Genomic DNA, 56,878 nt, shown 5'->3' with positions numbered 1-56,878 from the left:
AGCCCGACCGGCGGGGTCGCTCCGCCCGGCCGGGACGCCGGAGCCACGACGACTCCGAGGCGCCCCGGCCGGCGGCGGTCAGAGCCGGGCGAGAATCTTCTTCATGGTGTCGATCTCGCCCTGCTGGGCGGTGATGATCTGCTGCGCCATGGCCTTGGCGTCCGTGTTGACCCCGTTGGCGACCTCCTGCTCCGCCATGGTGATCGCGCCCTGGTGATGGGCGATCATCATGGCCAGGAACTGCCGGTCGAACTCCCGGCCGGAGGCGGCCGCCAGGTTCGCCATGTCGGCGTCGGACATCATGCCCGGCATGCCGTGGTCGTGGTGACCGCCGCTCGGGCTGCCGGACGGGACGGGCCGGCCCCACGCGGTGAGCCAGCCGGTCATGGTGGCGATCTCCGGCGCCTGGGCGGCCTTGATCTCCCCGGCGAGGCCCTTGACCTCGGGGTCCCCGGCACGGCTGTCGGCCAGTTCCGACATCTGCACCGCCTGCTGGTGGTGCGGGATCATCATCTCGGCGAACATCACGTCGGCGTCGTCGAACGTGGCGGACGCGCTGGCCGAAGGGCCGGCGGTGGCGCCCGCTCCCGGCATCTCGTGGCCGGAGCCGGCCTGGTGGTCGTCGCCGCCGCAGGCGGCCAGGGTGAGAGCGGTGCTGAGAGCGACGCCGGCCAGGGCGGCACGGCGCGCGATGGTACGAGTGGACACGATCAGACCTTTCGGTGTGAGAAACGTACGCAGCGGACTCCGGACGCGGCGATACCGCGTCGGGGCGTCCTATCTGCGCAGCACCGACACCGTGGCGAGGCGAAGCCCGACCGGGCGGGGTGGCGGGGCGCGCGGCGCACGCGACGGCCGGGACGAATGGTGGGTCGCGATCACGCGGTGGGCACGGCCGAACAGCAGCGTCGCCAGCAGGAGCGCCACCGTGACGGCGCCGAGCACCGCCAGGCAGACACTCCAGCCACTCGGGGCACCCCCCGGCTTGTCGGCGGGAAGCGCCACCGCGCCGTCCTGGCCGGCGAACGACACCGGCCCGGCGAGATGGGCGGCCGGGACCGCTTCAGGCGTGGCGCCGTGGACGACCGGGACCACCTCGGGCCCGGCGGCCTGAGCGACCGGCGCCCGCTGCGACACGGCGGCGTGGCCGTCCGGGTGGGACGCGACGGAGTGCGTGCCGTGGCCGATGGTGTGCATGGCGGCCAGCCCGAGCAGGGTGCAGGCGAGCAGGAGCAGCCGGGCCCACCACCCGGCCGGCCGCGCCGTCGCCGTTCGCACCCGACCACGCTAGCCCGAACCGGCGGGATCAGAGGCGTACCCGGCGCAACAGCTGGGCGTTGAGCGCGACCACGATCGTCGAGGCGGACATCAGCGCCGCGGCGAGCGCCGGACTCAGCGCCACCCCCGCGAAGGCCAGCACGCCGGCCGCCAGCGGCAGCGCCACCACGTTGTAGCCGGCCGCCCAGGCGAGGTTCTGCCGCATCTTCCGGTACGCCGCCCGGCTCAGCCGGACCACCCCGGCGACCCCGCGCGGGTCGGAGGAGGCGAGCACCACCCCGGCCGACTCGATCGCCACGTCGGTGCCCGCCCCGATCGCGATCCCCACGTCGGCCCGGGCCAGCGCCGGCGCGTCGTTGACCCCGTCGCCGACCATCGCCACCCGCAGCCCCCGGCGTTGCAGCGCGGTCACCTTCCGGTCCTTGTCGGCGGGGAGCACCTCGGCGAAGACCTCGTCGACGCCGGGCCGGAAACCGAGGTCCGCGGCGACCGCCTCGGCCACCGTCCGGGCGTCCCCGGTGATCATCGCGATGCTGCGAACCCCCTCGGCACGCAGTTCCGCGATCGCCTCCCGGGCCTCGGGGCGTACCTGGTCGGCGAGCGCGAGCAGGCCGAGGACGGTGTCCGGCAGGCGGACCAGGTGCAGCACCGCCGCGCCGCGCTCCGCCCAGCGCCGGGCCGCCGGCTCCAGCGCACCGGGCAGCTCCAGCCCCTGCTCGCGCAGGAGCGCGGGGCCGCCGACCGCGTACGGCGTACCGTCGATGTCGGCCCGGACGCCGCGCCCCGGCAGCGAGCGGAAGCCGGCGGCCGGGGCCGGGCCGCCGTGCTCGGCGGCGGCCGCGACGATCGCCCGGGCCAGCGGGTGTTCGCTGTCCGCCTCGACCCCGGCCGCGAGCCGCAGCACCTCGTCCTCGCCGGTCCCCGGCGCGGCGGCCACCCCGACCACGGCGTGCTCGCCCCTGGTGAGGGTGCCGGTCTTGTCGAAGAGCACCACGTCGACGGTGCGCATCCGTTCCAGTGCGAGCCGGTCGCGGACCAGCACGCCGGAGCGGGCGGCCAACGCGGTGGAGAGCGCGATCACCAGCGGGATGGCCAGGCCGAGCGCGTGCGGGCAGGCGATCACCAGCACCGTGACGGTCCGGACCACCGCCTGGTCCCGCTCGCCCAGCGCGGTCCACCCCACGACGGTCAGCACGGCGGTACCCGTGGCGACGTAGAAGAGCCAGGCGGCGAAGCGGTCCGCCAGCGCCTGCGCCCGCCCGCCGGACTGCTGCGCCTGCGCCACGAGGCGCTGGATGCCGGCGAGGGTGGTCTGGTCGCCGATGGCCTCCACCCGGACCCGGATCGCCGAGTCGGTGGCGACGGTGCCGGCCACCACCCGGTCCCCGACCGCCCGGGAGACCGGGCGGGACTCGCCGGTGACCATCGACTCGTCCAGCTCGGCGGCCCCGTCGACGATCCGCCCGTCGGCCGGCACCCGGCCACCGGGGCGGACCAGCACCACGTCGGCCACCCGCAGGTCGCTCACCGGCACCCGTTCGGTGCCGCCCTGCGGCCCGACCCGCTCGGCGTCGTCGGGGAGCAGCGCGGCCAGCGCCGCGAGGGCGCCCCGCGCCTGCCCGACGGCCTTCATCTCCTGCCAGTGCCCGAGCAGCATGATGGTGACCAGGGCGGCCAGCTCCCACCAGAAGTCCAGCTCGAAGGCGCCGAGGCTGGTGGCGAGCGAGGCGGCGTACGCGACGCTGATCGCCATCCCGATCAGCAGCATCATGCCCGGGGCCCGGTCGCGCACCTCGCGCACCGCGCCGAGGAGGAACGGCCAGCCGCCCCACCAGAAGACCACCGAGCCGAGCACCGGCCCGACCAGGGACCGGCCGGGCAACTCCAGCGAGTAACCGAACCACTCCATCACCATGTGGCTGGTGGCGACCACGGGCAGGGTCAGCGCCAGGCAGAGCCAGAAGCGGCGGCGGAACATCTCCGGGTCGTGGCCGGCGTGCCGGTCGTGCCCCCGGTGTCGGTCCGACCCCGGGGGCCGGGCCGGGCCGGCGTGCTGGTCCATGCCCCCACGATGCCCGGTGGGCGCGCTGCCGATGTCGCGAACCGGGCGGACCCGCACCGAACCTGGCTACGATTCACCGGCCATGACTCGCCATCCGCCGCAGCTGCCGCCGGCCCGCGTACCGCGCCGGGCTCGGCCGCCGTGGGCGACCGCCCGGGCGGGTCGCCACGCCGGGCGACCGAGCCGTCCGGTCACGCTGGGTGACCCCGCCGGCACCCAGGGCCCACCCCCGGGTACGCGGCCCGCCACGCGCGTCCCGCCGGTGAACCGAACGGCCGGCTGACACGTACCCCGCCCTGGATCGTTGGGAGACTCGCAATGGGCGCCGACCACACCCGTCCCGCTCCGTCCGCCCCACCGGGGGTGCGGCGGATCCTCGTCGCGACGGTGGTCCCGCTGTTCGTCGTCACGGTGATCGCCGCCCTGGTGCTGTGGCCGCGCGACTCGCGGCAGGCCGACGGCAGCGCCGAGCCGGCACGCCACCACGGCACGGTGACCCGGGTGGTGACCGAACCCTGCCCGCCGACCCCGGAGGCGCCGCCCGGCGCGGCCGAGGGACCGTGCGGGACCGTGACGGTCCGGGTCGAGCAGGGCCCGGACAGCGGCCAGCAGGTGGAGACTCCGGTGCCCGCCGGCCCGGGCGCGCCCACCGTCGCGGTCGGCGACGAGGTGGTGCTGGTCCAGCTCACCGACCCGGCCGACCCCACCGCCACCAGCTACCAGATCGCCGAACACCAGCGGGGCAAGCCCCTGGTGTGGCTGGTGGCGCTCTTCGCGGCGGCGATCGTGGCGTTCGGCCGGCTGCGCGGGCTGGCCGCATTGGCCGGGCTGGGCGCCAGCTTCGCCATCCTGCTGACCTTCGTCGTACCCGGCATCGCGGCGGGCGGCTCGCCGCTGCTGATCGCGATCACCGGCTCGGCGCTGATCATGTTCGTGGTGCTGTACCTGACCCACGGCATCACCGCGCAGACCTCGGTGGCGGTCCTCGGCACCCTCGGCAGCCTGGTGCTGACCGGACTGCTCGGCAGCCTGGCCACCGCCGCCACCCACCTGACCGGGTTCGGCAGCGAGGAGGCCACCACGCTGTCGCTGTACCAGGGTGACGTCGACCTGCACGGGCTGCTGCTGGCCGGCATCATCATCGGCTCGCTCGGCGTGCTCGACGACGTCACCGTCACCCAGGCCGCCACCGTCACCGAACTGGCGCACGCCAACCCCGGACTGTCCCGGACGCAGCTCTACCGGGCCGCCACCCGGGTCGGCCGGGCGCACATCGCCTCCACGGTGAACACCATCGTGCTCGCGTACGCGGGCGCCTCGCTGCCGCTGCTGCTCCTGCTCACCGCCGACAGCCGTCCGGTGAGCCAGATCCTCACCAGCGAGTTCCTGGCCCAGGAGATCGTCCGCAGCGCGGTGGCGACGCTCGGCCTGATCGCCGCCGTCCCACTGACCACCGCGCTGGCCGCGCTGGTCGCCACCGCCGGTCGTGGCCCGGCCGACGATCCGGCCCGGGACACCGGGCCGGCACCCACTCCCCGCCCCTCCGCCGACCGGGACGCGGCGCTCGAGGCGCTGAGCGCGTCGCGTCCCGGCGGACCGTCCACCCCGGCCCCCGCACGGTGGCCCGACCCGGAAAGGAGCACGGACACCGCATGGTGAGACTCCGCTGCGTGACCGACGCGGACGCGGAACCTGACGAACGCGTCACTCGTCACGCTTCGCTACGACGAAATAACGCTTTTAGTCGGGTTCTGGACGTAGATCCCCGGTACGACTCTCGGGTAACCTCGCTGCCGGTCACCGCCGAAGGCGCGCAGCGGCGCCTGCGGTGCCGCCGCCCAATCGCCGCGAGGCGAGCCGGGGAACCAGGTACATGGGGTGAATCCGCGCGAGCGGTAGGGGCCACTTCCGTCCCGAACCCGTCAGCTAACCCGGTCGGCGGTCGACGGAAGGGAACACTGTGACGGCACCCCTGCGCCGCTGGTTGACTCCGGTGGTGGCCGTGTTCGCCGCGCTGGCCATCCTCGGCGGGCCGACAGCCGCGATCGCCGCGCCCTCGACCCCCACCCCCTCCGGGCACGAGGAGGACGGCGAGCCCAAGCTGCTCACCGACGTCATCGAGCTGCGCAACCGCGAGTACTCGAAGGCGAAGAGGCAGCTGGAGAAGTCCAAGAAGCGCCAGCAGCAGCTCGCGCTGGAGGTGCAACGCGCGCAGGACGAGCTGGCGGCGTTGCAGCCGACGGTCTCGCAGATCGCGGCGCAGTCGTACCGGACCGGCCGGATCGGCGCGGTGGCGATGCTGCTGGAGAGCGACGCGCCCGACTCGTTCGTCCGGCGCGCCGCCGCCCTGGACGAGCTGAACATGGTCAACGCGCAGAAGCTGGCCAAGGTGACCGCCGCCAAGAACCGCGCGGAGCAGGCCAAGCTGGCGCTGGACGCCGAGGTGCGTGAGCAGCAGAAGCTCACCAACGACATGGCCCGGGAGAGCCGGGAGGCGGAGAAGGCCCTCCAGCTGGTCGGCGGCCGGGGCTTCACCGGCGGCCTGGTCGACGCGACCTCGCCGGTCGCCCGGATCGGCCCCGGCCGGACGGCCGACGGCGGCTGGCGTTCCGAGTCGCGCACCGAGAACGACCCGACCACCTCCGGCACCATCACGCCACGCACCCTGCACGCGTACAAGGAGGTCCGGCGGGTCGGCTTCAACCGGTTCGCGGGCTGCTACCGGCCCGGTGGGCCGTGGGACCACCCGAAGGGCAAGGCCTGCGACTGGTCGTTGCAGCGGAGCGGCTTCGCGCCCTGGCACAACAACGACACCCGGATGTACGGCAACAACCTCGCCGCGTTCCTGATCCGCAACGCCGACCGGCTCGGCATCTACTACGTGATCTGGAACCGGCAGATCTGGTTCCCGGCGACCGGGTGGAAGTCGTACAGCGGACCGTCGAACCACACCGACCACGTGCACATGTCGATGCTGTAGCCCGCGACGCGTACCGAACGAGGGCCGTCCCCGGTGGGGGCGGCCCTCGTCGCGTGCGGGGGTTTCAGCCGGCGACGGCGGTCGCCCGATCGCCGGTCTGGGCCGGCACGACGCTCGGCACCGCAGCCACCGTCCGCACCTCACCGGCGGCCAGCCGGTACGACATGCCGACCACCGCGCACCGCCCCTCGGCGACCGCGGCGGCCAGTACGGCGGAGTTGCCCAGCAGCGCCTCGACGGTGTGCGCGATGTGGATGTCGACGATCCCGTCGACGTCGTCGACGCCCTGCTCCGTGGCCCGTCGGAGGCTGGGCGCCACCGCGTCCACCACCGCCCGCAGGTGCCCGACCGGCGGCGTGCCGGTCCGCGCGGCGTCCCGGGCGGCCTGCACCGCTCCGCAGGAGTCGTGGCCGAGCACCACCACCAACGGGGTGCCCAGGACACTCACCGCGTACTCGACGCTGCCGAGCACCTCGGGGCCGGCGGTGTGCCCGGCGGTACGCACCACGAAGAGGTCACCCAGGCCCCGGTCGAAGATGATCTCGGCGGCGAGGCGGGAGTCGGAGCAGCCGACGATCACCGCGAACGGGTGCTGGCCGTCGGCGACCGCCGCCCGGTGCAGCGAGTCCTGGTTGGGGTGGCGCTGCGCGCCCGTCACGAAGCGCCGGTTGCCGGCGTGCAGCTCGGCGAGCGCCTGCGTCGGATCGGTCAGGGTCATTGCCTCACCTCGGTCTCTCGCGAGATCGGCCTGGTCACACCCGGCCGGCGACGGAGGCGGCCTCGCCGCCCACCGTCACACGCAGCGAAAGATACGTCAAGGTATACGTGATACGGATTTCATACATTACCGGGACGTGGGCAGCGTGTTTCGCCGCCGTGTCCCCGGGCCGCGCCCGGACGGCTCCCGGTGCGCGGAGGCCAGGGCGGAAATGCCAGCCGGCTGGCCATACCATGACGGGCATGGCGACGACTGCGCAGAACGGGAGCACCCGGAACTGGACGTTCCTCACCAACCACGCGCACGTGCTGCTCGCCATCGCCCGCAACCCCACCGCCCGGCTGCGGGACGTCGCCGACGAGGTCGGGGTGACCGAGCGCGCCGCGCAGGCGATCGTCGCCGACCTGGAGGTCGGCGGCTACCTCCACCGCACCCGGGTGGGCCGACGCAACGAGTACACGGTCAACCCGCGCGGCCACTTCCGGCACCCGGCCGAGTCCGACCGCCAGGTGGGTGACCTGCTCGCCCTCTTCACCGGCGAGCGCGCCGAGCCCACCTCCTGACGACCGCTCTCATTCTGTGCGCCCGGACCCGCCCGTCGCCCCGTACCGGGCGCGGCGGCGGTAATCTCAGCGCGTGCGCGAGAGCTACCGGACGACTGGGACGGCGCTGACCGAGACCGCCGGGCGTCCATCCCGGACGGTCCTCGGTGGAGTGGTGGCGGCCGTGCTCGCCTCGCTCGTGGTGCCGCCGGCACCGGCCATGGCGGCCCCGAACTGCCCCGGCCCGGCCGGCGGGGTCGCCCCCGGCGAGACACCGTGGGCGCTGCGCCGGCTCGACCCGGCGTCGGCCTGGCGGATCACCCGGGGCGAGCGGGTCACCGTGGCGGTCATCGACTCCGGCGTCTCCCCCACCCATCCACTGCTCAAGGGGCAGGTACGCGAGGGCCGCGACTTCAACGGCCTCCCCCCGATGCAGGGCCGGTGCGATCAGGCCGGCCACGGCACCATCGTCGCGGGGATCATCGCAGGGCGGGACGACACCGGCGCCCCGTACAGCGGGATCGCCCCCGCGGCCCGGATCCTGCCGGTCCGGGTGCTGCCCGACACCCAGCGCACCAACGACCCCAACCTGCCCGTGCAGATCGCCGCCGCGATCACCTGGTCGACCGACCAGGGCGCCAAGGTGATCAACCTGTCACTGGTCACGGTGGACCACCCCGAACTGGCCCGCGCCGTCGACTACGCGCTCGGCAAGGGCGCGGTGGTGGTGGCCGCCGCCGGCAACCGGCAGCAGGAGCAGCAGGACCTGCCGGCGTACCCGGCCGCGTACCCGGGGGTGATCGCGGTGGCCGGCGTCGACCGGGAGGGTGGTCACGTCGGCAGCTCGGTCAGCGGCAACTACGTGGACATCGCCGCGCCCGGGCTGGACATCGTCGGCCCCGCCCCGGGCGGCCAGGGCTACCTCGCCGAGCCGCAGGGCGGCACCAGCTTCGCCGCCGCGTACGTCTCGGGCGCGGCGGCGCTGATCCGCTCCGCCCGGCCCGACCTCACGCCGGAACAGGTCGCCTACCGACTCACCCGCACCGCCGACAACCCGCCCGAGGGGCACAACCCCGAGCTCGGGTACGGGGTGGTGAACCCGTACCGGGCGCTGACCAGCCTGCTCGGCACCCGGACCGACCCCGCCGTCGGGGCCATGCCGCCACCCGGTGCGGCAGAGGACCCGCTGGGCTGGCAGCGGACCGTCGCGCTCTGGGTCGCCGGGGCCGCCGGAGTGCTCGCCCTGGCGCTGCTGGCGGCCCGACCGATCGTGGCCCTGGGCCGCCGGCGGAAATGGCGGCCCGGCCGCCGCGCCGAAACCGTCGACGCCTGACCGCCGGCTGACGCGCGCCCCCCGAACGGCGGAACGCCGCCCACGTGATCCGTGGACGGCGCTCCCTGTCGACGCTCAGCGCAGGATGCCGGGCGCGGCACCGCCGTCCGCGCCCCAGACGTCCTCGTCCTCCTCCAGCCAGGTGTTGCGGGGAGCCTCCTCCTCGCCGTAGCCGGCGCCGTGGCCGCCGCCCATGCCGGCCATGCCGCCCTTGGCCCCGGCACCGCCCCGGACGCCGCCGGCCGCGCCCTTGCCGGCGCCGCCACGACCGGCCGCACCGCCCATGCCGCCAGCCATTCCGCCCATGCCGCCGCCGAGCCGGCCCGCACCGCGGCCCGCGCCCCGGCCGGCACCCGCACCGCCCGCGCCGCCCATCATCCCGGGCATGCCGGTGCTCACCGCCTTGCCGAGGGAGCCGCCGCCGGGGATCATGCCGCCGGCGCCGCCGAGGCCGCTGCCACCGCCGAGACCGCCACCGGAGCCGAGGCCGGTGGTGCTGGGCAGGCCACCGCCGCCGAGACCCGAGTTGGGCAGCGTGCCGACGCCGCCGCCGGCACCGGCCAGACCGCTGCCGTACTCGTCACCGAGGCTGCCGGTGCCGCCGCCTCCCGGGTAGCCGCCGGTGCCGGAGGAGAGGTCCGGGTGGGTGCCGGTGCCGATGCCCGGGCCGCCGGTGCCGATGCCTGGGGGCGAGCCGACGCCGCCCAGGGAGGGGCTGCCACCGAGGCCGCCGGTGGAGGGCGCGCCGCCGATGTCCGGCACCCCGCCGCCGCCGCCTCCGCCACCGCCCCCGCCGAGGTCCGGCTTCTCGAAGCCGCCGTGGGCTGTCGACGGAGCGGTGCTGGTCGGCGCGTCCAGGCTCTCGTCGATCGCCAGGTAGTGGCTGCTGACCTGCCCGTAGACCCGGTTGGCGTCGTCAGTCTTGTCGTTGAACCAGTCGACCATCGAGCTGATCGGGTCGGCCAGGCCGAGGAAGTCCGGCTTGACCTTCATCTCGAAGAAGCCGGCGCTGATCGTGATCCGGCCGTTGCGGGCCTCCAGCACGTCGTTGACGCAGCTCGCCGGGATCGGGAACTCGGCCTGCGCGGCGCTCAGCTTGTCCGCAGCGTCCTTGAGCGAGTGCACGATGCCGCCCCGGCTCTCGGCGTCCGCGACCACCTCGCCGGTGGTCTTCGCGAGCCCCTCGATGTGGGTCTTGAACGCCTCGTACGCCGGGCCCTTCCAGGTCTCACCGAGGTCCTTGACGTTGGTTTCGAGGTTCTGCTTGACCGTGTTCAGGTTCTTCAGCAGCTGCTCCCAGCCGAAGGCGGCGCTGGTGACGTCACCGGGCCTGCCGTCGATGACGATCTGCTGGCACATCTCTTCCCAACTCGGCATCTTCCGCCTCCCCCGACTCAGTTCTTCCCGGCGCGGCTGGACGCGCTGTTGATGGCGTTCTGCATCTGGTTGGCGTTCATCCGGTTGCGCTCATCGGCCGTGTCGTAGTTCTCCTTGACCTTCCGGAGCGCGTTGGCGGCCTTCCAGAGCTCGCGGGCGAGCTCCCGCAGCCTGGTCTGGGTGCTGTCGTAGAGACCGGCGTGCTTGGTGGCGAGGGCGTTTGCCCGCTCGAAGCTGCCGAGCGGGCTCTTCTCACCGCCACCGCCCACCGCCGCCGCCCCGGTGGCGTTGCGCATCCACTTCCGGATGTCCTCTTCCATCTTGTAGGACTGCTGGTTGAGGAACTCGGCGTGGTCGTCGAGCCACGTGATGGCCTTGTCGAGAGTCGAGGCGTCCCACTCGGTCTTGGCGCCCGCGCCGCCCGGGGCGGGCGTGAGGTGCGTCGGCCGGTGGGCCTTGTTGACGTTGTCCAACGAGACGCCGTCGTAGTAGACGAACGGCGTGATGGTCGGTGCCACCGGGACGTTGGGCGTGTCGATCTCGACCCTGTCCGACTGCTGCGTCCTGTCGTCCGTCATCGGTTCCTCCCCGTCGCCGATCAGACTCTCTGGCTTACTGGTGGTGCACGCCGGGGCCCGGCGGGGCCGGCGGCGGTGGGGGCGTCGCCCCCGGGTGCGGCCACGGGGCACCGCGGGGTGCCGCGCCGGGCGGACCGTAGGCGTTCGGGGCCTGCGGCGGTACGCCGCCGGGCACGCCGTGCGGCGCCGGCCCTGCGGGCGGGTACGGGCCACGGGCGCCCGGGACGTTGCCGGGCGGCACGGCGTGGCCGGCTGGCACGGCGTGGCCGGGCGGCGGCGGGAAGCCGGGACCGGTCGGCGGGGCGGCCGGCCGTCGGCGGGACCGGCGCACCAGCACGATCACCAGGATCGCCACCGCGATCGGCACCAGCAGGCAGAGCGCGCCCTGGATCAGCGCACCGGTGCCGTTCTTCACGCCGAACGAGACGACCGGGCCGTCGTCCTTCGACCGCTCCGGCAGGGGTTGCGACCCGTTCTCCGCGTCACCCCCGGCGGGCGCGCCGGCCAGCAGCGGGTTGCTCGACACGTTCGGCACCGAGCGGGTCAGCGCCGCCACCGGATCCAGCGCCCCGAACCCGTACTCGTCGTCCCGGCCGGCGGGACCCCGGTCCTCGGCGGTGCGGATGAGCCGGTTCACCACGTTGGCCGCGTCCAGGTCCGGGTACTTCGCCCGGACCAGCGCCGCCAGGCCGGAGACGATCGCCGCCGACTCGCTGGTGCCGCTGCTGACGCCGTAGCCGTTGTCGGACACCGAGGTGGGCAACGGTGAGATGATTTCCTCCATCGGCGCGGCCAGCACGGCTTCCGGGCCCCGCACGCTGTCGCCGAAGATCGAGCCGTTCCTGCCCAGCCCGGTCACCGCGATCACTCCGGGGACGTCCGCCGGCGAGGCGACGCCGACGTCGCCCTGGTGGACGTTGCCGGCGGAGGCAACAACCACGACGTTCTTCTCGAGGGCGTAACGGACGGCCGCCACCTCTTCCGGCTTCGCGGCTCCCTTGGCGCCCATCGAAATGTTGATCACATCGGCGCCGTGGTCCGCCGCCCAGCGGATGCCCTTCGCGATGTCATCGGCCTGGAGCAGGGTACCGACGGAGATGGGCAGGATCTTGGCCTCGGGGGCGATGCCGAGCTCTCGCATGTCGCCGCCACCACGCCCGGCGATGATGCCCGCCATGGCCGTGCCGTGCGCGATCTTGTCGTCGGTGCCCCAGCCCTTCGCGGACCCGTCCGCGCCGATGGCGTACCCGGGGAGGACCTGGCCGCGCAGGTCGGGGACCTCGGGTTCGACGCCGGTGTCGAGGACGGCGACGACCACGCCCCGGCCCTTGGTGATCTTGTGGGCCTGTGGGATCTTCAGCGCGTCGAGGTACCACTGGAGGCCGCGTACCGTGTCGGCGGCGCGGGCCGGGGCCGGCGCGGCCAGTGGAACCGTTCCGGCGGCGACCGCCAGGGCCAGTGCGGCCACAGTGGACCTCAGCATCGGCCGGAGATTTTTCCGCGTACGCATGACACTCCCAGGACCTCGACGACTCGCAACGCAGTGCGGCTCCGGTCCGGTCGAGCCGGACCGGAGCCGCGACGGGGCGATTATCTCAGCCCCACACCTTGGAGTTGCTCATCTCGGTGGAGACATAGTTCTCGCGCGCCACGCCGACCGCACCGCCGATCTCGTTCAGGACGCGGTTGATGTCGCGCACAGCGGTGTCCCACTGCGCCTGGTGCTGCTCGTAGGCGGCCCGGTCCTGGCCGTCCCACTGGAGCTTCGACAGCATCGACCGCAGCGTGTCCAACTTCTCGTCGATGGTCTTCGAGATGGACTGCATCTGCTGGTTGGCGCTCTCGAGAACTGCGTAGTCAACCTTGATGCTCATGATTTCCTCCCCTGCTCTTCTCGGCGGATCACGGGTTGAGAGCAGAGTGGAACTTGTCCAGCATCTGCTGCTGCTCTTCGTCGTTGACCTGGTGCGTCGTACCCGACTTGTCGAGCAGGTCGGCGATGCTGTCCATCGCCGTCAGCAGCTTGACCGTGTCCTCGTTCCAGCGATTCATCAGCGACTGGAAGCCCGTGGACGCCTGTCCCTTCCAGGCGATGGCCAGGTCGTCGACCACGTTCCACAGCTTCTTCAGCTCGCCGTCGACCTCGCTGCGCGTGGACCGCACGTCACTCGCGGCGGTATGCAGAGTCGCTGCTTCGACCTCGAACGCCATGCTTCACACCCTTCCGTCATGTTGTGGCGGCGGAATCTGCCGCGCCCTCCCCCGCGGCAAGGCCAACACCCCACCGACGGACACTCCGTAGGAGACGGTAGCCCACCGTGTCCAGCGCGCGCAGCCCTGCCTGGGCGCGAGACCGCACACACCATGACTCATTGTGGACGGACCGCTCGCCCCCCGTCGAGCCCTTCCCACCTATCGACCGACGTGTTTGCGCTGTCGGGCGACCGGATCGAGCCCGGTCATCCCACTCACACCGGCTCGACCCAGGCGGTCTGGATCAGCTGCTGACCGTCGCGGCGGCGGACCAGGGTGCCCCGGCCCGGCGGCTGCGGGCTCGGCCGCAGCGTGCCGAAGACCGCCCCCTCCTCGCGGTTGCCGGACATCAGCAGGCCCGGCGAGTCCAACTCGCGCAGGCGTTGCAGCACCGGCTCGTAGAGGGCCCGGGCGATGCCGCCGACCCGACGGGTGATGATCAGGTGCAGGCCGATGTCGCGGGCCTGCGGCAGCAGCTCGTGCAGCGCGCTGAGCGGGTTGCTGCCGCCCGAGGCGACCAGGTCGTAGTCGTCGACCAGGATGTAGAGGTCCGGCCCCTTCCACCAGCTGCGATCGCGCAGCTGCGCGGTGGTGACGTCCGGCCCGGGCAGCCGGTTCTGCAGGGCGCTGCGGATCGACCCGAGGCCCTGGCTGAACACCTGGTTGGACGGCGCGTAGTCGAGCAGGTGGTCGCCCTCGACCGCGCCGAGCAGGCCGCGCCGGTAGTCGGCGATCACGATCCGCGCCTGCGCCGGGGTGTACCGCTCGGTGATGCCCCGGGCGATCAGCCGCAGCACGTTGGTCTTGCCGCACTCCGCGTCGCCGAAGATCGTGAGGTGCGGCTCGTTCGCCAGGTCGAGGTGGACCGGCGCGAGCGCCGACTCGTTGACGCCGATCGGCAGGCCGGGCGCCGACCGGTCGGCGATCCGGACCAGCTCGGTGAAGGGCAGCTTGCGCGGCAGCAGCCGCACCCTGGGCGCCGGGGCGCCGGGCCAGGCGTCCGCGACGTGCCGGGCCAGCTTGGCCGACGCCTCGGTCAGGTCCTCGATGTCGCGGCGGTTGTCGATCCGGGAGACCGCGGTGAGGAAGTGCAGCTTGTCCCGGGTGAGGCCGCGCCCCGGCGCGCCGGTCGGCACGTTCGCCGCGGCCCGCCGGTCGATCTCCGACTCGTTGGCGTCGCCCAGGCGCAGCTCCAGCTTGGTGCCGAGCAGGTCCCGCATGTTGATCCGGATCTCCGCCCAGCGGACCGCGGTCAGCACCACGTGCACGCCGAAGCCCAGGCCACGGTTGGCCAGGTTGGTGATCGTCTGCTCCAGCTCCTCGTACTCCTGGCGCAGCGTGTTCCAGCCGTCCACCACCAGGAAGACGTCGCCGAACGGGTCGTCGGCGAACTCGCCGGCCGCCCGACGCCGGCGGTAGCTGGCGACCGAGTCGATGCCGTGCTGGGCGAAGCGGGTCTCCCGGTCGTCCAGGATCGCCACCACCTCGGCCACCGTGCGGCGCACCGCCTCGGTGTCCCGACGGCCGGCCACCCCGGCGACGTGCGGCAGCCCGTCCAGGCTGCGCAGCGCCCCACCGCCGAAGTCGAGGCAGAAGAACTGCGCCTCGCGCGGGGTGTGGGTGAGCGCCAGCGAGGCGATCATCGAGCGGAGCAGGGTGCTCTTGCCGCTGAGCGAGGCGCCCACGATGACCACGTTGCCGCCCGCGCCGGCCAGCTCCACCAGCATCGGGTCGCGCCGCTGCTCGTACGGGCGGTCGACCACCCCGACCGGGACGGTGAGTTGCCCCCGGCCCGGCCAGGTCGCGGTGCAGAGCCCGAAGGTCGAGTGGACGGCCAGCGGCGGCAGCAGCTCGGACAGGCTCGGCGGCTCGGACAGCGGCGGCAGCCACACCTGGTGGGCCGGGGTGCCCCGGCCCTTGAGCCGCTCGATGAGCACGTCCAGCATCGCCACGGCCTTGCCGTCGGCCGGCTTCTCCTCGGCCGGGGCCACCTCGACCGGCGCCTGCGGGACCTGCACCGGCACGAAGTTCACCCCGTACGGCACGATCCGGCGCTGCACCAGCGCCCGGGACGAGCGCTGGCCCTCCCCCGGCGCCCGGTACGGCCCGGACACGTACGCCGCCCGGAACCGCAGCATGGTGCTGGTGTCGGTCTTCAGATAGCCGTGGCCGGGCGCGTTCGGCAGCTCGTACGCGTCGGGCACGCCGAGCACGATCCGGCTCTCCACCGCCGAGAAGGTCCGCAGACCGATCCGGTACGACAGGTGCGTGTCCAGCCCCCGCAGCTTGCCCTCCTCCAACCGCTGGGAGGCCAGCAGCAGGTGCACGCCGAGCGACCGGCCCAGCCGGCCGATCATCACGAAGAGGTCGATGAAGTCCGGCTTGGCGGCGAGCAGCTCGCTGAACTCGTCGCAGATGATGAGCAGGCTCGGCATCGGGGCGAGCGGCTCACCGGCGGCCCGGGCCTTCTCGTAGTCGAACCGGGAGACGTAGTTGCCGGCGGCCCGCAGCACCTCCTGCCGGCGGGTCATCTCACCGGCGAGCGCGTCGCGCATCCGGTCGACCAGCGGCAGCTCGTCGGCCAGGTTGGTGATCACGGCGCTGGTGTGCGGCAACGCCTCCAGCGACGCGAACGTCGCGCCACCCTTGAAGTCGACCAGGACGAAGTTGAGCTCCTCGGACGAGTGGGTCACCGCCAGCGCGCCGACGATCGTGCGCAGCAGCTCGCTCTTGCCGGAGCCGGTCGCCCCGATCACCAGGCCGTGCGGGCCCATGCCCTCGTGCGCGGACTCCTTGAAGTCCAGCTCGACGACGTTGCCGTCCGGGCCCACGCCGAGCGGGATGCGCAGCCGGTCCCGGTGACTGCGCGGCCGCCAGGTCTGCTGCACGTCGACCGCCGCCGCGTCGCCGACGCCGAGCAGGTCGGGCAGCTCCATGCTGCGGGCCAGCGGCTCGTCCGAGGTGGTCTGCTGCTGGGACAGCCGGTACGGCGCGATCTGCCGGGCCAGCCCCTCGGCGGCCTCGGCGCTGAGCCGGTCCGGCGTGCCGAGCCGCGAGCTGGAGGCGCCCCGGACCAGCTCCAGCGAGCTGCCGTCACCGGCGTCCAGGCAGAGCAGCCAGCGGCCGGCGTCGCGCGGGATGGTGCCGGAGAGGTCGATGGTGGTGGCGCCGAGCAGGCCCGGCCCCATCAGTTGGCAGGTCGCCGACACCTCACCGCCGTCGATCACCACCACCACGTGCGGGGCGCTGGTCAGCGGCTTGGCCTCCGGGGCGAAGCGGGGCCGCCCGGCCAGTTCGTCGGCGAGCGACTCCTCGGCCTCGGCCAGGCTGGCGAAGACCAACCGGCGGGCGCCGGCGGCGTCGGTCCGCGCGTTGTGGTGGACGTGCGGCAGCCACTTGACCCAGTCCCACACCTGCTGCCGGTCGGGCGCGGCGACCACCGCGAGGATCAGGTCGTCGGGGGCGTGGAAGGTGGCCAACTGGGCCAGCGCCGCCCGGGTCAGGTCCAGCACCGGCTCGCGGTCGCCGCGCAGCACGATCCGGCTGAACGCCCGCAGGGAGAGCGCGGTGGGCAGCTCGGGCACGCTGGAGTGGGCCCGGACGAACCGGCGCAGCGCGATCGCGCTCATCGGCTCCAGGTCCTCCACCGGCTTGGTCTCCGGCGGGACGATCTCCACGGCGAGGCGCTGCGGGCCGGTGGCGATCCGGGCCTCACCGAAGTCGTCCTCGGTGATCCGCCGCTCCCACATCCGCCGGGACGCGGCGATCGACCAGAGCGCGTCCGGCTCCGGGTGCCGCCAGGTCATCGCGGCCCGCTGCTGCTCGGCGGCGCGCCGGGTGCGCTTGCGCATCTGGGCCAGGTAGCGCATGTAGTCGCGCCGCTCGGCGTTCAGCTCGGCCTTGTCGTTGCCGCCGTTGCCGAGCGAGCCGATCGCCATGCCCAACATGGACACGCCGAAGAGGCCACCGGCGACGTACGTCATCATGCCGCCGCCCCGACCGGCGTAGAGGAACGCCATCGCGCCGACCCCACACACCATCGGCAGGATCATCAACAGCTGGCCCATGCCTCGGGGCGTCGGTTCGGGCAGCTCCGGAGGGGACTCCAGCAGCACCTCGCCGCGCGGCAGCGCGGGTCCCGGTTGACGCGGAAGCCGGCGGAACACCACGGTGCTCACGGCTGTCTCCTCCCCAGAAGCGGCCCTGATGCGGTTTCGCGACCGACCTGAGTCGTCGGGTGGGCATCGTACGTGCCCGCCATCGTAGGTAATCTCCCGTGGGCGTCGTGGACCCACGGGGGCGAGGCCGCCGGCCGAGGTGGATCTGAGAGAGCACGAGGAGGCCACAGTGGCGACGAAGTCGGCGACCGGCGGGTTGAGCCGGATCACCATCGTGGCACCCCGGACGAGGATGGATCTGGCACTGCCGTCCGACGTACCCCTGGCGGACCTGCTCCCCACCCTGCTGCGGTACGCGGGCGAGGACCTCGCCGACGAGGGCGTACGGCACGGTGGCTGGAGCCTGGCCCGGCTCGGCGGGCAGCCGCTCGACGGTGGCCGTACCGCCGCGCAGCTCGGGGTCCGCGACGGCGAGGTGCTCTACTTCAACCCGCGCGCGGCGGCGGCCCCGGAGATCGTCTTCGACGACGTGGTGGACGCGGTGGCGACGGCGACCAACCAGCGCCCGGGCACCTGGCAGGTCGGCACCACCCGCACGTTCTCGGTGCTGCTGGCGGCGGTGACGCTGGGGGTCGGCGCGGTCGTCACGCTGCTCGCCGGCCCGCCGCAGCTACCCGGCGCGGTGGCCGCCCTGCTGATGGCGGTCGTGCTGGTGGTGGGCGCGGCGGTGCTGTCCCGGGCGGCCGGTGACAGCCGGACCGGCTCGGTGCTCGCCATGGCCGGCCTCGGCTACGCCGCCGTGGGTGGCCTGCTGGTGCTGACCGGCAACCGGACGCTGACCGAGCTGGCGAGTCCGCACGTGCTGCTGGCCGGTACCGCGGTGGTGCTCTTCGCCGCGGTCGCCGCGCTGGCGGTCGGCGACCGGATGCCGCTGTTCTTCGGGGCCGTCGCGGTCGGCGCGGCGGTGGCCCTCGGTGCGCTGCTCGCGCTGGCCTTCGGCATCGGCGCGGCGGCCGCCGCCGCGATCGTCGCCACCGTCGCGTTCGCGACCCTGCCGGCGCTGCCGATGGCCGCCTACCGGTTGGCCCGGCTGCCCGTGCCGTCCATCCCCACCGGCCCCGACGACCTGAAGACCGACACCGAGACGGTCGACGGTCGCCGGGTGCTGCGGCTCAGCGAGCGCGCCGACGCGTTCCTCACCGGGCTGCTGTGGACGGTGTCGCTGCTCGTGCTGGGCAGCCAGGTGATGCTGGCCGGCAACGGCCGGCTGCCGGCGGTGCTGCTCTGCCTGGTGCTGGCGCTGCTGTCGCTGCTGCGGGCCCGGCCGTTCATCGGGCGCGCCCAGCGCACCCCGGTGCTCGTCACCGGCACCGCCGGGCTGGCGCTGACCGCGGCGGCCACCTTCGCCGGCGGCTCGCTGGTGACCCGGCTCGGGCTCGTCCTCGGCGGCCTGCTGCTGATCGCGGTGGTCAGCCTGATCTACGGCCTGAGCGTGGCGGGCAAGCGGATCTCGCCGGTCTGGGGCCGGACCCTGGACATCGTCGAGATCCTGCTGATCGTCTCGCTGGTGCCGCTGGCGTTCTGGGTGTGCGGGCTCTACGGCTGGATCGTCAATCTCCGACCCTGAACGTGCCGGCCGCGGTGGCGACCGGCGTGGTGGCGTAGACCCCGGGCCCGTGCTGGCCGTCCAGCGGCCGGGCCGGGATGCCGCACCGGCGGGCCATATCGCGGACCGCCTTGACCAGGGCCTCGACGTGGCCGTCCATGGCGGCGACGCGCAGCAGGGGCGGCACCGGCCGCCCGCCCGGCACCACCACCGCGGCCACGGTGTGCGACGGGGCCGAGGTGGAGGTGATCGCGTCCACCAGGGTGCCCAGCGACGCCTCGGGCCGCTTGCGCAGGGTCAGGCAGAGCTGCGTCCAGCCGCCGCCGCGCAGGCCCGTCCAGGTCTCCGCGGGCGCCGCCGGGGCGAGGTCGAGGCCCGCCGCGGAGACCACCGCCGCCCGTAGCTCGTCCCGGCCCAGCACGCGGTGGCTCAGCCCGGCCGCGTTCAGCGCCTTGCCCAGCCGCCCGACGCCGGCCGCGACCGTGCGGTGCACGCCGCGCATCCCGCCGCCGCGGGTCACCGTCTCGGTGCGGGCGTCCGGCACCGACAGGCGCAGCGCCACCCAGACCGTCCGGTGGGCGGCCGGGGGCGCGCCCGGCGCCGGGTACCAGACCAGGGTGTGCGAGACGACCTGGGTGAGGGTGACCGGGCCGGCGAAGTCGGTGAGCACCTGGAGGGCACGGTCCACCACGGACGCCTCGATCGAACCGGCCGGCGCGCCGGGCCGCCCGGTCAGCGCCACGGCGGCGAACCAGCCGCGCCCGTCCTGGCCGATGCCGAGCCGGGTACCCCGCTCGGTGAGTTCGATCACGTTGAGTTCGGGAGTGAGCGCCGCCAGCCGGGGGTCGGCCACGGCGCCCTGGGCGACCGCCGCCCGGGCCTGCTCGCGGCGGCGCCCCAACCGGCGGCGCAGCAGCAGGTCCTCGTACCACCAGCGGCCGCCACGTCGGGCGAACGCCGCCACCGTCGCGAACAGGGCCAGGCCACCGACCACCCCGACCACCCAGCCGGGACCGCCCAGCGCGGCCCAGACGGCGAGCGCGCAGAGTTCCAGCACGACGAGCTGACCGACGGCGACCGGCCCGATCCGGCCGCGTCCGCGTCGGTCGGCCGGCACCACCGGCCGGTCGGCCGCGGCGGCGGGGGCGGCGGGGGTACGACCGGGTGGCGCCTGGAGCTGCGTCATCGGTGAGCGTCCCTTCTGGACATCATGGGCATCCGGCGGGGTGGTGCGGTGCCGGAGGACGGGCGGGGGTCCCGATGACCCGCCCGTGGCCCCTTATCGTAGGGAAGCCCGCGGCGGAGTTCGGACCTGATCGTCGCGGACCCACCCCCGCCGGAGGTCAATCATGCGGACCCGCCGCGATCAGGTGCAGGCGTACCGCTTCGTCACCCGCCGCATCGTCTCCGCGCTGCTCTCCGGCGACCCCGAGACCACCAACCTGCCGATGCGGCGACTGGGCATGGCCGTGATCGGCAGCGTGCTCACCGCCGCGATCGTGCTCGGCGGGGCCGGGGCGTACGGCCAGTTCACCGGGAACACGGCGCCGCTGGAGGCGAACACGCTGGTCATCGAGCGGGAGACCGGGGCGACGTACGTCTTCGCCGACGGGGTGCTGCACCCGACGTTGAACTACGCCTCGGCACGGCTGATCCTCAACGAGGCCGACCCGCCGACCCGGACGATGTCGCGCGCGTCGATCGAGGACCGGCCCCGGGGTCGTACCGTCGGCATCGTCGGCGCCCCCGACGCGTTGCCGGACCGCAAGTCGCTGGTCGGCCTCCCCTGGTCGGTCTGCGACGTGCCGGACCCGGGCGACTCCCGCCGGTCGACCACCCGGGTGGTGATCGACCGGCCGTTGACCGGCGGCACGCCGCTGGCGGACCGGGCGGTGCTCGTCCGGGGTGACGGGCAGCGCTTCCTGCTCACCGGCGGCTCCCGGCTCCAGATCGTCGGCGGGGACCCGGCGCTGGCCGCGCTGCGGATGGCCAACGCCACCGCGCTTGACGTCGGCGCGCAGCTGCTCAACGCGGTCCCGGCCGGGCCGGCGCTGCGGGAGCTGGGCATCGACGGCGACGGCACGGCGAGCAGCCGGTCGGTCGGGGGCCGCCCGGCCCGGATCGGCCAGGTGTTCCGGGCCGCCGGCGAGCACTACGTGCTGACCCGCGACGGCCTGGTCTCCATCGGCGAGGTGAGCGCCCTGCTGCTGCAGAGCGACGGCGGTCAGGTCACCGACATCAGCCCGGACCAGGTGGGCGAGCTGGCCGACCGGCGGGTGGAGCCCGACGGCATGCCGCAGGCGCTGCCCGCGCTGCATCCGGTCCGCCCGGGGCAGACGGTGGTCTGCGCCAGCTACCGGTCCGGTCCGGCCGGCGGTGCGCCGACCACGACCCTGGAGGTCTTCGACCGGGCGCCGCCCGAGCTGGCCGGCGCCGACGGCGCGACGGCGGTGCGACAGGGCTCCCGCGACGCCGTCGAGACGGCCGAGGAAGTGCTGCTGCCGGGCGGCAAGGGCGTGCTGGTCCAGGCCGCCCCCGGCGCCGGTGAGGGCACCGAGGCGGCGGCCGGCGCGACGGTCTACCTGATCAGCCCGCAGGGGGTGCGGTACCCGCTGGGGAAGCGCTCCGGCGACGCGGCCACCGCGCTCGGGTACGGCGGGGTGAAGCCCCTGGTCGTGCCGGCGTCGCTGCTCTCGCTGATCCCGACCGGCCCGACCCTCGAGCGGCGGGACGCGCTGTCCTACTTCGCCCCCGGCGACGGCCCCGGCACCCCGTCGGCGCAGCCGAAGGCGGCCACCGGAGCGCCGGCCCAGGGCGGTTGAGGGGTGCCGACGGCCGATCCACGGGTCGCCCCGGCTGGCGCCGGTCGACTAACCTGGGCGTGGCCGACGTATCGACTATGGACAACGGGGATGCTGCCATGACCGGGCGTACGACAGTCGACGTTCTGTCCCTGGAGGACTTTCACCAGCGTTTGGCGGACCGGCTCGCGCAGGCGGAGGCGGCGCTGAAGAAGCTCAACACCGAGCTCCAGTGCACCCCGCCCGCGCTCGGCACGTTCACCGATGCCAGCAGCAACGCCCGCCGCTACAGCGAGATCCAGGCGAGTTATGCCGAGCAGGTCGCCCGGCTGCGCCGCGCCGTCGAGGCGTCCCGGACGGCGACGCACACGATCATGACGAACTACCGCACCACCGAGGCGCGCAACGCGGCGAACGCCGCCGACATCGAGGCCGCACTCAACGGGGTGGACGAGGCGCTCAAGGAGCGGGGGGACCGTCGTGTCTGAGTACACCCAGCGCTATCAGCATGTCAGCCACCATGAGCTGTACGACGCGGTGCACGCCGGCGACCCGCAGCAGATCGACAACCTGGCCAGCCAGTGGAGTTCCCTGCGGGACACGCTCGACAACCTCGCCCGGGATCTCGGCGCCGACCTGGACAAGTTGGCCCCGGCCTGGACGGGCGACGCCGCGCGGGAGTTCCACGACCGGCTCTCCCTGGTCGTGCGCTACTCGTCCGACCTGGCCGAGGGCACGGCCGAGGTGCGGCAGGCGCTCTCCCTGATGGCCGGCCAGCTGCGCACCGCCCAGCGCAGCGCGGAGAGCCCGGAGGCCACCGACGACCACGACAAGGCGGTGGACGGGGCGACCAAGGGCCTGATCCTTGGCGTGCCAGGCATGATCGTCGGCGGCATCCTGGGCCACCAGCAGGACAAGGCCGAGCAGGAGAAGGCCCACCAGCGGATGGTGCAGGTGGTGGCCGACCTGGCCACGGGCTACGAGGCCGCCTCGTACGGCCGGGTCGTCGACCCGCCGGCCCCGCCGCCGCGACTGCCCGGTGAGGCCGACCGCAGCGGTGCCACGACCAAGGCCGGCCCGTCGGTGGGCAGCCCGGCGTCCGCGCCCGGCACCGGGATCGCCGGTCCGGGTGGCGGCGCCACGGTGTCCACCCCCAGCAGCCCGGCGCACGGTCCGACGACCGGTTCCGGCGACACCGGCAGCGGCGGCAACGGCACGGGTACGACGACCACGCCGGTCACCGGCGGTGGGCTCGTCGGCAGCGGCACCTCCCTCGCGGGCGCCGAACCGCTCACCGGCGGCGCGCTTGCCGGGGGCGCCGGCCTGGCCGGCGCGGGGGCGACGGGCGGCGCCTCGGGCGGCGGCTCGGGCATGGCGTTCGGCGCGGCCGCCGGCATCGCCGCCGGCGGGGTGCTCGGCACCGGCGCGCTGGCCTCCTCGGGCCGGTCTGCCGCCCCGACGCCGGTCCGACCGGCCACCGGCGCCACCGGCATGGAGAACCGGTCCGCCGCCGGCACCGGCCGGCTGGCCTCGGGCCAGCCGGGCAGCGGCAACGGCGGCGGCCGGCCCGGCACGGGCGGGGCGCCGGCCAACCGGGCGGCCACGGCCGGCGGCGCCGGCCGCAACGGCGTGATCGGCGGGCGTGGCCAGCACGGCGAGGACGAGAGCGACGAGCGGCTGACCTGGCTCACCGAGGACGAGATGGTGTGGCACGACGGCGCCGACACCGCCCCGCCGGTGCTCGGCGGCGACCGCTGACCTGACGCACCAGGAACGGCCCACCCGGGAGTTGCCGGGTGGGCCGCTTCGCGTTCCGGGGCATCTGGTCAGCAGACGAGCCGGGCCCACCCGGCCCCGCCGTGTTCAGCGGAAGCCGCCGGCCAACGCGGCCCCACCGTCCTGTCCGGTGGTGGGTCCACGTAGGACGAGTGGTTCGGGTCACGCCGATGAACGGCGTTGGTCCGCTGCACCAGCCTCTGGGTGGCGATAGGTTGGAGATGTGCTGCCCGTAGCGTCCACCCGCCCCTTTCGGCGGGCGACGCTGCGCGACCTGACCCGGCTGGCGCTGACCGCCCTGGTGCTCGCGGTTGGTCTCGGCGGCGTCTTCGCCCCGACGACCGGCCCGGCCGCCGCCGCGCCGACCCGGCCCGCCGTGTCGGCCGCCCGGGTGGTCGAGTCGCCGGCCACCGCCCGGCCGACCGACGAGCAGCCCGCCGACTCCCCCGCCCGGCCGATCCCGGCCCGGCGGGTCGCCGCCTCGCCCGACCGGCCGCTCGCGGCGCCGGCGACGACGACGGACCCGGTCCGGGACGCCACCGGCCGGCGCGGCCCGCCCCGGCGCTGAGCCACGCGGCGCCCGCCCGGCGCCGGACCACCGCCGCGCCACTCGTCGCGCCGCGCGGTCCGCCCCGGTACGCCCGCCGCTCCGCTCGCCCGGCCGTCCGTCCACATCGATCCCCGCCGTGAGGTGCTGGTGATGCAGACCGTCTTCTCCTCCGTCCTGCCCGACGTTCCCGCCGCCGCCGTGATCTGGCTGGTACTGCTCGCCGTCGCGGCCGTCGCCGTCGGCGCGCTGGTCGCCCGTCCGGGTTGGCTGCGCTCCGCCGTCGCCGGCCGGATTCGGCAGGCCGCGCTGCCCAGCACCATGGAGCTGGCCGAGGAGGAACGGGAACGCACCCGGTACGCCGGCGAGGTGGCGGTCGCCGCCGAGCGCGCGTCGGCCACCGCCGGGCGGCGGCGCGCCGAGTGGCTGGCCGCCCAGGACGAGGTCGAGGCGGCCTGGGCGGCGTACGAGGCGGCCGAGGCGGACGTCCGCCGGCTGTCCGCCGCCGCCGCGATGCCACTGCCCGGCACGGTCCGCACCCCGGCCGAGTACGCCGACCGGGAGCGGTACCTGCACCGGGCCGCGCTGGACGCGTACTGGCGCAAGGAGCTCTCGGTGGAGCAGCTCAGCGACGTCTTCGCCCACCGCAACGGCTGGGACCCGCGGCGGCACCCGGTCGAGCAGGAGCTGGTGCTGCGCCGCGCCATCCGGGACAACCTGGCCACCCGACACCGGGCCGCGTCGGAGCGGGAGCGGGCGGCGTGGCGGGCGGCCGAGCTGACCGTGGCGGCAGCGCGCAGCCTGCGCGAGGAGGCGTTCGCCGCGCTGGACCGCAGGCCGGAGGAAATCGAGTCGGTGGTGCCGATGCCGGAGACCCGGCGGCCGGCGGCCGAGCCGACCCGGGAGTCGGCGGGGGTGGCCCGGGGGCGGGCTGCCGTCGCCGCCTACTGACCGCGAGCGGGCTCGGCGATGGTAGTTGCCGGGTCTCACCGCCGCGCTCGTCGGCGGTAAATGCGGTGTTCGGCTAGCGTGACGGCATGTCCCGCGAGACGTTGGTCCTCGTCGTCATCGGCGGCATCCTGGCGCTGGCGACGTTGGTCGGCGCGGTGCTGCTGGCGATCCGGGTGGTCCGCACCCGCCGGCTGCTCGGCACGCTCGGCGCCCGGGGCAAGGTGGCCTTCTACGGCGCGCTGATCTACACGATCCTCCCGGTCGACGTGCTGCCCGACCCGATCTACCTGGACGACATGGGGATCCTCGCCGGGGCGCTGATCTACCTGACCCGGCTCGCCCACCAGCGCCGGGCGCAGGCCCGCCGGTTGCCCGGCCAGCCGGACACTCCCCCTGATCAGGACCGGGTACGCCGTCCCGTGCCATGATCGTGCGGGCCGGCCGAGCACCGGGGGAGGAAGGGGACGGACATGGCCGGCGACCATCGGTTGGACCCGCACGACGAGCGGGTCGTCGCGTTCTGCTCGGAGCGGCACCTCGCCACGCTGACCACCCTGCGTGCCGACGGCACCCCACACGTGGTGCCGGTGGGGGTCACGTTCGACCCGGACGCGGGGCTGGCCCGGGTGATCACCTCCGGCGGCTCCGCCAAGGCCCGGCACGTCGCCGCCGCCGGCCCCGAGGGCACGCCCGTCGCGGTGTGCCACCTCGATGGGCGGTGGTGGCTGACCATCGAGGGCCGGGCGACCCTCCGCACCGACCCGGCGTCGGTGGCCGAGGCCGAGCGCCGGTACGCCGAGCGCTACCGCCAGCCCCGTCCCAACCCCGAACGCGTCGTCATCGAGATCGCCGTCACCCGCCTCCTCGGCAGCCTCCCCCCACCCACCTGACCCCCCGCCCTCCTCGGTCCGCACTTTCACGGAATGAGGGGCTGTTCCGCGCTGAATAGCCACTCCTTCCGGGAAAGTGCGCCAGTCTTGGGCGGTGTGAGGTCTCGGCCCGGGTGTCGGGTTTGCGGGTGGGCGGGGGTGAGGGGGCCACGGGGGAGGCGGAATCAGGGGGTGGGGCGGGTCGTTGGATTGTCCGTACGACCGCGCCGGAATGGGTCCGGGCTGGCGGTCGTTGCGTTGCTGGTGAGTGCGGGCCGAGTGGGTCCGCGTCCCCTGATGATCCGAGCGCCTTTCCCGGTGCTTGCGTCCGGGTCTCCACGGCCCGGGCGGCAAACCCCCGAATGGAGCTTCGACCATGAAGACGATTTTCCGTAACGGCATGCTCTCCGTCGCCGGCCTGGTCATGACCGGTGGCGCCATCGTCGGCCCCGCCGTGGCCGCACAGGCCGCGCCGGCCGAGAAGGCGTCCGCGTCCGTAGTGTCCGAGAAGGGCAAGGGGAAGGGCGAGCGCCGCGCCGGCTACGAGTACCAGGCGCAGCCGAACTTCTTCTACTGCGGTCCGGCGTCGACCCGGATGGCGCTCTCGGCCGACGGCAAGGCGGTCAGCCAGGACGAGCTGGCCGAGAAGCTCGGCACCACCGAGAACGGCACGGACTCGGCCATCGACGTCACCCGGGTGCTCAACGAGTACACCGGCGGCCGATACAAGACCACCGAGATCAGCGACGAGGTCGCGTCCAAGGAGCAGATCGAGCGGCTCCGGGCGGACGTCAAGGCCGCGGTGGACGCCGGTGACCCGGTCGTGGCCAACATCCTCGGCGGCGCGGTCGACGTCGACGGCGTCGAGCACTACTACCCCGGTCACTATCTGACGGTGGTGGAGTACAAGGACGACGGCAACACCGTCAAGATCGCCGACCCGGCCGCGCCGGACGTCCAGGAGTACTGGATGGACGTGGCCGAGCTGGCCAACTGGATCGCGGGCCGCGGTTACAGCTCCTGATCCCGACCCGATCGACCGAGGGCCGGTCTCCCCGACAGGGGGAGGCCGGCCCTCGTCGCTGTTCCGCGGCGGGCCGAGCCCGCGCCGACAGGCCCCACGATGCCTGCGCCACACCGGCCTATTTCCGGCCCGTCCGGCCGGCGGCGGCGACCCGGCCCCGTCGGATCGCGCCGGAGGGGATTCGGTCGGCCACGGACGGGTACCTGCCCCCCATCCGACCGTCCGCAACCGGTAAGGGGCACCAGATGAGCCATCACGAGAAGAGCCACCAGGACGTCGTGGACGTGCTGACGACCGACCACCGCGAGGTCGAGGCGATCTTCGTCGAGCTGGAGAGCCGCCGGGGCACGCCGGAGCACCGCCGCCAACTCGCCGACGTGGTGATCGCCGAGCTGGTCCGGCACTCCGTCGCCGAGGAGGCGTACGTCTACCCGGCCGCCCGCAAGGCGCTGCCGGACGGCAAGCAGGTCGCCGAGCACGAGATCTCCGAGCACGCCGAGGCCGAGCGGACCATGAAGGAGTTGGAGTCGGTCGACCCCTCGGACCCCCGCTTCGACGAGCTGCTCGCGCACCTGACCAGTACGATCCGGCACCACATCGAGGACGAGGAGGCCGACCTCTTCCCGCGCCTGCGGGCCGCCGTGGCGCGCGAGGAGCTGGTCGAGCTGGCCGGCAAGGTGCAGGCGGCGAAGAAGACCGCGCCGACGCGTCCCCACCCGGCCGCCCCGGACCACCCGCCGGCGAACAAGCTGCTCGCTCCCGGCGCCGGCCTGGTGGACCGGATGCGCGACGCGCTCAGCGGCCGGCCGACCTCGATGGCGGGGCTGCGCAAGAAGTGACCCGAGCGTCCTCGCGACGGCCGCGCCCATCGGGGCGTGGCCGTCGCGTCGTTCACGGGGCGGCCGTGGGCGGGCGGGGATCGAGTGGGCGTTCGAAGAACGTCTCCAGCACGACGATGGTCCGGGTGCCGGTGACGCCCTCGACGCCGAAGAGCCGGCGGAGGCTGGCCTGGAGCTGCTCCGGGGTGCCCACGCGGATCTTCACGAGCACCGAGGCGGGGCCGGCCACCACGTGCGCCTCCTCCACCTCCGGCAGGGCGGCCAGTGCCTCGTGGGTGGGCCGGTCCCCCATCCAGGCGTTCGCCTCGACCATCACGAAGGCCAGCACGCCCCGACCCACCGCCGCCGGGTCGACGTCCACCGTCGTACGGCGGATGACCCCCTGCTCTCGCAGCTTGCGGACCCGCTCGTGCGCCGCGCCGGTGGAGAGCCCGACCGTCGCGGCGAGCGCGGCGTACGACTGGGTGGCGTCCCGTTGCAGGGCCGCCAGCAAGCCGCGGTCGATGTCGTCCACCGAGCCTCCTCGAATGTGATCCGGCCGAACTATAGTCTGAACGACTGTGGTTCGGTCATGCTAGCGTCACGCCGAACGCGATCACAGGGGGTGGCAGACGGTGGACAGGTTCAGGACCCGGTTCGAGGTGTGCGACGAGCGGTTCCGGCGGGTCAACGGCGACGAGTGGGTGGAGTGCCTGTGGACCGGCGGGCGCTGGCTGGAGGGGCCGGCCTGGTTCCCCGCCGGGCGGTACCTGCTCTTCAGCGACATCCCCAACGACCGCGTGCTGCGCTGGGACGAGACCACCGGGGCGGTGGGCGTGTTCCGGCACAGCGCCGGGTACGCCAACGGGCACACCGTCGACCGGCGCGGCCGGCTGCTCAGCTGCGAGCAGGGCAACCGGCGGGTCACCCGCACCGAACCGGACGGCTCCGACACCGTGCTGGCCGACCGGTGGCGCGGCAAGCGGCTGAACAGTCCGAACGACGTGGTCGAGCGCTCCGACGGGTCGATCTGGTTCACCGACCCGAGCTACGGCATCGACAGCGACTACGAGGGCAACCGGGGCGAGTCGGAGATCGGCGGCAACCACGTCTACCGCGTCGACCCGACCAGCGGCGAGGTGCGGCGGGTCGCCGACGACTTCGGGCAACCCAACGGCCTGGCCTTCAGCGCCGACGAGTCCACCCTGTACGTGGTCGACACCCGACACAAGCACCTGCGTCGCTTCGCCGTCGGCGACGACGGCACGCTCGCCGGGGGCGAGGTCTTCGCCACCTGCGACGCCGGCTCCTTCGACGGCGTACGCCTGGACGAGGCCGGCCGGGTCTGGGTGGCCGCGCACGACGGCCTGCACTGCTTCGACCCGGACGGCACCCTCCTCGGCAAGCTGCACATGCCGGAGGTGGTCGCCAACTTCACCTTCGCCGGTCCGAAGCGCAACCACCTCTACCTCTGCGCCTCCAGCTCGCTCTACACGCTGCGGGTCAACATCAGCGGCGTCCGCTACCCGGGCTGGTGACCGGTCGGCGTCCGGGTGGTCGGTGCCGCCGGCCACCCGGGCGCGCCGCGCTCACGGCTCCGGCGCGATCCGGCTCCCCTCGGCGTCGGACACGATGATGGCCTCCATCGGGCACGACTCGGCGGCGTCCAGGACCTCATCCGCCGGGGCGATCCGCTCCGCCAGCGGGCGGGAGAGCGCGTCCACCAGCACGAAGTGGGCGGGCGCGGCTCCCGCGCAGATCCCCGACCCGATGCACCGGGTCGGGTCGACGAAGACCCGCCAGCGGGCGGCGTCGCCCGCCGCGCGTTCGGCGCTCACCGGCGCCACCCGCCGGCCACCACCGCCGGGCTCCGCGCGCTCACCAGGACACCGGCATCGCGGTCAGGCCCCGGACCAGCAGGCCGCTCTTCCACGTCAGCTCCGACTCCGGCACCGCGAGCCGCAGACCGGGGGTACGCCGCAGCAGGGTCTCCAGCACCACCTGGAGTTCCAGCCGGGCCAGTTGCGCGCCGACGCAGTGGTGCACGCCGTGGCCGAACCCGACGTGCGGATTGACCTCCCGGCCCAGGTCCAGCCGGTCAGGTTCGGCGAAGATCCGCTCGTCCCGGTTGGCCGAGTGGATCGACACGACCACCGGCTCACCGGCCCGGACCAGCTCGCCGCCGAGTTCGACGTCCTCCAGGGCGTACCGGGGGAAGGCGGCGGTCGCGCCGAGCGGGATGAAGCGCATCAGCTCCTCGACCGCCGTCGGCACCAGGCCCGGGTCGGCCCGTAGCCGCTCCCAGCCGTCCGGCTCGGTCAGCAGGACGTACACCATGTTGGGGATCTGGGTCACGGTGGTCTCGTGGCCGGCGGCGAGCAGGCCGGCGGCCAGCCGGACGACCTCCTCCTCGCTGAGCCGGTCGGCGTGCTCGTCCCGGGCCTGGACCATCGCGCCGATCAGGTCGTCGGTCGGCTCGGTCCGCCGCTGGGCGATCAGCCCGGCCATGTACCCCAGCAGCTGCTCGACGTAGCTCTCGGCCACCTCGGGCGGCAGCGAGGTGGTCGACACGACCGCCTCCGACCAGGTGTGGAAGCGGTCCTGGTCGGTGACCGGCACCCCGAGCAGGTCGCAGATCACCCGGATCGGCAGCGGGGTGGCCAGGTCGGCGACGAGGTCGGCCGGCGGCCCGGCGGCGACCATGGCCTCGACCAGTTCCTCGGCGACCGCCCGGGTACGCGGGCGCAGCTCCTCCACCCGGCGGGCGGTGAACGCCCTCGCCACCAGCCGGCGCAGCCGGGTGTGCTCCGGCGGGTCCATCTGGAGGATGCCCGTGTCGGTCTGTCGTGGACTGTTCCGGGGCTCGTCGCGGCCCACCGAGGCGGCCCGGCTGAACCGGGGGTCACCGAGCACGATCCGGACGTCGGCGTGCCGGGTGGCCAGCCAGGCGGGCTCGCCGAACGGCATCCGGATCCGGGTCAACGGCTGCTCCCGACGCAGCCGGGCGTAGCGGGGGTCGATGTCGAGCCGGTGGGGATCGCTGAACGGGTAGGGCTGCGGGATGGTCGGCTGGGCAGTCTCGGTCACCGGGGGTGGCTCCCTCTGGGTCCGCGGCCCGCCGCGCCGGGCGGGGCCGTCCGCTCCGCACGACTCCACGGTGAGTCATGCCACGACTGCGGATCGTAGCGAGCCCGGTCGATGCTGACCAGAGTGCCCCTCCCCGGACACGCCGCTGCCGGACCACCCGAGGGCGGTCCGGCAGCGGAAACGCGAGGTCAGCGGCTCTGGTCGCCCTCACCCGTGCGCGCCTGCGCCATGTCGACCGCCTTGTCGGTCTGCTCGTCGTACTTGCCGCCGGTGCGCTTGTCGGCGGCCTCGCCGGCCTTGTCCAAGCCCTGGTCGACCTGCTTGTCGTGCTTGTCGGCCATGTCCTTGGCCTTGTCCATGAAGTCACTCACCACGGTCCTCCTCGCTCGGTACCTGCTGCGTTCCCTCCGGTCCTGGCCGCAAACACCCCGGCCCCTGTCGTACGCCCACGTCACCTCGGCCCCCCGCCGCAGGCGAAGGTCCCTCGGCGGCCATGCCCGGCGGCGGCTGCCCGGCGGTGCGGCCGGGACTGTCCAGAGCGGAACCACCTGCCCGGGACGGCGTTGATCCACCGACGGGTGTCGGAGCGCGGCCGTACGGGTATCGATCCCGCCGAGACCGAGGAGGATCGACGTGGACGAGGACGGTGCCGGGCGTACGCCCGAGGTGACGGCGGCGGGTGCCCGGCCGGCGCCACGGCAGGCCTGGGCGGCGCTGCCCTGGCTGGTCCGCACGGCGGTGGTGTGGAGCGCCTGCCTGGTGGTCGTGGTGTTCGCGCTCTACCTGCTGGGTCGGGTGGCGGTGCTGCTGGCGCCGCTGGCGATCGCCGTGGCGGTCACGCTCTTCCTCACCGCGCTGCTCGATCCGGTGCTGCTGCGCCTGCGCCGGCTGCGGGTGCCGCCCGCGCTGGCGGCGCTGCTGTCGCTCCTGCTGCTGCTGGGCATCCTGGTCGGGGTCGGCGTGCTGGTGTGGAACCTGACCGCCGCCCAGTTCAGCGAGCTGAGCAAGGAACTCGGCGAGGGTGTCCAGCGCAGCCGGGACTTCGTCACCTCCACCCTGCCGGTCAGCGACGCGCAGCTGGACAAGCTGATCCAGCAGGTGCGCTCCGGCATGGGCGGGGGCTTCGACCCCGTCGGCGGGGCCCGGACGGCAGCCGAGGTGGTCGGTTCCGCCCTGCTCGCCCTGGTGCTGCTCTTCTTTCTGCTCAAGGACGGCCGGACGATGTGGCAGTGGGTGCTGCGCCGGACGACCGGCCCGAACCGAGAGCTGACCGCCGAGGCCGGCCGGGCCGGCTGGCACACCCTCGGCGCGTACAGCCGGGGGACGATGATCATCGCGGCGATCGACGCGATCGGCATCGGGCTGTCCCTGGTGCTGCTGCGGGTGCCGCTCGCCCTGCCGCTGGCGCTGATCACCTTCCTCGGCGGCTTCGTGCCGATCATCGGCGCCACGGTCGCGGGTACGGTCGCCGTCCTGGTGGCGCTCGCCGCCAAGGGTCCGACGACGGCGCTGCTGGTGCTGCTCGCGGTGATCGCCGTGCAGCAGATCGAGGGCAACCTGCTGGAGCCGCTGATCATGAAGCGGCAGGTGCAGCTGCACCCGGCGGTGATCCTGGTGGTGGTCACGGCCGGCACGCTGATCGCCGGGGTCGCCGGCGCCTTCGTCTCGGTGCCGATCGCCGCCGTCGCCTACCGGGTGATCGACACCGTCCAGCGCCACCGTGAACGCATCTCCACCACCCGCCCCACCCCACCCCCCACCCACGCCTGACCCACCCACCCCGCCCAGCCCCGGCCCGGCACAGGAAAGTGCGCCCTCGCGGAGCGGGCCGCGCTCGCGGAGCGGGGTGGGTGGGAGGGTCAGGCGGGGACGCGGAGGTGGGTGGCGAACCAGTCGGCCGCGTCGGCCGCCACCTGCTCCAGCGCGCCGGGCTCCTCGAAGAGGTGGGTGGCGCCGGGCACGATCCGCAGCTCGTGCGGGGCGGTGAGCGCCGCGGCGGCCTGCTCGTTGAGCGTGATCACCTGCTCGTCCAGGCCACCGACCAGCATCAGCGTCGGCGCGCGTACCCCGGTGAGCGCGGGGCCTGCCAGGTCCGGCCGTCCGCCCCGGGAGACCACCGCCGCCACCCGGTCCGGTCGCCCCGCCGCGGCGACCAGCGCCGCCGCCGCACCGGTGCTCGCCCCGAACAGGCCCACCGGCAGCCGACCCAGCGTGGGCTCGGTGCCCAGCCAGTCGACGATGCCGGCGAGCCGGTCGGCGAGCAGGCCGATGTCGAAGCGCAGCTCGGCCGTAACGGCGTCGACCGCGTCTTCCTGCGGGGTGAGCAGGTCGACCAGCACGGTGGCGGAGCCCCGGCTCCGCAGCACCCCGGCCACCGCCGTGTTGCGCGGGCTGTGCCGCGAGCTGCCGCTGCCGTGGGCGAAGAGCACCACGCCGTTGGCGCCCTCCGGGACGGCCACGTCGGCCGGGAGCCCGACGCCGGCCACCGGAATGGTCACCTCGTTGCTTCCTGTCCGCATCTGCACCCCTCCGTACCGTCGGATTCGCACCGGCCCGGCGGTCATACCCGCGCCGCCGGTACCCAAGCGGGGGCGACCCGACGGGCTGCGGCGGTCGCCCCGGCGTTTGCCGCCGACGACCTCGGGAAGCCGCAGGGTGACCGCACGACGGCGCCGGCGTGCCCGGCGCCCCGACGGATCGCGAGGATCGCCATGGCTGAGCAGAAGTCCAGGCAGCAGACCCGGACGGCCGAGCAGGAAGAACGCGAACAGGACGCCGAGCGCGGCCGGGACTGGGCGGACGAGGCGGCTCGGGCCCGCACGGCGGACGACCCGGCCGCGATGGCTCCGCGCGACGCGGGGGGCCGTCCCTCCAACGGCCGCCAGTTCTGACCCTTTCCGGCCACGAGGTTGGCGCTACGCCGCCGACCTCGTGGCCGGTCCGTCTGGTCAGCCCTCCTCTGGAAGGTGCAGCAGCGGGGACCGACCCGGGGGTTGCTCGGGCGCCGGGCCGGGCGGGTCGGGCGTGGGCACCGGGACGGTGACCGGCAGGGAACTGGTCACGGTGATCTTCTCGCCGTGGTGGTGCAGTTCCACCACCGTGTCCGGCCCGCCGTTGCGCAGCGAGTACGTGGTCTGGTGCGGCCGGACGTCCACCCGCAGCCGAAGTGAGCGCCACTGCAACGAGAACTCCAGCCGGCTGAGCCGACTGGACAGGCGCGGCGAGAACGACAGCTTCCCGTCGTGATCGCGCAGCCCGCCGAAGCCGGAGACCAGCGCGATCCACGCGCCGGCCAGCGAGGCCATGTGCACCCCGTCGCGGGTGTTCTCGTTGAGGTCGTGCAGGTCCATCAGCGCGGCCTCGCGCAGGTAGCGGTGGGCCAGCTCCGGGTGCCCGACCTCGGCCGCCATCACCGCCTGGGTGCAGGCCGACAGCGAGGAGTCCCGGACGGTACGCCGCTCGTAGTAGAGGAAGTTGCGCAGCTTCTCGTCGGCGGTGAAGGCGTCACCCCGCCAGTGCATGGCCAGCACCAGGTCGGCCTGCTTGACCACCTGCTTGCGGTACAGATCGAAGTACGGGTAGTGCAGCAGCAGCGGGTACTTCTCCGGCGGGGTGTGCTCGAAGTCCCACTCCTGCGCTCGGGTGAAGCCCTCCACCTGCTCGTGGACCTTCAGCCCCTTGTCGTACGGGATGTACATGGCATTCGCGGCGTCCCGCCACTGGGCCGCCTCCTCCTCGGTCACCCCGAGGTCGATCGCCTCGTCCCGGTAGCGCATCGCGCAGTCGGCGGCGGTGAGCAGGTTCCGCTGCGCCATCAGGTTGGTGTAGATGTTGTCGTCCTTGACGGCGGTGTACTCGTCCGGCCCGGTCACCCCGTCGATGTGGAACCGACCGCTGCGGTCGTGGTGGCCCAGCGAGCGCCAGAGCCGGGCCGTCTCCACCAGCAGCTCCAGGCCGATCTCCTGCTCCAGCTGGTCGTCGTCGGTGACCAGCAGGTAGCGGCGCAGCGCGTCGGCCACGTCGGCGGCGATGTGGAAGGCGGCGGTGCCGGCCGGCCAGTACGCCGACGACTCGGGGCCCTCGATGGTCCGCCAGGGGAACGCGGCGCCCTGGAGGTTCAACGTCTGGGCCCGCTCCTGGGCCTGCCCCAGCGTCGAGTGCCGCCAGTAGAGCGCGTCCCGGACGGCGGACGGCTGGGTGTAGGTGAGCACCGGCAGCACGAACATCTCGGTGTCCCAGAACGCGTGCCCGTCGTACCCGGGGCCGGTCAGGCCCTTGGCCGAGATGGGTCGCCGCTCGGCCCGGACGGCGGCCTGCAGGACGTGGAACAGCCCGAAGCGGACTGCCTGCTGCACCTCCGGGTCGCCCTCGACCCGCACGTCGGCGGCGTCCCAGAACTCGTCGAGGTATTCCCGCTGCTCCCGGCGCAGGCCCTCCCAGCCGTCCAGCCGGGCCCCGGCCAGCGCCGCGCCGACCTGGTCGCGCAGCGCCGGCAGCGACCGCTTGCTCGACCAGCCGTACGTGAGGTACTTGACCACCCGCAGCGTCTCGCCGGGCTTGAGCACGCAGCCGACGGTGGTCCGCACCCAGTCCTCGTAGCCCTCGGACTCGACGGTGAACTTCGCCGGGGCGAACACGTCGTGGCCCATCTCGGCGGCCACCCGCAGGCCGCTGACCTTGGTGCGGTGGATGAGCAGCCCGCCGTCGTCGGTGGTCAGTTCCTCCTCGGCCTGCAACGGCGACTCCAGCACGGCGGCCACCCGCGGGTCGCGGCTCTGCGCCGGCAGCGTCTCGTTGGCGACCAGCTCGGACTGGAGGATCAGCCGCAGCGGCCCGTCCACCGCCTCCACCTCGTAGTTGATCGCGGCGACCGCCCGCTGGGTGAAGGAGACCAGGCGGGTGCTGCGGACCTTGACCTCGCGCCCGGCCGGGGAGCGCCAGTGCATCTCCCGGTGCAGGGTGCCGGCGCGCAGGTCGAGGATCCGCTCGTGGCTCAGCAGCTCGCCGTACCGGACGTCGAGCGGCTCGTCGTCGACCAGCAGCCGGATCAGCTTGCCGTTGGTGACGTTGACGATGGTCTGGCCCGACTCGGGGAAGCCGAAGCCGGCCTCCGCGTACGGCAGCGGGCGCAGCTCGTAGAAGGAGTTGAGGTAGGTGCCGGGCAGGCCGTGCGGCTCCCCCTCGTCGAGGTTGCCGCGCAGCCCCACGTGCCCGTTGGAGAGCGCGAAGACCGACTCGGACTGGGCCAGCACGTCCATGTCGAGCCGGGTCTCCCGGATGTGCCAGGGCTCGACCGGATAGGCGCGTTCGCGGATCATGCCGCCGTCCCCTTCAGCAGGTCGGAGAGGTCGGTGACCACGATGTCGGCGCCCTGGTCGCGCAACTCGTCGGCCTGGCCGACCCGGTCCACGCCGACCACGTAGCCGAAGCCGCCGGCCCGCCCGGCGGCCACCCCGGCGAGGGCGTCCTCGAAGACCGCGGCGTTGACCGGGTCGACCCCGAGCAGCTTCGCGCCGGCCAGGAAGGTGTCCGGGTGCGGCTTGCCGCGCAGCCCCTCGGCCCGTGCCACCAGACCGTCGACCCGCGCCTCGAGCAGCGGTTCCAGGCCGGCGGCGGCGACCACGTCGCGGCAGTTCGCGCTGGCCGAGACCACCGCGCGGCGCAGCCCGGCCGCGACGGCCGCCCGCAGGTACGTCACCGAGCCCGGGTAGACCTCGACCCCGTCGTGGTGGATCCGCTCCAGCAGGACGACGTTCTTGCGGTTGCCGACCCCGTTGACCGTGTCCGCTTCGGGCGGGTCGTCGGGGCTGCCCTCCGGCAGCACCACGCCCCGGGAGGCGAGGAAGGACCGGACCCCGTCGGCGCGGGGCCTGCCGTCCACGTACCGGTTGTAGTCCGGTCCGGGGTCGAACGGCTTGAACGGCTCACCGGTGGCCGCCGCCCGCCGCGCCAGGAACGCGTCGAAGGTCTGCTTCCAGGCGGCGTTGTGCACCTTGGCGGTCTGCGTCAGCACACCGTCCAGATCGAAGAGACAGGCGGACACATGAGCAGGTAGGCCCAGCACGGTACGAATCTATCCAGCGCACCGCCCGAACAAGCCCGTTTCGTCAGGTGCCGGTGCGTCAGCGGTTGGGGCGCAGCGTCCAGACGACGGTCATCGTGCCGGTGACGGTGCCGTCCTCGGTGCCGATCTCCACCTCCACGGGGAACTCCGGCCGCTGCCCGGCGTCGAGCTCGGCGACCACCTCGGCCGGCGTACGACCGAGCCGGGCGGTGGCCAGCACCGGCCCAATGGCCAGCTTCCGGTACGCGATGTCGGCCCGGACGGCGAGCGGCACCGCGCGGTCGAGCAGGTGGCCGAAGGCGGCCATCACCACCGTGCCGGACGCGGTCTCGCCGAGGGTGAACATGGCTCCGGCGTGCGGGCCGCCGACGTGGTTGTGGGTGGCCGGCGTGTCGGGCAGCCGGACCACGGCCCGGACCCCGCCGTGGGCCTCCGGGGCGACCTCGACGAACTCGAAGCCGAGGGTACGGGCGAACGGCACGGCCTGGAGCATCCCGGCCGCCACCTGGCGCGAGTCGATGGACATGCCCCGAGGTTACTAGCCGGTAACTTTTCCGGCAAGACGCCAGCGACCAGCAATTTCGGGGTCGCGTTCCGCACTTGACCGGCCCGGTCACGGCCCCGTGCTGTCGGCTCAGGTCGAACGGGTCGGGCCCGCGCCTGTCGCCCGCTCACTCGTCACGCCGCGGCACCGCGCGGGTAGCGGTCCCCCGGCAAGCGTCATGCCTGACAGGCATATTTATGTCTGCCAGGCATGACGCTCGTGCGGACATCATCCGGTCCCGCCGAGGGCATCGCCCTCGACGGCGGTGGTCAGAACAGGTTGCCGAGGGTGCGCAGGATCTCCGCGTAGAAGTTGCCCTCGATGCTGCGGAACAGCGCGAAGTCCTCGCCCGGGCTGCCGACGAACGGGCGCAGGGTCCAGGCGAGCTGGGTGCCGACGAAGCCGAAGAGCAGGATCCAGACGTACAGCAGGGTCATGCTGGCCGGCCGCTCCGACTCGCTGCGCCGCACCGGCGGGGTGGCCCACGGCCGGCCCGCACCGGCGTACCCCGGCGGCACCATCCCGGGCGGGAAGGCCGCCATCGGGTGGCCGGCCAGCACGACCGGCTGCGCCGGGACGACGGCGGCCGGCTGCGCGGGGACGACGGCCACGGGCTGCGCCTCGGCGACCGGCGTGGTGGTGCCGTTCGCGCCGGCCGCGCCGTTCGCGCCCGCCCCCACGGCCACCGGCTCCGCGACCGGCTCACCGGTCGCCGGCTGGGCGGGTACGGCGGCCTGCGCGGCCGGGGCGGCCACGGCGGCCTGAGTGGCACCGGCAGCGGCCGCGGCCGACGGGGCGAGCAGGCCGTGCGCGTTGAGCACCTGCATCCCGCCGGTGAGGAAGCGCAGCCCGACCACCGCCGACAGCGTCAGGATCGCCACGTTCAGCAGCTTGAAGAAGCCGTAGTCCGGCGCCGTGATCAGGAAGAAGAGGCTGATCGGGGCGAACGCCACCGCCAGCATCGAGGTGACGGTGATCGCCACCATCACCAGGGCCACCGACTGGCGTACCGACAGCCGGGCCCCGAACACCAGGTTGAACAGGTAGAGCGTGGGCAGGCAGATGGCCAGGGTGATGAGGAAGAGCAGCGGCAGCTTGACCGCCGAGGTCAACGCCATCAGCACGCCGTGGAACGCGCCGAGCACCGCCCCGTAGCAGGCCAGTGCGACGGCGGAGCTGGCCAGCATCCGCCCGGTCAGCGCGTTCAGGTCGTCGTCGGCGACGATCTGCTGCCAGATGCCCTGCCGATCACGCAGGATCCGCTCGATCACGAGCGGGCTCGGACGGTCACCCGACACGGCGGGCCCCTCTCTACATGCGGTGCTCAGTGGACTGGGTGCGCTGACCGTAGGGCATGGGCCCGGTCGCCCGCAGCCCCGCCCGGACGGCTCAGCGCCAGCCGACGTCGATCCGGTCGCCGCGCTCGTCGAAGAAGTGCAGGGCGTCCATCCGTACGGCGACCGACATCGGGTGACCCGCCGAGATCGCCGGGTACGGCGCGAGGCGTACCGCCAGCTCGGCGGGACGGCGGTGGTGGCGCCCCGGGTCGGGGAGCACGCTGGTCCGGTTGCCGCCCCCGGTCGGGGCGGAGATCGGCTCCAGCTCACCGGCCCGGCCGGTGAGCCGCTGCATGACCTGCCCGAACCGGCGCAGCCCGCGCTGCCCGGCCGGTCCGTCGTCGGCCGTGGCGCCCATCTCGTCCACCACGATCGCGGTGGCGCCGATGTCGAGGAAGGCCAGCGACTCGTGCCCGTGGTGCTCCAGGTAGCGGACCCGGCCCTGGAGCACGTCGCCGGTGGTGTCCGGGGCGACCGGGGTCAGCGCCTCGGCCCGCATCCCGACCACGATCCGCTCGCCGTGGTAGTGCGCCACCGCCCGGCTGCGGATGTCGTCCCAGGGCAGGTAGAGCGCCTGCTCGCCGAGGGTGAGGGTCACGTACCGGTCGAGGTGGACGTAGACCGACGCCTCCAGCAGGTTCATCCGGGGGCTGCCCAGGAACGCCGCGACGTACAGGGTGGCCGGGCGGCCGTACACCTGGGTCGGCGTGCCGACGTCCTGCAGGACGCCCTTGCGCATGATGGCGACCCGGTCGGCCATGGTCAGCGCCTCGGCCTGGTCGTGCGTGACGTAGATGGTGGTGACGCCCAGCTCCCGGGTCAGCCCGGAGATCTCCGCGCGCAGCTCGGCGCGCAGGCCGCTGTCCAGGTTGGAGAGTGGCTCGTCCATCAGGAAGAGCCCCGGACGGCGCACTATCGCCCGCCCCATGGCCACCCGCTGCCGCTGGCCACCCGAGAGCTGGCTCGGCTTGCGGCCGAGGACGTCCCCGATGCCGAGCGCACCCGCGACGTCCTGCACCCGCTCGCCACGCGGGGCCGGCTCCACACCCGCCAGTCGCAGCGGGAAGGCGATGTTGTCCCCGACGGTCATGTGCGGATAGAGCGCGAAGTCCTGGAAGACCATGGCGATCCTCCGCTCCCGTGGCGGCAGGTCGTTGGCGAGCTCGCCGTCGAGCATCACGGCGCCGGAACTCGGGTCCTCCAGGCCGGCGACCATTCGCAGCACGGTGGACTTGCCGCAGCCCGACGGACCGAGCAGCACCATGAACTCGCCGTCGTTGACGTCCAGATTGACGCTGTCGACCGCGAGGGTCCCGTCCTGGAACACCTTGGTGACATCCTTGAGCGCGACGGTGGTCACCGTCTCCTCCCCCAGCTCGGCCGAACCCCGCGCTTGACTGTGACGAGCATCATCGGATCAGCACATCGGGTAAACGTGCGATGTTGCGGTCATGACGGTCCTATTACCGGCAGCGGCCCCATCGACGGGACCACAGCGTCAGGCGGGATCGTCGAGGAAGACCCGACGGGCCACCCGCTCCGCGGCGTGCCCGTCGTCCAGGGTGCAGAACCGGCCCCGAAACCGCTGCCGCGCCCGCTGCGCCTCCGCCCCGGTCACCGCGCCGGAGCGGAAGAGGTCCAGCAGCTCGGCGAAGGTGAGCGCGACGGCGCCGGGCGGTTCGGCGGTCACGTCGAAGTAGACGCCCCGGGCCAGCGCGTACGCGTCGCGGTCCGGCGCGTACACGACGATCGGGCGGTCCAGGACGGCGTAGTCGAACATCGCCGACGAGTAGTCGGTGACCAGCACGTCCGCCGCGAGATAGAGGTCCTCCACGCAGCCGTGGTCGCTGACATCGACCGCCCGGCCCCCGGTCCGCCGACGGGCCCGGCCGGCGCGGTCGTGAAAGTAGTGGCTGCGGATCAGCAGCCGCCCCGACGGCCCGAGCACGTCGAGCAGCCGCCCCGGGTCGAAGGGCGGACGGTAGCGGGGCAGGTGTTCGCGGTGCGTCGGCGCGTACAGCACCACCCGCTCGTCCGGCCCGACGCCGAGCCGGTCCCGGATCTCCCGGACCTCCTCGGCGGTGGCGGTGACCAGCCGGTCGTTGCGCGGGTAGCCGACCTCCAACGTGGTGTACGAGGCCGGGTAGGCCCGGTCCCACATCTGGGTGGAGAAGCTGTTCGAGGTGATGCTGTAGTCCCAGCGGTCCACCCGGCGCAGCAGCCCGGCGAAGTCCATCCCGCCCGCCCCCAGCGGGAAGCGCTGCTGGTCCAGGCCCATCACCTTCACCGGCGTGCCGTGGTGGGTCTGCACGTGCACTGAGCCGGGTCGCTTGCGGACGAAGTCGGGGAAGTTGACGTTGTTCACCAGCCACCGGGCCCGGGCCAGCGTCCGGTAGTAGCCGGGGGTGCCGGCGACCACGTACTCGGTGCCGGGCGGCAGCGTGTCCACCCGGTCCCGCCGGACGATCCACACCCCTCGGACCTGCGGGGCCAGCCGACGGGCGGCGGCGTGGATCGCGGCCGGGTTGCAGGCGTACCCGCGGTACCAGTACGCGGCGTAGACGGCCAGCGTCGGGTCGATCGGCCGGCGCAGCTGGGCCCGGTAGTACTCGCGCAGCACCGCGTCCCGGGTCAGCCGCGCGGTACGCCGGGCCACCGGCAGCGCCCGCCGGGCGGTGCCGCGGGCCGTCGCCCGGGCCTGGTTCGCCGTACGCAACGCGCTGAACGTCCGCCACCGTCCCGCCGCGACCAGCCGGTGCTTGAGCCCGTCCAGCCCGTCCGGCGCGGGGTAGCCCTCGGGCGGCCGGAAGCGCCGGTGGTCGGCGGTCATCTGGGCGAAGAACGCCGGGCGCAGCGCGGGGGCGATCCGTTCGCCGTTGCCGAGCACGGTCAGCTGGTGCCAGGCCATCCGCTCGAAGACCGCCGGCCGCAGCTCGGCCACCGCCGGCCCCCAGCGGTCCATCAGCGCGAACACCCGGTGCCACTGCGCGAAGACCTCGAAGTGCCGGTCCCCCCGGGTCCGGGTGATCGCCCCGGCCCGCCGCTGCCGGTAGTTGACGCAGACCCGGTCGAGCACGGCGATCCGCTCGGCGGCCAGCAGCACCGGATAGGTGAAGGAGACGTCCTCGTACCAGCCGGGGGCGAAGCGCAGCCCGAGGTCGACCAGGAACTCCCGGCGGACCACCCGGTTCCAGGCGGTGTGCAGCAGGTGCAGGGTCTCCGGCCGGTCCCGCAGCCGGAAGGTGGCCTCGCCGGGCGGATCCGGGAACACCTCGGCCATGGCGCTGCGGGTGGCGGTGTCGTTCCAGTGCGCGCGGACGTGGTCCACCACGAGGACGTCCGGGCGGGCGGCCCGCAGCCGGTCGGCGACCTCGGGCAGGCAGTCCGGGGCGAGCCAGTCGTCGCCGTCGACGAACCAGACGTACTCGCCGACGGCTCGGTCCAGCCCGGCGTTGCGGGCCGGACCGAGCCCGACGTTGCGGGGCAGCCGGAGCACCCGGACCCGGGGGTCGCGGGCGGCATACTCGTCGAGGATGTCGCCGACGGCGTCCGGCGAGGCGTCGTCGACGCCGATCACCTCGAGGTCGTCGAAGGGCTGCCCGAGGATCGAGTCCAGGCACTCACGCAGGTAGCCCTGCACCCGGTAGGCCGGTACGACGAAGCTGATCAGGGTCATCCCGGCCGCCCCCTTGGTCAGCCCGGCGAACCGCCTCCGACCGGGACGGCCGTCACCCGCGCGGCGCGGGCCGGCAGGACGACCCAGGCCAGGACGACACTCGCCACGAATCCCACGAGAAGGTACGTACCGAGTGTAGCCAGACCGATACTCACAATTCCGGCGATCGCCGCCAGCGCCAGCAGCACCGACCGCCCCTCCCAGCCCAGCGTCCAGCGGTGCAGCGGCGGGGCCGCCTGCCGCTTCTCCAGCCGGGCGGTCAGGTCGTAGTGGTGCAGGGTGAGCACGAGGACGTAGCCGAAGACCAGCCAGGCCGGCGCGCCGCCGACCACCCCGACGGCGATGGCGAACAGGTACTCCCCGGCCCGCAGCGCGGCCGGGACCAACCAGTCCAGCGGCCCGTTGTGCGCCGCGCCGGCCCCCAGCCCGGCGACCAGCAGCACCACAAGCGCCGCCGGCACCCACCAGCGCAGCCCGCCGTCGTCGGTCAGCAGCGCCGCGACCAGCAGCGCCGCCGGACCCAGCGCCGCCAGCACCGCCAGCGTCAGCGGGCCCATCGGGCGAACCACCGGCAGCCGCGCCGCCAGCGGACCGTCGTCGCGGTGCAGCGTGGCGTCGACCGTGTCCAGCACCGGCACCCACATCCAGCGGGCCCGCAACGTGCGCAGCGCCCCGGTGTACGCGAACGCCAGCATCCCCCAGACCAGCACCGCGACCAGGCTGACCAGCGGATTGAACAGCGCCACGGTCAGCGCGATCAGCGCCCACCGCTCGCCGATCGGGAAGACCACCGTCCGCTTCAGCCAGTACGACACCGAGCCGGTGTCGGCCTGCACCCGGGTCGAGGCGGCGTTCAGCCGGTCACCGATGCCCCCGCCACCGCCGCCCACCGACGTCTTCGGCCGGCGGGCCGCTTCGTCGTGCAGTACGCCGTACCAGGTGTCGGTCATGTGCCGCACGGTCTGCAGCGTCATCGCGGCGATGGCGAGGGCCCAGCCGTACCGGAAGCCGGCGTGCGTCGCCCCGTAGCCGAGGCCCGCGTAGACCACGTACTCCTTCGCCCGGTCGGCCATCGTGTCCAGCCAGCCGCCCCAGGCGCTGAAGTGCCGGGTGTAGCGGGCCAGCTGGCCGTCCACGCAGTCGAGCATGAAGCCGAGGTAGAGCAGCACCGCCCCGCTCACCAGCGCGGGCCGGCCGCCGACCGCGAACAGCACCGCCGCGGCGACCGCGAAGAGCACCGACAGCGTGGTCACGGCGGTCGGGCCGAGCCCGATCCGGGCCGCCGCCTTCGTCACGTACGGCGACCAGGTGCTGACGAAGTAGGTGGTGAAGAAGTCGTCCCGTTCCTTGACCGACAGTCGCAGCTCGGCCTTGTCCTCGTCCACCCCCGCCAGCGCCGCCTCGGCGGCGTGCAGCCCGGTGGCGTCGCCGACCCGGTGCGCCACGAGCAGGCGTACCCGGTGGGCGAAGGTCAACGTGCCCAGCGCGGTGAGCGCGGCGAAGAGCCCGTCCACGGCGGGCCCGGTCGCGGGCCGGGCGGCGGCGGCCCGGGCGGCGGCCGCCAGCGCCGGCAGGTCCTCCACGCCGACCCGCAGCGCGCCGCCGAAGACGCCGGTGGCGTCGGCCAGCTCCGGCCCGGCCTCGACCACCTGGCCGCGCTCCTCGCGCACCGCCGTGCGGCCGGAGACCGGCGGGTCGGTGAGCACCAGGGCCACCGTCGGGCCGACCGGGCTGGTCGCCAGGTGCTTCAGTACGGCGGTGTGCGCGACCAGGTCGGCCCCGCTGACGATCACCGGGCCGCTGGCGGCGCCCACCAGGGCGGCCAGCTCGTCCAGGTCGGCGGCGGCGCGCACCTCGTCCGCCCCGGCCCGGCGCCACTGGGCGGCCAGCCGGTCGGCGAGCGGCTCCCCGGCGCCCGTGGGCAGGCCCGCGGCCGGCGCACCGGCGGCGAGCACGATCGCGAGCGTCACCGCGGAACCGCGGCGTGGTACGCGTCGAGCGCCTCGGCGACCGTGCCGTCCACGGTCAGCCGCCCGCCGTCGAGGTAGAGCCCCCGACGGCAGAACCGGGTCAGGTCCTTCTCGTTGTGTGACACCAGCACCAAGGTGCGCCCCTCCGCGAGCAATCGGTCGATCGTCGAATAGCACTTCTTGCGGAACTCCGCGTCGCCCACCGCGGTCACCTCGTCCATCAGCAGGACCGGGTGCGGCAGGTGGGAGATGATGGCGAACCCGAGCCGGACCTTCATCCCGGACGAGTAGTGCCGGACCGAGGTGTCGATGGCCCGCTCCACCTGCTCGCCGGCGAACGAGACGATGTCGTCGAAGTTCCGCTTCAGGTACGCCGACGACAGCCCGTGCAGGCCGCCGACGAGGTAGAGGTTCTCCCGCCCGGTGAGGTCGTTGGAGAAACCGGCGGAGAGTTCCAGCAGTGGGGCGACGTCGCCGCGCACCCGGATCCGCCCCTCGTCGGGGATGAGCACCCCGGCGATCAGCCGCAGCAGGGTGCTCTTGCCGGTGCCGTTGCGCCCGATCACGCCGACCGTCTCGCCGGGCTCGACGGTGAAGGAGACGTCCCGCAGCGGCCAGAACTGCCCGGACGCGGCGCCCCGCCCACCCCGGTGGATGAACAGCTCACGCAGCCGCAGCTGCCGCCGGCGGTTGCGGACGAAGCGGATACCGAGGCCCTCGGCCTCGATGATCGGCGCCACCTCAGAGCTCCTTGAGCACGGCGGGTTCGAGCCGGCGGAACGCCCACCAGCCGGCGACCAGCAGCAGCAGGCTGCCGGCGACCGTGGTGGCCAGTAGCCGGGCGTCGGGGAACTCATCCGGGTACCAGATGGCGTGCTGGAGCTGGAAGATGCCGACCAACGGGTTGAGCTCGTAGACGACCTTGACCCAGCCCGGCATCCCGGACTCCCGGACCAGGCTCAGCGGGTAGATGATCGGCGTGGCGTAGAAGAGCACCCGGATGATCAGCCGCATGAAGCGCTCGACGTCGCGCATCAGCACGTTGACCGCCGAGAGCAGCAGCGACAGCCCGACCAGCAGGGTGGCCTGCACCAGCACGGCCAGCGGCAGGGCGAGCAGCGACCAGCCAGGGTGGATTCTGCCGTGCGCGGCGTAGACGGCGGCGACGGCGAAGAGGATGGGCAGGCCGGCGGCGTACTCGGCGAACCGGCCGGTGACCCGGCCGATCGGGAAGACCTGCCGGGGCACGTTCATCGTGGTGATCAGGCGGGACTGCCCGGTCAGCGCGTTGGTCGCCTCGCTCAGCGCCGAACTGGTCCACATCCAGGCGAAGATGCCGGTGATCAGGAAGAGCGGGTACGACTCGGCGGCCTGCCCGAGGTGCCGCTCGGTGTCGCCGGAGTAGAGCACGCCGAAGACGAAGAAGTAGATCGCCCCCATGCCCAGCGGCTCGATCAGCGACCAGAAGTAGCCGAGCACCGACTGCTGGTACTTCACCGCGAGGTCCCGCTTGACCAGGATCCGCAGCGAGTTGCGGTGCGACCACAACGCCGCGACGCCAGCGGTCACCGTCGCCTCCCGCCTCCCAGGACGGACGACAGGTTAGCAGTCGGTGAACGAACGCCCCTCAGCACTCGATCACGTTGACGGCCAGGCCGCCGCGCGCCGTCTCCTTGTACTTGACCTTCATGTCGGCGCCCGTCTCCCGCATGGTCTTGATGACCTTGTCCAGCGAGACGGCGTGCACCCCGTCCCCACGCAGCGCCAACCGGGCGGCGGTGATCGCCTTGATGCTAGCCACCGCGTTCCGCTCGATGCACGGGATCTGCACCAGCCCACCGACCGGGTCGCAGGTCAGCCCGAGGTTGTGCTCCATGCCGATCTCGGCGGCGTTCTCCACCTGGGCCGGCGTGCCCCCGAGGGCCTCTGCCAGCCCGGCGGCGGCCATCGAGCAGGCCGAGCCGACCTCGCCCTGGCAGCCGACCTCGGCGCCGGAGATCGAGGCGTTCTCCTTGAACAGCACGCCGATCGCGCCGGCGGCCAGCAGGAAGCGGACCACCCCGTCGTCGCTGGCGTCCGGCGTGAACCGGGTGTAGTAGTGCAGAACCGCGGGGATGATGCCGGCCGCGCCGTTGGTGGGGGCGGTCACCACCCGACCGCCGGCGGCGTTCTCCTCGTTGACGGCGAGGGCGAAGAGCGTCACCCAGTCCATCGCGCGCAGCGGGTCGGTGGAGTCGGTCTCCGCCTCGAGGCTCCGGCGCAGCTCGGCGGCGCGGCGGCGGACCTTCAGCCCACCGGGGAGGACGCCGTCGTGCTCGCAGCCGGCCACCACGCACTCCCGCATCACCCGCCAGATCTCCAGCAGGCCGGCCCGCACGTCGGCCTCGCTGCGCCAGGAGCACTCGTTGGCCAGCATCACCTCGCTGATCGACAGCCCGGTCGCGGCGGTCACGTCGAGCAGCTCGGCGCCGGTGTAGAAGGGGTACCGCACCCGGGTCGTGTCGGGCTTGATCCGGTCCGCCCCGGCGGCCGCCTCGTCCACCACGAACCCGCCGCCCACCGAGTAGTAGGTACGGGCCCTGACCTGCGCCCCGGTGGCGTCGTAGGCCGCGAAGGTCATCCCGTTCGGGTGGTACGGCAGCGACCGGCGGCGGTGCAGCACCAGGTCCCGGTCCGGGTCGAAGTCGATCTCCTGCACGCCGAGCAGGTGCAGCCGGCCCTCGGCGCGGATCGCGGCCACCCGGGGGCCGACGGTGTCGGTGTCGACCGTCTCCGGCGCCTCGCCCTCCAGCCCGAGCAGCACGGCCCGGTCGCTGCCGTGGCCGTGCCCGGTGGCGCCGAGCGACCCGAACAGTTCGGCCTGGACCCGGACGACGTCGGCGAGCAGCCCGTCGCCCTTCAACCCGGCGACGAATGTCCGCGCGGCCCGCATCGGGCCCACGGTGTGCGAGCTGGACGGCCCGATGCCGACGCTGAAGAGGTCGAAAACACTGATCATGGCTGCACTTTCCTCGCCGTCGCGCCCGGTGGTGCCGGGTCCGACCCGGGTTCCGCCCGCCGGGGTCTCCGGCGGCCGTCGGCACCGCCCGGGGTGGTGGGCGGCATCCGACCGGCGAGCCTACCCGCCCGCCGCACCTCCCGCCCTTTCGCCGCAGGTGACGACACCTTCCAAGGGTGCGTCGGGCGGGGGCGGCGCGGGTAACCACCTACGGGTGAGGGGCCGCCGGATCCGTCTTCGGACGGAGGGCGCGGTGGCCACCCCTTCCTACCGTTGGTTCCAGAGCGGCGGATCGCCGCAGAGTGGGAGTACGACGATGAGTCGCAAACTGGTCCGGCCCCGCGAGGGGCGCATGCTCGCCGGCGTCTGCGCCGGCCTGGCCCGCCGGTTCAACACCTCGGCGTTCATGATCCGGCTGCTGTTCCTGCTGTCGCTGCTGCTGCCCGGCACCCAGGTGATCGTCTACCTGGTGCTCTGGGTGCTGATGCCCAACGAGGACCGCGCCGCCGCCCGCTACTGACCTCCCCGCACGGCAGCGCCCGCCCCGGCTTCTCGGGGCGGGCGCTGCCGGTTGTGGGTCAGGGGGCGGTGTAGGTGACGGTGACCTTCTCGTAGCCGAGCGAGCGGAGCAGGCCCTCCAGCATCTTGCGGGTGTTCTCCTCGGCGCGCTGGGTCAGCCCGCTGTCGCGCGCCGCCGCGGTGATCCGTTCCTCGGCGAGCTGGTAGACCTGCTGCTGCCGGTTGGGGTCGCCGTTGACCAGCTCGCCGAGCCGGTTGAGCAGGCCGCGCTCCTCGGCGAAGACGTAGCTCTTCTGCAGGTCGAGGTTGGTCTTGCCGAGCTGCGGCGCCGGCAGCTTGATCTCGACGGACTTGCCGTCGGCGGACTCGACCACCGCGCCCTCGGAAATCTTGGTGAAGTCGACGTACGCCTCCACGCTGCCGGCCCCGACGAAGAGGGTCCGCTGCTTGAGCAGGAACTCGGGCACGTTGTTGCGGTCGTTCTGCAGGTCGACCACGACCTGGAAGTTGCCCTCGGCGGCGACGTAGCGGCTGAGGTCCTGGATCGACTTGAGCAGCGGCGGCTGGCTGCGGTCGGTCTGCTCCTTGGCGAAGGGGTTGCGGAAGTCGGGGAAGATCCCGGCCGCCTGGGCGCCGAGCAGCACCACCACCGCCAGCGCCGCCGCGCCCAGCACCATGAGCAGGCCCCGGGGCGCGGGCCCGCCGGAGGAGGCCGACCCGCCCGGCCGTGGCGGGGAGGTGTCGTCCGACCGGGCCGGAAGGGTGTCGGCGGTCGGGTAGCCGGGGAACTCCCTGGTGGGCTCGTTGATGTCACCGTCGCGGGCCATGGCCCTCACCGTCCTCGTCAGACACGTCGTCTAGCGATGACGGTACGTCCCGGATACGACACCCGCGCGTCGAGCGACCCGATCGGGTGAAGCGGCGCTCAGGCGAAGGCGGAGACCCCGGTCAACTTCTGCCCGATGACCAGCTGGTGGATCTCCGAGGTGCCCTCGTAGGTCAGCACGCTCTCCAGGTTGTTGGCGTGCCGCATCACCGGGTACTCGCCCGAGACGCCGTTCGCGCCGAGGATCGTCCGGCACTGGCGGGCGATCGCCAGCGCCTCCCGCACGTTGTTCAGCTTGCCCACGCTGACCTGCTCCGGGCGCAGCTTCCCGGCGTCGGCGAGCCGCCCCAGGTGCAGCGCCAGCAGGTAGCCCTTGTTCCACTCGACGGCCATGTCGGCGAGCTTGGCCTGGGTGAGCTGGAAGCCGGCCAGCGGCCGGCCGAACTGGGTCCGGGTGGTCGCGTAGTCCAGCGCCGTCGACAGGCAGTCGCGGGCCGCGCCGAGCGCGCCCCAGACGATGCCGTGCCGGGCCTCGGTCAGGCAGCTCAGCGGGGCCTTCAGCCCGATCGCCCCAGGCAGCTGGGCGTCCGCCGGCAGCCGGACGTCGTCGAGGGCAATCTCGCCGGTCAGCGATGCGCGCAGCGACATCTTCTGCCGGATCTCGCGCGCCGTCACCCTCGGCGTGTCCATGGGTACGGCGAAACCGCGTACCCCCTCGTCGGTGCGGGCCCAGATCACGCCGACCTCGGCGATCGGCGCGTTGGTGATCCACATCTTGGCGCCGTTGAGCACCCAGTCGTCGCCGTCCCGGCGTGCCCGGGTGGCCATCGAGGCCGGGTCGGAGCCGTGGTCGGGCTCGGTCAGGCCGAAGCAGCCGATCGCCTCGCCGGCCGCCATCGCCGGCAGCCAGCGCTGCTTCTGCTCCTCGCTGCCGTAGCGCCAGATGGCGTACATGGCGAGCGAGCCCTGCACCGAGACCAGCGAGCGGATGCCGGAGTCACCGGCCTCCAGCTCCAGGCAGGCCAGCCCGTACGCGACCGCCGAGGCGCCGGCGCAGCCGTACCCGGTCAGGTGCATGCCGAGCAGGCCGAGCTTGCCGAACTCCCGGGCCAGCTCGCGGGCCGGCACGTGGCCCTGCTCGTACCAGTCGGCGACGTGCGGGCGTACCCGGTCGTCGACGAGCTGGCGCACGACGGCGCGGATCTGCCGCTCCTCCTCGCTCAGCGAGGCATCGACGTCGAGCAGGTCCAGGGGTGCGGTCATGGGGGCCACCTTAACGAGTCGTCAGGAGGGAGTCATCCCTCCTGGCCGCCGAGCACCAGCACCCGGGCGTGGATCTGGTTGCGCTGCTGCAACGCCGCGCGCAGCGCGCGGTGCAGCCCGTCCTCCAGGTAGAGCCCGCCGTTCCACTGCACGACGTGCGGGAAGAGGTCGCCGTAGAAGGTCGAGTCCTCGGCGAGGAGTTTGTCCAGCGCCAGCTCCCGCTTGGTGGTGATGAGCTGGTCCAGCCGCAGCGGGCGCGGCGGGATCTCCGCCCACTGCTTGAGCGTGAAGTTGTGCTCCGGGTACGGACGCCCGTCCCGGACCGCTCTGAAGATCACGGCACGCTCCCCTCCCCGTGGTCGGGCCGACCGACGGCGCGGAGCCGGGTCACGCCGTGGCGCCGCGCGGTGCGGCACCGATGACCGTGCCAGCCTAACCGCCTCCGCCACACTGCGTTTTACTCCCTCATGTCGGTTTCGCTACCGCCGATACCCGCTCGGGACCGCATGAACCACGCTCAACTCCACCGGCCGCGCCGGACCACCTCGCCGACCGGGCGACGCCCCCGACGCAGTGACGGTGACCGGTGGTCGGGCGCTCGGTAACCCACGGTCACCGCGCCGATCGGCTGGTACTCCTCGGGCACCCCGAACGCCTCCCGGTAGGCGTCCAGCCGCTGCGGCGGGATGCCGAAGAAGCAGGCCCCCAGCCCCTCGTCGACGGCGGTGAGCAGCATGAGCAGCGCGGCGAAGCCGGTGTCGACGTACCAGTAGGGCACCGGCCAGCGGTCCGCCGCCCGGTCCGCCCAACCCTTGTCCGGCTCGGCGTAGCGCTCCAGGTAGGCGGAGCGGTTGGCGTGCGGCACCACGATCAGCGGGGCCCGCCGCATCCCGGCCAGCCAGCGCTCCCGGCCGCCGCCGGCCGGGGTGGCCGCCGTCCAGAACAATTCCCGGTCCTCCGGGGTCTCCAGCACCAGGAAGCCCCAGCCCTGCGCGAACCCGGCCGACGGCGCCCGCACCGCGTGGTCGAGCAGCCGGTCCACCACGTCCGGCGGGACGGGACGGTCCGGGTCGTAGTTGCGCACCATCCGCCGTCGCCGGACGACCTCGCCGAACTCCATGCCCCCGCCGCTCAGACGCCGGGCCGCAGGCCCCAGGCGCCCTGCCAGGTGCCGCCGGGCTTCAGCGTGATCAGGTCCTTGCCGGAGCGGAACGCGTCCGCCGGGCAGGTCATCGGCTCCACCGCCACCGACCGCCGGTGCCGCTCCCCGGTCAGCGTGTCCCCGGTGAAGACCTGCCACCAACCGAACTCCCGGTCCGCCCAGATGTGCACCGCGGCGGAGCCGTCCGGGGCGGCCAGGGTCACCGCCGTGCCCCCGTCGGCGTCCCGCACCAGGTCACCGAAGGCCAGGTCGAGCACCGCGTCGCCGATCGGGCGGGGCTCGGTGAAGTCGTACTCGGTGCCGGCCACCGGGGTGGCGGCGACGGGGAGCAGGCGGCCGTCCAGCAGCACCCGGATCCGCCCCGGTACGCGCAGCGCCACCTCGTCCACCGGCAGGCCGGGCAGCCGCAGGTAGGGGTGCATCGAGTAGCCGTACGGGGCGTCCTCCGCGCCGAGGTTCGTCACCTCGTGCTCGACCCGCAGGCCGTCCGCGCCGACGCTCCACCGGTTCCGCAGCCGCAGCGCCCACGGGTAGCCCGGGGTCGGCGGCAGGTCGTACCCGACGGTGACCGCGTCGGCGGACTGCTCGACCAGGTGCCACGACACCCAGTTGACCAGGCCGTGGATCGCGTTGCGCCGGGCCGGCTCGCTCAGGTCGAGCTGCAACGAGCGCTCCCCGAAGGTGTACTGCCCGTCGCGGATCCGGTTCGGCCAGGGCGCCAGCACCTGCCCGGCCGAGCCGGGGCAGATCTCGTCGGCGGCGTACCCGTCGACGTAGTCCACGCCGTCGTGCCGGTACGACCGCAGCCCACCGCCGACCTCGACGATGACCGCCTCGTGGCCGTCGGCGGCAATGGTCCACTGTGTCCCGGACGGGCGGGTTCCGGCCTTCTCCATGTCTGGCGACCTTAGTCGCCCGCCCCCGCCCCCGTCGGACCAGCCGAGCCGCTTTCCGCCCAGCGGTCGCCCGGTCCGCCGCGACCCGCCCGCCGGCGAAGGACGGTTCAGTCCCGGTCGGCGGCCGGGGTGGCCCGGTAACGCAGCAGCGCCGGGAAGACCACCACCAGCGCGACGGCGAGCACCGCGGAGACCAGGCCCCCGCCCACCCAGGCCACGCCGGTGCCGAACCCGGCCGCCACCGCGCCGGCGCGCAGGTCGCCCAGGCGCGGCCCGCCGGCGATGACCACCGTGTTGACGCCCTGGAGCCGCCCGCGCATCCGGTCCGGCGCGTAGACCAGCAGCATCGACTGCCGCAGCACCGCGCTGACCAGGTCGGACGCCCCGGCGACGGCGAGCAGCAGCACCACCAGCCAGAGCTGGCGGGCCAGCCCGGCCGCGGCCACCGCGAGGCCCCAGCCGACCACCGCCACCACCAGCACCAGGCCCTGCCGGCGGAGCCGACCGATCCAGCCGGAGGTCAGCCCACCGAGCATCGCGCCGAGCGAGATCGCGCCGTACAGCCAGCCGACCGCCGCGGCGCCGCCGAACCGCTCCTGGGCCACCTCGGGGAAGAGCGCCCGGGGCATGGCCAGGATCATCGCGATCAGGTCGATGGCGAACGAGAGCATCAGCACCGGCGTGGTGGCCAGGTAGCGGAGCCCGTCGATGATGCTGGCCAGGCCGGCCTTGCGCGGGCTGCCGTCGCCGTCCGGGTCCGGCTCGGGCGGCAGCGCCGGCATCCGTACGGTCGCCCAGACGGCGGCGGTGAACAGGACCGTGTCCAGGCCGTACGCGATCGGCAGCGCGACGTCCGTCCGCCAGCTCGCGAAGATCAGCCCGGCCAGCAGCGGCCCGGCCACCGACGCGGCGGTGTACGTGGTGAAGTTCAGCGTGCTGGCGGCGGGCACCAGCTCGGCCGGGACGAGCCGGGGAAGGCTCGCCGTGCGGGCCGCCCCGCTGACGGCGAAGCCGACCGACTGGAGCGCCACCAGGGCCAGCAGCAGCACCGGACTGCCCACCCGGAGCACCGCCTGGACCAGCAGCGCCAGCATCGACGCCCAGAGCAGCGCCTGACTGGCCAGCAGCACGCCCCGCCGGTCCCGGGCGTCGGCGACCGCCCCGCCCCAGAGCCCGAAGACCAGCAGCGGCAGGAATGCGGCGATCCCGAGCAGGCCGACCCAGAACGAGTCCCGGGTCAGCGCGTACATCTCCACCGGCACGGCCACCGCCGTGAACTGGAAGCCGAGCATGGCGATGCCGCCGCCCAGCCAGATCCGCCGGAACTCGGGCACCGCCAGCGGACGCAGGTCGATCGCCCAGCGGCGCGCCCCGCGCGGCCGGGTCTCCTTCGTCGCGGTCACGGGGCCAACCGCTCCACGACCCAGTCGCCGCCGTCGGCACGGCGGAACCGCAGCCGGTCGTGCAGCCGGCTCACCCGCCCCTGCCAGAACTCCACCGACTCGGGCCGGACCCGGAAGCCGCCCCAGTGCGGCGGCGCGGGGATCTGCGCCACGTCGGCGAAGCGCGCCACCACCGCCTCGTACGCCTCGTCCAGCGCCGCCCGGTCTCCGATCACCCGGGACTGGGCGCTGGCCCAGGCCCCGAGCTGTGACCCGCGCGGCCGGCTGGCGAAGTACGCCTCGGTCTCCGCCCGGTCGACCCGCTGCACCGGACCGGCGACGACCACCTGCCGCTGCATCGGGAACCAGGGGAAGACCAGGCTCGCGTGCGGGTTGGCGGTCGCCTCGCCGCCCTTGCGGGAGGTGTAGTTGGTGTAGAAGACGAAGCCCTCCGGGTCGTAGCCCTTGAGCAGGACGGTGCGGCCGCTGGGGCGGCCGGCGGCGTCGGCGGTGCCGACGATCATCGCGTTCGGCTCGGGCAGCCCGGCGGCGACCGCGTCGGCGAACCAGCGGTCGAACTGGGTGTACCAGTCCGCGGCCAGATCGGCCTCCGAAAGGCCCAGGTCGGCGGCGTACTCGTTACGCATTGCCGCCGGCGGCGGTGTGTCGCCCGTCACGTTCCTTCTCCCCCTCGCGGCGGCGCCCGCGTCCCCCGACGCTGGCCAGCCCCCACGGAAGAGTGTCACCGAGGACGTGACGGCCTCCACCGGCGGGGATGTCACGTGCGGCACAGTGGCAGTGGGTCGCGCATTTGGTTACCGAGCAGGCAAGATGTCACGAAACCATCCCTGAGGGTCGCCTAAGGTCTGGGCCGGACTGAGCCCGCGAGGGCGCACCGAGCCGGAAGCCAGGAGACGACATGTCTGACTTCAAACCGGGCCTGGAGGGCGTCGTAGCCTTCGAGACCGAGATCGCCGAACCGGACCGCGAGGGTGGCGCGCTGCGCTACCGCGGTGTCGACATCGAGGATCTGATCGGTCAGGTCTCCTTCGGCAACGTCTGGGCGCTGCTGGTCGACGGGCGGTTCGGCCCGGGCCTGCCGCCGGCGGAGCCGTTCCCGGTGCCGGTGCACTCCGGCGACATCCGCGTCGACGTGCAGTCCGCGGTCGCCATGCTGGCCCCGTACTGGGGGCTCGACCAGCTGCTGGACATTTCCGACGAGCAGGCCCGCGAGGACCTGGCCCGGGTCTCGGTCACCGCGCTGTCCTTCGTCGCCCAGTCGGCTCGCGGCCTCGGCCTGCCCGCCGTGCCGCAGAAGGAGATCGACAAGGCCGAGACGATCGTCGAGCGCTTCATGAAGCGCTGGCGCGGCGAGCCGGACCCGCGGCACGTCAAGGCCGTCGACGCGTACTTCATCTCGGCCGCCGAGCACGGCCTGAACGCCTCCACCTTCACCACCCGGATCGTCGCGTCCACCGGCGCCGACGCCGCGGCCTGCATCTCCTCCGGCATCGGCGCGCTCTCCGGCCCGCTGCACGGCGGCGCCCCGAGCCGGGTGCTGAGCATGCTGGAGGCCGTCGAGCGCAGCGGCGACGCCGAGGGGTACGTCAAGGGCGTCCTCGACCGCGGCGAGCGGCTGATGGGCTTCGGCCACCGGGTCTACCGGGCCGAGGACCCGCGCGCCCGCGTGCTGCGCCGGACCGCCAAGGAGCTGGGCGCGCCGCGCTTCGAGATCGCCGAGGCGCTGGAGAAGGCCGCGCTGGCCGAGCTCCAGGCCCGCCGCCCGGACCGGGTGCTCGCCACCAACGTCGAGTTCTGGTCGGCCGTGGTGCTGGACTTCGCCGAGGTGCCCGCGCACATGTTCACCTCGATGTTCACCTGCGCCCGGATGGGCGGCTGGAGCGCGCACATCCTGGAGCAGAAGAAGCTCCAGCGGCTGGTCCGGCCGTCCGCCCGCTACGTCGGGCCGGGCAGCCGCAAGCCCAGCGAGGTCGAGGGCTGGGACGCCATCCCGCACGGCGTCTGATCCGCGTACCCGTCGAAGGGGCCCCGTCCGCGCGGACGGGGCCCCTTCGCGTGCCCCGGCTCCCGCGGCGGCTGGTTGTGGCGCATCCCTCAGCGCGCGGGACGGGACCAGCCGCCGGACCGCCCGGACGAAGTGCGAGGATGAAGGCTCGGCAGTGCCGCCGGACCGGGCTGGAGATCCCGGCCGCCCGTGCGCCCGCGCACGCGTCCGCCGCAGGTCCCCGCCCGGTGAAGGGCCCGTCCTCGCCCATGCGGAAGGATCTCGACAACCGTGGCTGACGCACCGACCATCCGGATTCCCGACGACATCAAGCCCGCCGACGGGCGGTTCGGCTGCGGGCCGTCCAAGGTCCGTCCGGCGGCCGTCTCTGCACTTGCGGACGTGGCCACCAGCTACCTGGGCACCTCGCACCGGCAGAAGACCGTCCGCGACGAGGTGGCCCGGCTGCGCCGGGGGATCGCCGAGTTCTTCTCCCTTCCCGAGGGCTACGAGGTGATCATCGGCAACGGTGGCACCACCGCCTTCTGGGAGGTCGCCACCTTCGGCCTGGTCCGCGACCGCGCCCAGTTCGCCAGCTTCGGCGAGTTCGGCGCGAAGTTCGCCAAATCGGTCGCCGACGCGCCGTTCCTCGGCGAGCCGACGGTCCGCAAGTCCGCGGCGGGCACCGCGCCGACGCTGGTCGCCGAGGCCGGCGTGGACGTCTACGCCACCCCGCACAACGAGACGTCCACCGGCGTCGCGGTGCCGATCAGCCGGGTGCCCGGCGCCGACCCCGGCTCGCTGCTGCTGGTGGACGCCACCTCGGGCGCGGGCGGCCTGGAGGTCAACGTCGGCGAGACCGACGTCTACTACTTCGCGCCGCAGAAGTGCTTCGGCTCCGACGGTGGCCTCTGGCTGGCCCTGATGTCGCCGGCCGCGCTGGAGCGGGCCACCGAGATCAAGGGATCCGGCCGCTACATCCCGGCCTTCCTCGACCTGGTCACCGCGATCGACAACTCGCGGCTGGAGCAGACGTACAACACGCCGGCGCTGGCCACCATCTTCCTGGCCGCCGAGCAGACCGACTGGATGAACTCGCAGGGCGGGCTGGCCTGGGCGGCCAAGCGCACCGCCGAGAGCGCGGGCATCGTGTACGGCTGGGCCGAGCGCTCCGACGTGGCCACGCCGTACGTCGCCGACCCGGCGCTGCGGTCCAACGTGGTCGCCACGATCGACTTCGCCGACGGGGTGGACGCCTCGGCGATCGCCAAGGTGCTGCGCACCAACGGCATCGTGGACACCGAGCCGTACCGGAAGCTGGGCCGCAACCAGCTCCGGGTCGCGCTCTTCCCGGCGGTCGAGCCGGCCGACGTGGAGGCGCTGACGGCCTCCATCGACTACGTGGTGGACCGGCTCCAGTAGACAGTCACGGTGGGGGGGGGGGGGGGGCCCCCCCCCCCCCCCCCCGGGAAATAGAAGGCAGCCGATAGGGTCCCGCGGGGGGAGCCACCCCCACCC

General features: G+C 73.7%; 53 protein-coding genes and 1 riboswitch. Of the genes, 20 read left to right on the top strand and 33 right to left on the bottom strand.

All coding sequences use genetic code 11. The annotated features are described in order from the left end of the window. Window positions 1–78 precede the first annotated feature (78 nt). The 3 genes from M2302_RS18780 to M2302_RS18770 form a co-directional block, all read right to left on the bottom strand. Window positions 79–708: a DUF305 domain-containing protein gene (locus tag M2302_RS18780; RefSeq protein ID WP_280839162.1), complete on the bottom strand. Its 630-nt coding sequence runs from the start codon at window positions 706–708 to the stop codon at window positions 79–81. 69 nt (window positions 709–777) lie between these two features. Further along, on the bottom strand, window positions 778–1,278 hold the full coding sequence (locus tag M2302_RS18775) for a hypothetical protein (RefSeq protein ID WP_280839161.1): 501 nt from the start codon (window positions 1,276–1,278) through the stop codon (window positions 778–780). 28 nt (window positions 1,279–1,306) lie between these two features. Next, window positions 1,307–3,340, bottom strand: coding sequence for a heavy metal translocating P-type ATPase (locus M2302_RS18770; protein WP_280839160.1), 2,034 nt, complete (start codon window positions 3,338–3,340; stop codon window positions 1,307–1,309). A gap of 318 nt (window positions 3,341–3,658) precedes the next feature. Between M2302_RS18770 and M2302_RS18765 the strand changes: the two genes are divergently transcribed. Both M2302_RS18765 and M2302_RS18760 read left to right on the top strand, forming a co-directional pair. Then, window positions 3,659–4,999: a YibE/F family protein gene (locus M2302_RS18765; protein WP_280839159.1), complete on the top strand. Its 1,341-nt coding sequence runs from the start codon at window positions 3,659–3,661 to the stop codon at window positions 4,997–4,999. A gap of 166 nt (window positions 5,000–5,165) precedes the next feature. Then, window positions 5,166–5,296: riboswitch (cyclic di-AMP (ydaO/yuaA leader) on the top strand. 4 nt (window positions 5,297–5,300) lie between these two features. Further along, window positions 5,301–6,320 carry a hypothetical protein gene (locus M2302_RS18760; RefSeq protein ID WP_280839158.1) on the top strand — a complete coding sequence of 340 codons (1,020 nt, stop codon included), beginning with the start codon at window positions 5,301–5,303 and terminating at the stop codon, window positions 6,318–6,320. A gap of 64 nt (window positions 6,321–6,384) precedes the next feature. Here the strand turns inward: M2302_RS18760 and M2302_RS18755 are convergent, their stop codons facing one another. Then, entirely contained in the window at window positions 6,385–7,038 is a 654-nt protein-coding gene (locus M2302_RS18755) for a carbonic anhydrase (RefSeq protein ID WP_280839157.1), read from the bottom strand. 233 nt (window positions 7,039–7,271) lie between these two features. On the opposite strand from M2302_RS18755, the gene M2302_RS18750 reads away from it, so the two are divergent. Both M2302_RS18750 and mycP read left to right on the top strand, forming a co-directional pair. Continuing rightward, window positions 7,272–7,601 (top strand): helix-turn-helix domain-containing protein, encoded by a 330-nt coding sequence (locus tag M2302_RS18750; RefSeq protein ID WP_280839156.1) that lies wholly within the window; start codon window positions 7,272–7,274, stop codon window positions 7,599–7,601. Window positions 7,602–7,674: 73 nt separating this feature from the next. Beyond that, the gene (gene mycP, locus M2302_RS18745) at window positions 7,675–8,913 is read left to right on the top strand and encodes a type VII secretion-associated serine protease mycosin (protein WP_280839155.1); all 1,239 of its coding nucleotides are present in this window, start codon (window positions 7,675–7,677) and stop codon (window positions 8,911–8,913) included. Between the two features lie 75 nt (window positions 8,914–8,988). Here the strand turns inward: mycP and M2302_RS18740 are convergent, their stop codons facing one another. The 6 genes from M2302_RS18740 to eccCa all read right to left on the bottom strand — a co-directional run bounded on the left by M2302_RS18740 (window position 8,989) and on the right by eccCa (window position 17,299). Next, entirely contained in the window at window positions 8,989–10,290 is a 1,302-nt protein-coding gene (locus tag M2302_RS18740) for a hypothetical protein (protein ID WP_280839154.1), read from the bottom strand. Between the two features lie 17 nt (window positions 10,291–10,307). Further along, complete coding sequence (locus M2302_RS18735) at window positions 10,308–10,868, bottom strand: hypothetical protein (protein ID WP_179802897.1); 561 nt, start codon at window positions 10,866–10,868, stop codon at window positions 10,308–10,310. A 34-nt stretch (window positions 10,869–10,902) separates the two neighbouring features. Then, complete coding sequence (locus M2302_RS18730; RefSeq protein WP_280839153.1) at window positions 10,903–12,351, bottom strand: S8 family serine peptidase; 1,449 nt, start codon at window positions 12,349–12,351, stop codon at window positions 10,903–10,905. Window positions 12,352–12,463: 112 nt separating this feature from the next. Beyond that, a complete protein-coding gene (locus M2302_RS18725) occupies window positions 12,464–12,742 on the bottom strand; it encodes a WXG100 family type VII secretion target (protein WP_088964211.1) in 279 nt (92 codons plus the stop codon). A gap of 28 nt (window positions 12,743–12,770) precedes the next feature. Then, entirely contained in the window at window positions 12,771–13,079 is a 309-nt protein-coding gene (locus tag M2302_RS18720) for a WXG100 family type VII secretion target (RefSeq protein ID WP_154939991.1), read from the bottom strand. A gap of 257 nt (window positions 13,080–13,336) precedes the next feature. Beyond that, complete coding sequence (gene eccCa / locus M2302_RS18715; protein ID WP_280839152.1) at window positions 13,337–17,299, bottom strand: type VII secretion protein EccCa; 3,963 nt, start codon at window positions 17,297–17,299, stop codon at window positions 13,337–13,339. A 169-nt stretch (window positions 17,300–17,468) separates the two neighbouring features. Here eccCa and eccD point away from each other — a divergent pair, with 169 nt between their 5' ends. Then, the gene (gene eccD / locus M2302_RS18710) at window positions 17,469–18,866 is read left to right on the top strand and encodes a type VII secretion integral membrane protein EccD (RefSeq protein WP_280839151.1); all 1,398 of its coding nucleotides are present in this window, start codon (window positions 17,469–17,471) and stop codon (window positions 18,864–18,866) included. Here eccD and M2302_RS18705 read toward each other — a convergent pair. Continuing rightward, window positions 18,850–20,031, bottom strand: a complete 1,182-nt coding sequence (locus M2302_RS18705; protein WP_280839150.1) for a type VII secretion protein EccE — start codon at window positions 20,029–20,031, stop codon at window positions 18,850–18,852. The genes eccD and M2302_RS18705 overlap by 17 nt on opposite strands. 163 nt (window positions 20,032–20,194) lie before the next feature. On the opposite strand from M2302_RS18705, the gene eccB reads away from it, so the two are divergent. The 9 genes from eccB to M2302_RS18660 all read left to right on the top strand — a co-directional run bounded on the left by eccB (window position 20,195) and on the right by M2302_RS18660 (window position 27,652). Continuing rightward, a complete protein-coding gene (gene eccB, locus M2302_RS18700; protein ID WP_280839149.1) occupies window positions 20,195–21,667 on the top strand; it encodes a type VII secretion protein EccB in 1,473 nt (490 codons plus the stop codon). A 98-nt stretch (window positions 21,668–21,765) separates the two neighbouring features. Further along, window positions 21,766–22,134 (top strand): hypothetical protein, encoded by a 369-nt coding sequence (locus M2302_RS18695; protein ID WP_210774881.1) that lies wholly within the window; start codon window positions 21,766–21,768, stop codon window positions 22,132–22,134. Further along, window positions 22,127–23,404: a hypothetical protein gene (locus M2302_RS18690; protein ID WP_280839148.1), complete on the top strand. Its 1,278-nt coding sequence runs from the start codon at window positions 22,127–22,129 to the stop codon at window positions 23,402–23,404. Before M2302_RS18695 ends, M2302_RS18690 begins: the two co-directional genes overlap by 8 nt. A 241-nt stretch (window positions 23,405–23,645) precedes the next feature. Beyond that, window positions 23,646–23,990: a hypothetical protein gene (locus M2302_RS18685; protein ID WP_280839147.1), complete on the top strand. Its 345-nt coding sequence runs from the start codon at window positions 23,646–23,648 to the stop codon at window positions 23,988–23,990. A 132-nt stretch (window positions 23,991–24,122) separates the two neighbouring features. Next, complete coding sequence (locus tag M2302_RS18680) at window positions 24,123–24,920, top strand: hypothetical protein (protein ID WP_280839146.1); 798 nt, start codon at window positions 24,123–24,125, stop codon at window positions 24,918–24,920. Between the two features lie 86 nt (window positions 24,921–25,006). After that, window positions 25,007–25,348 (top strand): YkvA family protein, encoded by a 342-nt coding sequence (locus tag M2302_RS18675; RefSeq protein ID WP_280839145.1) that lies wholly within the window; start codon window positions 25,007–25,009, stop codon window positions 25,346–25,348. Window positions 25,349–25,390: 42 nt separating this feature from the next. Continuing rightward, window positions 25,391–25,810 (top strand): TIGR03618 family F420-dependent PPOX class oxidoreductase, encoded by a 420-nt coding sequence (locus tag M2302_RS18670; protein ID WP_280839144.1) that lies wholly within the window; start codon window positions 25,391–25,393, stop codon window positions 25,808–25,810. Between the two features lie 355 nt (window positions 25,811–26,165). Further along, window positions 26,166–26,813 carry a C39 family peptidase gene (locus M2302_RS18665; RefSeq protein WP_280839143.1) on the top strand — a complete coding sequence of 216 codons (648 nt, stop codon included), beginning with the start codon at window positions 26,166–26,168 and terminating at the stop codon, window positions 26,811–26,813. A gap of 245 nt (window positions 26,814–27,058) precedes the next feature. Then, the gene (locus tag M2302_RS18660) at window positions 27,059–27,652 is read left to right on the top strand and encodes a hemerythrin domain-containing protein (protein ID WP_280839142.1); all 594 of its coding nucleotides are present in this window, start codon (window positions 27,059–27,061) and stop codon (window positions 27,650–27,652) included. A gap of 52 nt (window positions 27,653–27,704) precedes the next feature. On the opposite strand, the gene M2302_RS18655 is transcribed toward M2302_RS18660, so the two are convergent. Then, window positions 27,705–28,166, bottom strand: coding sequence for an Lrp/AsnC family transcriptional regulator (locus M2302_RS18655; protein ID WP_280839141.1), 462 nt, complete (start codon window positions 28,164–28,166; stop codon window positions 27,705–27,707). A 100-nt stretch (window positions 28,167–28,266) separates the two neighbouring features. Here M2302_RS18655 and M2302_RS18650 point away from each other — a divergent pair, with 100 nt between their 5' ends. Then, window positions 28,267–29,169 carry an SMP-30/gluconolactonase/LRE family protein gene (locus M2302_RS18650; protein WP_280839140.1) on the top strand — a complete coding sequence of 301 codons (903 nt, stop codon included), beginning with the start codon at window positions 28,267–28,269 and terminating at the stop codon, window positions 29,167–29,169. A 51-nt stretch (window positions 29,170–29,220) separates the two neighbouring features. Here the strand turns inward: M2302_RS18650 and M2302_RS18645 are convergent, their stop codons facing one another. The 3 genes from M2302_RS18645 to M2302_RS18635 all read right to left on the bottom strand — a co-directional run bounded on the left by M2302_RS18645 (window position 29,221) and on the right by M2302_RS18635 (window position 31,089). Continuing rightward, entirely contained in the window at window positions 29,221–29,469 is a 249-nt protein-coding gene (locus tag M2302_RS18645; RefSeq protein WP_280839139.1) for a ferredoxin, read from the bottom strand. A 40-nt stretch (window positions 29,470–29,509) separates the two neighbouring features. Beyond that, on the bottom strand, window positions 29,510–30,718 hold the full coding sequence (locus M2302_RS18640) for a cytochrome P450 (RefSeq protein WP_280839138.1): 1,209 nt from the start codon (window positions 30,716–30,718) through the stop codon (window positions 29,510–29,512). A gap of 188 nt (window positions 30,719–30,906) precedes the next feature. Next, on the bottom strand, window positions 30,907–31,089 hold the full coding sequence (locus tag M2302_RS18635; RefSeq protein ID WP_280839137.1) for an antitoxin: 183 nt from the start codon (window positions 31,087–31,089) through the stop codon (window positions 30,907–30,909). Between the two features lie 262 nt (window positions 31,090–31,351). Between M2302_RS18635 and M2302_RS18630 the strand changes: the two genes are divergently transcribed. Beyond that, window positions 31,352–32,488 (top strand): AI-2E family transporter, encoded by a 1,137-nt coding sequence (locus M2302_RS18630; protein ID WP_280839136.1) that lies wholly within the window; start codon window positions 31,352–31,354, stop codon window positions 32,486–32,488. A gap of 89 nt (window positions 32,489–32,577) precedes the next feature. On the opposite strand, the gene M2302_RS18625 is transcribed toward M2302_RS18630, so the two are convergent. Continuing rightward, entirely contained in the window at window positions 32,578–33,237 is a 660-nt protein-coding gene (locus tag M2302_RS18625) for a dienelactone hydrolase family protein (RefSeq protein ID WP_280839135.1), read from the bottom strand. 192 nt (window positions 33,238–33,429) lie between these two features. Here M2302_RS18625 and M2302_RS18620 point away from each other — a divergent pair, with 192 nt between their 5' ends. Further along, on the top strand, window positions 33,430–33,609 hold the full coding sequence (locus M2302_RS18620) for a hypothetical protein (RefSeq protein WP_088964226.1): 180 nt from the start codon (window positions 33,430–33,432) through the stop codon (window positions 33,607–33,609). Window positions 33,610–33,666: 57 nt separating this feature from the next. Here M2302_RS18620 and M2302_RS18615 read toward each other — a convergent pair whose 3' ends face one another. From M2302_RS18615 to M2302_RS18570, 10 genes are all read right to left on the bottom strand, one after another. Then, on the bottom strand, window positions 33,667–36,036 hold the full coding sequence (locus M2302_RS18615; protein ID WP_280839134.1) for a glycoside hydrolase family 65 protein: 2,370 nt from the start codon (window positions 36,034–36,036) through the stop codon (window positions 33,667–33,669). Continuing rightward, window positions 36,033–36,782, bottom strand: coding sequence for a beta-phosphoglucomutase family hydrolase (locus M2302_RS18610; protein ID WP_280839133.1), 750 nt, complete (start codon window positions 36,780–36,782; stop codon window positions 36,033–36,035). The genes M2302_RS18615 and M2302_RS18610 overlap by 4 nt, the downstream gene beginning before the upstream one ends. 58 nt (window positions 36,783–36,840) lie before the next feature. Then, on the bottom strand, window positions 36,841–37,308 hold the full coding sequence (locus tag M2302_RS18605) for a DUF4442 domain-containing protein (RefSeq protein ID WP_280839132.1): 468 nt from the start codon (window positions 37,306–37,308) through the stop codon (window positions 36,841–36,843). A gap of 287 nt (window positions 37,309–37,595) precedes the next feature. After that, entirely contained in the window at window positions 37,596–38,624 is a 1,029-nt protein-coding gene (locus M2302_RS18600; RefSeq protein ID WP_280839131.1) for a hypothetical protein, read from the bottom strand. Between the two features lie 91 nt (window positions 38,625–38,715). After that, the gene (locus tag M2302_RS18595) at window positions 38,716–40,023 is read right to left on the bottom strand and encodes an ABC transporter ATP-binding protein (protein ID WP_280839130.1); all 1,308 of its coding nucleotides are present in this window, start codon (window positions 40,021–40,023) and stop codon (window positions 38,716–38,718) included. 138 nt (window positions 40,024–40,161) lie between these two features. Next, window positions 40,162–42,339 (bottom strand): bifunctional glycosyltransferase family 2 protein/CDP-glycerol:glycerophosphate glycerophosphotransferase, encoded by a 2,178-nt coding sequence (locus tag M2302_RS18590; protein ID WP_280839129.1) that lies wholly within the window; start codon window positions 42,337–42,339, stop codon window positions 40,162–40,164. A gap of 17 nt (window positions 42,340–42,356) precedes the next feature. Continuing rightward, a complete protein-coding gene (locus M2302_RS18585; protein ID WP_280839244.1) occupies window positions 42,357–44,264 on the bottom strand; it encodes a DUF5941 domain-containing protein in 1,908 nt (635 codons plus the stop codon). 41 nt (window positions 44,265–44,305) lie between these two features. Then, window positions 44,306–45,049, bottom strand: coding sequence for an ABC transporter ATP-binding protein (locus M2302_RS18580; RefSeq protein WP_280839128.1), 744 nt, complete (start codon window positions 45,047–45,049; stop codon window positions 44,306–44,308). Window position 45,050: 1 nt separating this feature from the next. After that, entirely contained in the window at window positions 45,051–45,878 is an 828-nt protein-coding gene (locus M2302_RS18575) for an ABC transporter permease (protein WP_280839127.1), read from the bottom strand. A gap of 58 nt (window positions 45,879–45,936) precedes the next feature. Then, window positions 45,937–47,307 (bottom strand): L-serine ammonia-lyase, encoded by a 1,371-nt coding sequence (locus M2302_RS18570; RefSeq protein WP_280839126.1) that lies wholly within the window; start codon window positions 47,305–47,307, stop codon window positions 45,937–45,939. A gap of 316 nt (window positions 47,308–47,623) precedes the next feature. Here M2302_RS18570 and M2302_RS18565 point away from each other — a divergent pair, with 316 nt between their 5' ends. Next, window positions 47,624–47,827, top strand: coding sequence for a PspC domain-containing protein (locus tag M2302_RS18565; protein WP_280839125.1), 204 nt, complete (start codon window positions 47,624–47,626; stop codon window positions 47,825–47,827). Window positions 47,828–47,885: 58 nt separating this feature from the next. On the opposite strand, the gene M2302_RS18560 is transcribed toward M2302_RS18565, so the two are convergent. From M2302_RS18560 to pdxH, 7 genes are all read right to left on the bottom strand, one after another. Beyond that, window positions 47,886–48,653 (bottom strand): DUF4230 domain-containing protein, encoded by a 768-nt coding sequence (locus M2302_RS18560; RefSeq protein WP_280839124.1) that lies wholly within the window; start codon window positions 48,651–48,653, stop codon window positions 47,886–47,888. A gap of 98 nt (window positions 48,654–48,751) precedes the next feature. Continuing rightward, on the bottom strand, window positions 48,752–49,915 hold the full coding sequence (locus M2302_RS18555; protein WP_280839123.1) for an acyl-CoA dehydrogenase family protein: 1,164 nt from the start codon (window positions 49,913–49,915) through the stop codon (window positions 48,752–48,754). Window positions 49,916–49,947: 32 nt separating this feature from the next. Beyond that, on the bottom strand, window positions 49,948–50,253 hold the full coding sequence (locus tag M2302_RS18550; protein ID WP_154940070.1) for a type II toxin-antitoxin system VapB family antitoxin: 306 nt from the start codon (window positions 50,251–50,253) through the stop codon (window positions 49,948–49,950). Window positions 50,254–50,432: 179 nt separating this feature from the next. Next, a complete protein-coding gene (locus M2302_RS18545; RefSeq protein ID WP_280839122.1) occupies window positions 50,433–51,035 on the bottom strand; it encodes a nitroreductase family protein in 603 nt (200 codons plus the stop codon). An 11-nt stretch (window positions 51,036–51,046) separates the two neighbouring features. Beyond that, window positions 51,047–51,973, bottom strand: coding sequence for an aldose 1-epimerase family protein (locus M2302_RS18540; RefSeq protein ID WP_280839121.1), 927 nt, complete (start codon window positions 51,971–51,973; stop codon window positions 51,047–51,049). 107 nt (window positions 51,974–52,080) lie between these two features. Continuing rightward, window positions 52,081–53,376: an MFS transporter gene (locus tag M2302_RS18535; protein ID WP_280839120.1), complete on the bottom strand. Its 1,296-nt coding sequence runs from the start codon at window positions 53,374–53,376 to the stop codon at window positions 52,081–52,083. Next, window positions 53,373–54,002 carry a pyridoxamine 5'-phosphate oxidase gene (gene pdxH / locus M2302_RS18530; protein WP_280839243.1) on the bottom strand — a complete coding sequence of 210 codons (630 nt, stop codon included), beginning with the start codon at window positions 54,000–54,002 and terminating at the stop codon, window positions 53,373–53,375. Before pdxH ends, M2302_RS18535 begins: the two co-directional genes overlap by 4 nt. A 272-nt stretch (window positions 54,003–54,274) precedes the next feature. On the opposite strand from pdxH, the gene M2302_RS18525 reads away from it, so the two are divergent. After that, window positions 54,275–55,381 carry a citrate synthase 2 gene (locus M2302_RS18525; RefSeq protein WP_280839119.1) on the top strand — a complete coding sequence of 369 codons (1,107 nt, stop codon included), beginning with the start codon at window positions 54,275–54,277 and terminating at the stop codon, window positions 55,379–55,381. 270 nt (window positions 55,382–55,651) lie between these two features. Further along, window positions 55,652–56,782 (top strand): phosphoserine transaminase, encoded by a 1,131-nt coding sequence (serC, locus tag M2302_RS18520; RefSeq protein ID WP_280839118.1) that lies wholly within the window; start codon window positions 55,652–55,654, stop codon window positions 56,780–56,782. The last annotated feature ends 96 nt before the right edge of the window (window positions 56,783–56,878 follow it).

The organism is Micromonospora sp. A200, from assembly GCF_029893845.1.
In the GTDB taxonomy this organism is placed as follows: domain Bacteria; phylum Actinomycetota; class Actinomycetes; order Mycobacteriales; family Micromonosporaceae; genus Micromonospora; species Micromonospora purpureochromogenes.
This window is presented reverse-complemented; position numbering and strand designations above follow the sequence as displayed.

Excerpts from the sequence above, each read along its gene's own strand:
- M2302_RS18750 (WP_280839156.1), top strand. The coding sequence starts at position 7,272 with ATGACGGGCATGGCGACGACTGCGCAGAACGGGAGCACCCGGAACTGG.
- M2302_RS18540 (WP_280839121.1), bottom strand. The coding sequence starts at position 51,973 with ATGGAGAAGGCCGGAACCCGCCCGTCCGGGACACAGTGGACCATTGCC.
- M2302_RS18755 (WP_280839157.1), bottom strand. The coding sequence starts at position 7,038 with ATGACCCTGACCGATCCGACGCAGGCGCTCGCCGAGCTGCACGCCGGC.
- M2302_RS18680 (WP_280839146.1), top strand. The coding sequence starts at position 24,123 with ATGCAGACCGTCTTCTCCTCCGTCCTGCCCGACGTTCCCGCCGCCGCC.
- M2302_RS18725 (WP_088964211.1), bottom strand. The coding sequence starts at position 12,742 with ATGAGCATCAAGGTTGACTACGCAGTTCTCGAGAGCGCCAACCAGCAG.
- M2302_RS18720 (WP_154939991.1), bottom strand. The coding sequence starts at position 13,079 with ATGGCGTTCGAGGTCGAAGCAGCGACTCTGCATACCGCCGCGAGTGAC.
- M2302_RS18670 (WP_280839144.1), top strand. The coding sequence starts at position 25,391 with ATGGCCGGCGACCATCGGTTGGACCCGCACGACGAGCGGGTCGTCGCG.
- M2302_RS18620 (WP_088964226.1), top strand. The coding sequence starts at position 33,430 with ATGGCTGAGCAGAAGTCCAGGCAGCAGACCCGGACGGCCGAGCAGGAA.
- M2302_RS18665 (WP_280839143.1), top strand. The coding sequence starts at position 26,166 with ATGAAGACGATTTTCCGTAACGGCATGCTCTCCGTCGCCGGCCTGGTC.
- M2302_RS18545 (WP_280839122.1), bottom strand. The coding sequence starts at position 51,035 with ATGGAGTTCGGCGAGGTCGTCCGGCGACGGCGGATGGTGCGCAACTAC.
- M2302_RS18605 (WP_280839132.1), bottom strand. The coding sequence starts at position 37,308 with ATGTCCATCGACTCGCGCCAGGTGGCGGCCGGGATGCTCCAGGCCGTG.
- M2302_RS18555 (WP_280839123.1), bottom strand. The coding sequence starts at position 49,915 with ATGACCGCACCCCTGGACCTGCTCGACGTCGATGCCTCGCTGAGCGAG.
- M2302_RS18675 (WP_280839145.1), top strand. The coding sequence starts at position 25,007 with ATGTCCCGCGAGACGTTGGTCCTCGTCGTCATCGGCGGCATCCTGGCG.
- eccB (WP_280839149.1), top strand. The coding sequence starts at position 20,195 with ATGCGGACCCGCCGCGATCAGGTGCAGGCGTACCGCTTCGTCACCCGC.
- M2302_RS18590 (WP_280839129.1), bottom strand. The coding sequence starts at position 42,339 with ATGACCCTGATCAGCTTCGTCGTACCGGCCTACCGGGTGCAGGGCTAC.
- M2302_RS18705 (WP_280839150.1), bottom strand. The coding sequence starts at position 20,031 with ATGACGCAGCTCCAGGCGCCACCCGGTCGTACCCCCGCCGCCCCCGCC.
- M2302_RS18765 (WP_280839159.1), top strand. The coding sequence starts at position 3,659 with ATGGGCGCCGACCACACCCGTCCCGCTCCGTCCGCCCCACCGGGGGTG.
- M2302_RS18735 (WP_179802897.1), bottom strand. The coding sequence starts at position 10,868 with ATGACGGACGACAGGACGCAGCAGTCGGACAGGGTCGAGATCGACACG.
- M2302_RS18625 (WP_280839135.1), bottom strand. The coding sequence starts at position 33,237 with ATGCGGACAGGAAGCAACGAGGTGACCATTCCGGTGGCCGGCGTCGGG.
- M2302_RS18660 (WP_280839142.1), top strand. The coding sequence starts at position 27,059 with ATGAGCCATCACGAGAAGAGCCACCAGGACGTCGTGGACGTGCTGACG.
- M2302_RS18695 (WP_210774881.1), top strand. The coding sequence starts at position 21,766 with ATGACCGGGCGTACGACAGTCGACGTTCTGTCCCTGGAGGACTTTCAC.
- M2302_RS18740 (WP_280839154.1), bottom strand. The coding sequence starts at position 10,290 with ATGCCGAGTTGGGAAGAGATGTGCCAGCAGATCGTCATCGACGGCAGG.
- pdxH (WP_280839243.1), bottom strand. The coding sequence starts at position 54,002 with ATGCGTAACGAGTACGCCGCCGACCTGGGCCTTTCGGAGGCCGATCTG.
- M2302_RS18560 (WP_280839124.1), bottom strand. The coding sequence starts at position 48,653 with ATGGCCCGCGACGGTGACATCAACGAGCCCACCAGGGAGTTCCCCGGC.
- M2302_RS18770 (WP_280839160.1), bottom strand. The coding sequence starts at position 3,340 with ATGGACCAGCACGCCGGCCCGGCCCGGCCCCCGGGGTCGGACCGACAC.
- M2302_RS18615 (WP_280839134.1), bottom strand. The coding sequence starts at position 36,036 with ATGATCCGCGAACGCGCCTATCCGGTCGAGCCCTGGCACATCCGGGAG.
- M2302_RS18525 (WP_280839119.1), top strand. The coding sequence starts at position 54,275 with ATGTCTGACTTCAAACCGGGCCTGGAGGGCGTCGTAGCCTTCGAGACC.
- M2302_RS18730 (WP_280839153.1), bottom strand. The coding sequence starts at position 12,351 with ATGCTGAGGTCCACTGTGGCCGCACTGGCCCTGGCGGTCGCCGCCGGA.
- M2302_RS18565 (WP_280839125.1), top strand. The coding sequence starts at position 47,624 with ATGAGTCGCAAACTGGTCCGGCCCCGCGAGGGGCGCATGCTCGCCGGC.
- M2302_RS18570 (WP_280839126.1), bottom strand. The coding sequence starts at position 47,307 with ATGATCAGTGTTTTCGACCTCTTCAGCGTCGGCATCGGGCCGTCCAGC.